52 protein-coding genes (2 of these 52 running past the window's edge) are annotated in these 57279 nt (G+C 71.9%); 17 read left to right on the forward strand and 35 right to left on the reverse strand.

Going from position 1 to position 57279, the window contains the following annotated elements; all coding sequences use genetic code 11:
• The 9 genes from ftsW to mraZ form a co-directional block, all read right to left on the reverse strand.
• On the reverse strand, positions 1-1487 hold the 5' portion of the coding sequence (ftsW, locus tag AB5J73_RS44795; protein ID WP_370965682.1) for a putative lipid II flippase FtsW. 28 nt of this gene lie to the left of the window's left edge; only the first 1487 of its 1515 coding nucleotides appear in the window; its start codon is at positions 1485-1487; its stop codon lies beyond the left edge, outside the window.
• Positions 1474-2880, reverse strand: a complete 1407-nt coding sequence (murD, locus tag AB5J73_RS44800; RefSeq protein WP_370965684.1) for a UDP-N-acetylmuramoyl-L-alanine--D-glutamate ligase — start codon at positions 2878-2880, stop codon at positions 1474-1476. Before murD ends, ftsW begins: the two co-directional genes overlap by 14 nt.
• A gap of 2 nt (positions 2881-2882) precedes the next feature.
• Entirely contained in the window at positions 2883-3965 is a 1083-nt protein-coding gene (gene mraY, locus AB5J73_RS44805; protein ID WP_370965686.1) for a phospho-N-acetylmuramoyl-pentapeptide-transferase, read from the reverse strand.
• Positions 3962-5464 carry a UDP-N-acetylmuramoyl-tripeptide--D-alanyl-D-alanine ligase gene (murF, locus tag AB5J73_RS44810; protein ID WP_370965688.1) on the reverse strand — a complete coding sequence of 501 codons (1503 nt, stop codon included), beginning with the start codon at positions 5462-5464 and terminating at the stop codon, positions 3962-3964. The genes mraY and murF overlap by 4 nt, the downstream gene beginning before the upstream one ends.
• On the reverse strand, positions 5461-7005 hold the full coding sequence (locus AB5J73_RS44815) for a UDP-N-acetylmuramoyl-L-alanyl-D-glutamate--2,6-diaminopimelate ligase (RefSeq protein ID WP_370973520.1): 1545 nt from the start codon (positions 7003-7005) through the stop codon (positions 5461-5463). Before AB5J73_RS44815 ends, murF begins: the two co-directional genes overlap by 4 nt.
• Before the next feature lie 236 nt (positions 7006-7241).
• The gene (locus AB5J73_RS44820) at positions 7242-9167 is read right to left on the reverse strand and encodes a peptidoglycan D,D-transpeptidase FtsI family protein (RefSeq protein WP_370965690.1); all 1926 of its coding nucleotides are present in this window, start codon (positions 9165-9167) and stop codon (positions 7242-7244) included.
• Positions 9164-9898, reverse strand: coding sequence for a hypothetical protein (locus tag AB5J73_RS44825; RefSeq protein ID WP_370965692.1), 735 nt, complete (start codon positions 9896-9898; stop codon positions 9164-9166). Before AB5J73_RS44825 ends, AB5J73_RS44820 begins: the two co-directional genes overlap by 4 nt.
• The gene (gene rsmH / locus AB5J73_RS44830; protein WP_370965694.1) at positions 9895-10848 is read right to left on the reverse strand and encodes a 16S rRNA (cytosine(1402)-N(4))-methyltransferase RsmH; all 954 of its coding nucleotides are present in this window, start codon (positions 10846-10848) and stop codon (positions 9895-9897) included. Before rsmH ends, AB5J73_RS44825 begins: the two co-directional genes overlap by 4 nt.
• Positions 10849-11064: 216 nt before the next feature.
• Positions 11065-11496: a division/cell wall cluster transcriptional repressor MraZ gene (mraZ, locus tag AB5J73_RS44835; RefSeq protein ID WP_125314530.1), complete on the reverse strand. Its 432-nt coding sequence runs from the start codon at positions 11494-11496 to the stop codon at positions 11065-11067.
• Positions 11497-12038: 542 nt separating this feature from the next.
• On the opposite strand from mraZ, the gene AB5J73_RS44840 reads away from it, so the two are divergent.
• Positions 12039-12995: a hypothetical protein gene (locus AB5J73_RS44840; protein ID WP_370965696.1), complete on the forward strand. Its 957-nt coding sequence runs from the start codon at positions 12039-12041 to the stop codon at positions 12993-12995.
• Between the two features lie 83 nt (positions 12996-13078).
• Here the strand turns inward: AB5J73_RS44840 and AB5J73_RS44845 are convergent, their stop codons facing one another.
• From AB5J73_RS44845 to AB5J73_RS44860, 4 genes are all read right to left on the reverse strand, one after another.
• The gene (locus AB5J73_RS44845; protein WP_370965698.1) at positions 13079-13834 is read right to left on the reverse strand and encodes an ESX secretion-associated protein EspG; all 756 of its coding nucleotides are present in this window, start codon (positions 13832-13834) and stop codon (positions 13079-13081) included.
• Positions 13831-14334, reverse strand: coding sequence for a PPE domain-containing protein (locus tag AB5J73_RS44850; RefSeq protein ID WP_370973522.1), 504 nt, complete (start codon positions 14332-14334; stop codon positions 13831-13833). Before AB5J73_RS44850 ends, AB5J73_RS44845 begins: the two co-directional genes overlap by 4 nt.
• Before the next feature lie 76 nt (positions 14335-14410).
• Entirely contained in the window at positions 14411-14950 is a 540-nt protein-coding gene (locus AB5J73_RS44855; protein ID WP_370965700.1) for a DUF3558 domain-containing protein, read from the reverse strand.
• Positions 14943-15293, reverse strand: a complete 351-nt coding sequence (locus AB5J73_RS44860) for a hypothetical protein (RefSeq protein WP_370965702.1) — start codon at positions 15291-15293, stop codon at positions 14943-14945. The genes AB5J73_RS44855 and AB5J73_RS44860 overlap by 8 nt, the downstream gene beginning before the upstream one ends.
• A 418-nt stretch (positions 15294-15711) precedes the next feature.
• On the opposite strand from AB5J73_RS44860, the gene AB5J73_RS44865 reads away from it, so the two are divergent.
• Genes AB5J73_RS44865 through AB5J73_RS44875 form a run of 3 tightly spaced genes read left to right on the forward strand, consistent with a single transcriptional unit; the run spans position 15712 to position 20457 of the window.
• Positions 15712-16665 (forward strand): AAA family ATPase, encoded by a 954-nt coding sequence (locus tag AB5J73_RS44865; RefSeq protein ID WP_370973524.1) that lies wholly within the window; start codon positions 15712-15714, stop codon positions 16663-16665.
• Positions 16666-16693: 28 nt separating this feature from the next.
• On the forward strand, positions 16694-17968 hold the full coding sequence (locus AB5J73_RS44870; protein ID WP_370965704.1) for a DUF58 domain-containing protein: 1275 nt from the start codon (positions 16694-16696) through the stop codon (positions 17966-17968).
• Positions 17965-20457, forward strand: a complete 2493-nt coding sequence (locus AB5J73_RS44875; RefSeq protein WP_370965706.1) for a transglutaminaseTgpA domain-containing protein — start codon at positions 17965-17967, stop codon at positions 20455-20457. The genes AB5J73_RS44870 and AB5J73_RS44875 overlap by 4 nt, the downstream gene beginning before the upstream one ends.
• 130 nt (positions 20458-20587) lie before the next feature.
• On the opposite strand, the gene AB5J73_RS44880 is transcribed toward AB5J73_RS44875, so the two are convergent.
• From AB5J73_RS44880 to AB5J73_RS44890, 3 genes are all read right to left on the reverse strand, one after another.
• On the reverse strand, positions 20588-20992 hold the full coding sequence (locus AB5J73_RS44880) for a DUF3040 domain-containing protein (RefSeq protein ID WP_370965708.1): 405 nt from the start codon (positions 20990-20992) through the stop codon (positions 20588-20590).
• 722 nt (positions 20993-21714) lie between these two features.
• Entirely contained in the window at positions 21715-22929 is a 1215-nt protein-coding gene (locus AB5J73_RS44885) for a DNA polymerase IV (RefSeq protein WP_370973526.1), read from the reverse strand.
• 99 nt (positions 22930-23028) lie between these two features.
• Positions 23029-23757: a methyltransferase domain-containing protein gene (locus AB5J73_RS44890; protein WP_370965710.1), complete on the reverse strand. Its 729-nt coding sequence runs from the start codon at positions 23755-23757 to the stop codon at positions 23029-23031.
• Positions 23758-23863: 106 nt separating this feature from the next.
• Between AB5J73_RS44890 and AB5J73_RS44895 the strand changes: the two genes are divergently transcribed.
• From AB5J73_RS44895 to AB5J73_RS44915, 5 genes are all read left to right on the forward strand, one after another.
• Positions 23864-24757: a ParA family protein gene (locus tag AB5J73_RS44895; RefSeq protein WP_370965712.1), complete on the forward strand. Its 894-nt coding sequence runs from the start codon at positions 23864-23866 to the stop codon at positions 24755-24757.
• Between the two features lie 3 nt (positions 24758-24760).
• On the forward strand, positions 24761-25570 hold the full coding sequence (locus AB5J73_RS44900; protein ID WP_370965714.1) for a DNA-formamidopyrimidine glycosylase family protein: 810 nt from the start codon (positions 24761-24763) through the stop codon (positions 25568-25570).
• 126 nt (positions 25571-25696) lie between these two features.
• On the forward strand, positions 25697-26743 hold the full coding sequence (gene add, locus AB5J73_RS44905) for an adenosine deaminase (RefSeq protein WP_370965716.1): 1047 nt from the start codon (positions 25697-25699) through the stop codon (positions 26741-26743).
• Between the two features lie 358 nt (positions 26744-27101).
• The gene (locus AB5J73_RS44910; RefSeq protein ID WP_370965718.1) at positions 27102-27674 is read left to right on the forward strand and encodes a GNAT family N-acetyltransferase; all 573 of its coding nucleotides are present in this window, start codon (positions 27102-27104) and stop codon (positions 27672-27674) included.
• 65 nt (positions 27675-27739) lie between these two features.
• Positions 27740-28777, forward strand: a complete 1038-nt coding sequence (locus AB5J73_RS44915) for a quinone-dependent dihydroorotate dehydrogenase (protein WP_370965720.1) — start codon at positions 27740-27742, stop codon at positions 28775-28777.
• Here AB5J73_RS44915 and AB5J73_RS44920 read toward each other — a convergent pair.
• From AB5J73_RS44920 to rimO, 7 genes are all read right to left on the reverse strand, one after another.
• Positions 28749-30155 carry an amidase family protein gene (locus AB5J73_RS44920; protein ID WP_370965722.1) on the reverse strand — a complete coding sequence of 469 codons (1407 nt, stop codon included), beginning with the start codon at positions 30153-30155 and terminating at the stop codon, positions 28749-28751. The two genes, AB5J73_RS44915 and AB5J73_RS44920, sit on opposite strands and share 29 nt — an antisense overlap.
• Positions 30156-30551: 396 nt before the next feature.
• Positions 30552-31532, reverse strand: coding sequence for a hypothetical protein (locus AB5J73_RS44925; protein ID WP_370965724.1), 981 nt, complete (start codon positions 31530-31532; stop codon positions 30552-30554).
• Between the two features lie 31 nt (positions 31533-31563).
• On the reverse strand, positions 31564-32406 hold the full coding sequence (locus AB5J73_RS44930; RefSeq protein WP_370965726.1) for a PspA/IM30 family protein: 843 nt from the start codon (positions 32404-32406) through the stop codon (positions 31564-31566).
• Positions 32407-32636: 230 nt separating this feature from the next.
• Positions 32637-33095, reverse strand: coding sequence for a helix-turn-helix domain-containing protein (locus AB5J73_RS44935; RefSeq protein ID WP_191984400.1), 459 nt, complete (start codon positions 33093-33095; stop codon positions 32637-32639).
• A gap of 99 nt (positions 33096-33194) precedes the next feature.
• Positions 33195-33656 carry a CinA family protein gene (locus AB5J73_RS44940; RefSeq protein WP_370965728.1) on the reverse strand — a complete coding sequence of 154 codons (462 nt, stop codon included), beginning with the start codon at positions 33654-33656 and terminating at the stop codon, positions 33195-33197.
• A 4-nt stretch (positions 33657-33660) separates the two neighbouring features.
• Complete coding sequence (pgsA, locus tag AB5J73_RS44945) at positions 33661-34302, reverse strand: CDP-diacylglycerol--glycerol-3-phosphate 3-phosphatidyltransferase (RefSeq protein WP_370965730.1); 642 nt, start codon at positions 34300-34302, stop codon at positions 33661-33663.
• Positions 34299-35735, reverse strand: coding sequence for a 30S ribosomal protein S12 methylthiotransferase RimO (gene rimO, locus AB5J73_RS44950; RefSeq protein ID WP_370965732.1), 1437 nt, complete (start codon positions 35733-35735; stop codon positions 34299-34301). The genes pgsA and rimO overlap by 4 nt, the downstream gene beginning before the upstream one ends.
• 87 nt (positions 35736-35822) lie before the next feature.
• On the opposite strand from rimO, the gene AB5J73_RS44955 reads away from it, so the two are divergent.
• From AB5J73_RS44955 to AB5J73_RS44965, 3 genes are all read left to right on the forward strand, one after another.
• A complete protein-coding gene (locus AB5J73_RS44955) occupies positions 35823-36341 on the forward strand; it encodes an amino-acid N-acetyltransferase (RefSeq protein ID WP_370965734.1) in 519 nt (172 codons plus the stop codon).
• A 422-nt stretch (positions 36342-36763) separates the two neighbouring features.
• Complete coding sequence (locus tag AB5J73_RS44960) at positions 36764-37198, forward strand: phospholipase (protein ID WP_370965736.1); 435 nt, start codon at positions 36764-36766, stop codon at positions 37196-37198.
• A gap of 53 nt (positions 37199-37251) precedes the next feature.
• Positions 37252-37857, forward strand: coding sequence for a nitroreductase family protein (locus tag AB5J73_RS44965; protein WP_370965738.1), 606 nt, complete (start codon positions 37252-37254; stop codon positions 37855-37857).
• On the opposite strand, the gene AB5J73_RS44970 is transcribed toward AB5J73_RS44965, so the two are convergent.
• The 4 genes from AB5J73_RS44970 to AB5J73_RS44985 form a co-directional block, all read right to left on the reverse strand.
• Entirely contained in the window at positions 37850-38284 is a 435-nt protein-coding gene (locus AB5J73_RS44970; RefSeq protein ID WP_370965740.1) for a hypothetical protein, read from the reverse strand. The genes AB5J73_RS44965 and AB5J73_RS44970 overlap by 8 nt on opposite strands.
• Positions 38285-38324: 40 nt before the next feature.
• Positions 38325-38885 (reverse strand): RloB family protein, encoded by a 561-nt coding sequence (locus AB5J73_RS44975; protein WP_370965742.1) that lies wholly within the window; start codon positions 38883-38885, stop codon positions 38325-38327.
• Positions 38882-40090: an ATP/GTP-binding protein gene (locus AB5J73_RS44980; protein WP_370965744.1), complete on the reverse strand. Its 1209-nt coding sequence runs from the start codon at positions 40088-40090 to the stop codon at positions 38882-38884. Before AB5J73_RS44980 ends, AB5J73_RS44975 begins: the two co-directional genes overlap by 4 nt.
• Positions 40091-40171: 81 nt before the next feature.
• Positions 40172-42664, reverse strand: coding sequence for a DNA translocase FtsK (locus tag AB5J73_RS44985; protein ID WP_370965746.1), 2493 nt, complete (start codon positions 42662-42664; stop codon positions 40172-40174).
• 154 nt (positions 42665-42818) lie between these two features.
• Between AB5J73_RS44985 and AB5J73_RS44990 the strand changes: the two genes are divergently transcribed.
• From AB5J73_RS44990 to AB5J73_RS45010, 5 genes are all read left to right on the forward strand, one after another.
• The gene (locus tag AB5J73_RS44990; protein WP_370965748.1) at positions 42819-43634 is read left to right on the forward strand and encodes a lysophospholipid acyltransferase family protein; all 816 of its coding nucleotides are present in this window, start codon (positions 42819-42821) and stop codon (positions 43632-43634) included.
• 34 nt (positions 43635-43668) lie between these two features.
• A complete protein-coding gene (gene wrbA, locus AB5J73_RS44995) occupies positions 43669-44283 on the forward strand; it encodes an NAD(P)H:quinone oxidoreductase (RefSeq protein WP_370965750.1) in 615 nt (204 codons plus the stop codon).
• Between the two features lie 49 nt (positions 44284-44332).
• Positions 44333-45280, forward strand: a complete 948-nt coding sequence (locus tag AB5J73_RS45000; RefSeq protein ID WP_370965752.1) for a DMT family transporter — start codon at positions 44333-44335, stop codon at positions 45278-45280.
• 41 nt (positions 45281-45321) lie between these two features.
• Entirely contained in the window at positions 45322-46725 is a 1404-nt protein-coding gene (locus AB5J73_RS45005) for an amino acid permease (protein WP_370965754.1), read from the forward strand.
• Positions 46726-46861: 136 nt separating this feature from the next.
• Positions 46862-48220, forward strand: coding sequence for a deoxyguanosinetriphosphate triphosphohydrolase family protein (locus AB5J73_RS45010; protein ID WP_370965756.1), 1359 nt, complete (start codon positions 46862-46864; stop codon positions 48218-48220).
• On the opposite strand, the gene AB5J73_RS45015 is transcribed toward AB5J73_RS45010, so the two are convergent.
• The 8 genes from AB5J73_RS45015 to thyX form a co-directional block, all read right to left on the reverse strand.
• Positions 48217-49863, reverse strand: a complete 1647-nt coding sequence (locus tag AB5J73_RS45015) for a substrate-binding domain-containing protein (protein ID WP_370965758.1) — start codon at positions 49861-49863, stop codon at positions 48217-48219. The genes AB5J73_RS45010 and AB5J73_RS45015 overlap by 4 nt on opposite strands.
• A 326-nt stretch (positions 49864-50189) precedes the next feature.
• Positions 50190-51887, reverse strand: a complete 1698-nt coding sequence (locus AB5J73_RS45020) for a ribonuclease J (protein WP_370965760.1) — start codon at positions 51885-51887, stop codon at positions 50190-50192.
• Entirely contained in the window at positions 51884-52897 is a 1014-nt protein-coding gene (gene dapA, locus AB5J73_RS45025; RefSeq protein WP_370965762.1) for a 4-hydroxy-tetrahydrodipicolinate synthase, read from the reverse strand. Before dapA ends, AB5J73_RS45020 begins: the two co-directional genes overlap by 4 nt.
• Before the next feature lie 102 nt (positions 52898-52999).
• Positions 53000-54487, reverse strand: a complete 1488-nt coding sequence (locus tag AB5J73_RS45030) for a serine/threonine-protein kinase (protein ID WP_370965764.1) — start codon at positions 54485-54487, stop codon at positions 53000-53002.
• Positions 54488-54565: 78 nt separating this feature from the next.
• Entirely contained in the window at positions 54566-55003 is a 438-nt protein-coding gene (locus AB5J73_RS45035; protein ID WP_370965766.1) for a hypothetical protein, read from the reverse strand.
• 24 nt (positions 55004-55027) lie between these two features.
• Positions 55028-56269 (reverse strand): Nramp family divalent metal transporter, encoded by a 1242-nt coding sequence (locus tag AB5J73_RS45040; protein WP_370965768.1) that lies wholly within the window; start codon positions 56267-56269, stop codon positions 55028-55030.
• 130 nt (positions 56270-56399) lie between these two features.
• Positions 56400-56795 (reverse strand): ACT domain-containing protein, encoded by a 396-nt coding sequence (locus tag AB5J73_RS45045; RefSeq protein ID WP_370965770.1) that lies wholly within the window; start codon positions 56793-56795, stop codon positions 56400-56402.
• Positions 56795-57279 carry the 3' portion of an FAD-dependent thymidylate synthase gene (thyX, locus tag AB5J73_RS45050; RefSeq protein ID WP_370965772.1) on the reverse strand. The gene runs 268 nt beyond the window's last position, so 485 of the gene's 753 nt are visible here — the last part of the coding sequence; its start codon lies off the right edge, out of view — the gene reads right to left on this strand; the stop codon is at positions 56795-56797. Before thyX ends, AB5J73_RS45045 begins: the two co-directional genes overlap by 1 nt.

The raw sequence follows: 57279 nt of genomic DNA on the forward strand, positions 1-57279 counted from the left end.
CTCCGGGTACCACGGCTCGCTGTTGTCCGCGCGGCCCCGCCGCGAGCGGTGCTCGTGCGGGTCGTGCTCGTCCGTGCCGCGCTGCGGCGCACCGGCTCGCGGACCGACCTGCGCCGTTCCTGCGCCGGGGCGGCCCGCGCCGCACGGGGCGCGGGCCTGGCCGCCTTCGCCCCGGAGCGCGCCGCACCCTTGCGGGTGGCGGGCGGGCGGTACGGATCGGGCGCGGGCAGCCGCAGCAGGCGTCCGAATTTACCCGGCCCCTGTGTGCGCAGCGCGGCCACCGCCTCCGGTTCGTGCCGGGCGGCGTTCGCGAGCACCCCCATGATGAGCATGGTGATCACCAGCGACGTCCCGCCGTAGGAGATCAGCGGCAGCGTGACGCCGGTGACCGGCAGCAGGCCGACTACGTAACCGATGTTGATGCCGGCCTGCGCGACCAGGAACACCGTCAGCGTGCCGGCGACGATCCGGATCCACGGGTCGATGTTGCGGGTGGCGATCCGCAGGCCCACGATCGCGACCCCGGCGAACAGGCTCAGCACCACGGTGCAGCCGATGAAGCCGAGCTCCTCGCCGATCAGCGCGAAGATGAAGTCGTTCTGGACGTTCGGCAGGTAGCTCCAGCTGGCCGCGCCCTGGCCGAGGCCCTTGCCGAACAGCCCGCCGTCGGCCAGCGCCAGCTTGGCCTGGTTGGCCTGGAAGCCCTCGGCGCTGGTGTCGGCGTCCGGCGAAAGGAACGACATGACGCGGGCGAGCCGGTAGGGCGCGATCAGGGCGAGCACGAGCACGCCGGCCAGGCCGCCCGCGAGGATCACGCCGAACAGCCGTTTCGGCGCGCCGGCGAACCACAGCAGCGCCAGCAGGACGACGGCGAGGGTGACCGTGCCGCCGAGGTCGGGCTGCAGCATGACCAGGGCGAACATCAGCAGCGCGATGGGCACGACCGGCACCAGCAGGTGCCGCCACTGGTGGATCACGTTGTACTTGATCACCAGGATGTGCGCGCCCCAGAACGCCAGCGCGACCTTCGCGGCCTCGACCGGCTGGAAGGTGAAGTCGCCGATCCGGAACCAGCCCTGCGAGCCGTTCACCGTCGACCCCAGCGGGGTCAGGACCAGCACCAGCAGCCCCAGGCAGACGACCGTCGCGGTGGCCGACATCGCCCGGATCCGCTCCAGCTTGACCCGCAGGCCCAGCCAGAACACGACCGAGCCGATGGCCACGAACACCAGGTGCTTGATGAACAGCGAGTACACCCCGCTGCCGGTCTTCGGGTTGTAGGACTCGACCGACGACGCCGAGAGCACCATGACGGCGCCGATCACGGTGAGCACGCCGGTGAGGGCGAGCACGAGGTGGAACGACGCCAGCGGGCGCGAGAGCCACGCGGTCAGCGCGGACCGGAAGGCGACGAAGCCGCTCTCCTTGCGCTCGCGGCGCGGCCGCTGCGTCTTGGGCTTGGGTGTCTTGGGCTCAGTGACCGTCACTCGGCTCCCCCGCTGCGTCGTCGCGGAGGACGTGCACCGCCGCGGCGAACGCGTCGCCGCGCGCGCCGTAGTTCGGGAACATGTCCAACGACGCCGCGGCGGGTGCCAGCAGCACCACGTCACCTGGCCGGGCCATCGCGCTGGCCGCACTCACCGCCGCAGTCATGGGTTCATGGTCACCCGGACGGAGGCTGTTCACCGGGACATCCGGCGCGTGTCGCGCGACCGCGGCGGCGATCACGGGTGAATCGACACCGAGTAGCACAACTCCGCGGAGGCGGCCGGCGATACTGCTCACGAGTTCGTCGACCGAGGCGCCCTTGAGCTGGCCCCCGGCGATCCACACGATGCTCTGGTGCGCGCGCAGCGACCCGGCGGCCGCGTGCGGGTTGGTCGCCTTCGAGTCGTTGACGTACCGGACGCCGGCGACCTCGGCCACCTCGACGGCCCGGTGCGGCGCGGGCTGGTACTCGCGCAGGCCCTTCAGCACGGCCTCCGGGGAGACGCCGTGGGCGCGGGCCAGCGCGGCCGCGGCGAGGGCGTTCGAGACGTTGTGCGGGCCCGCCGGGCGGACGTCGGCGAGGGTGGCCAGCTCCTCCGCGCTGGTCGCCGGGTCGGCGACGAACGCGCGGTCGACCAGCAGGTCTTCGACGATCCCCAGCTCACCGGCCCGAGGGGTGTCGAGCCGGAAGCCGACGGGGCGGGCGCTCTCCGGGGCGTGCGCCCCGGCGATCCGGGTGGACCACTCGTCGTCGGCGTTGTGCACGGCGATCTTGGCGCGGGTGTAGACGCGCCCCTTGGCCGCGGCGTACTCGTCCATCGAGCCGTGCCAGTCGATGTGGTCCTCGGCCAGGTTCAGCACGACGGCCGCGTCCGGGGCCAGCGTCGAGGACCAGTGCAGCTGGAAGCTCGACAGCTCGACGGCCAGCACGTCGTAGCCCGCGCGGACCGCGTCGAGGGCCGCGTAGCCGATGTTCCCGCAGGCCACGGCGTTGGCGCCGGCCGCTTTGAGGATCGACTCGAGCATGCCGGCGGTGGTCGTCTTGCCGTTGGTGCCGGTCACCACGAGCCAGGACGGCGGGTGCTCGCGCAGCTGCCCGACCCGCCAGGCCAGCTCGACGTCGCCGATCACCTCGACCCCCGCCTCGGCGGCGGCGACCAGCAGCGGCGACGTCGGCCGCCAGCCGGGGCTGGTGACGACGAGGACGACGTCGGCGGGCGGCTCGGTCAGCCCGGGCACCAGCTCGGCGCCCAGGCCGTCCAGCTCGGCCAGGCGCTCGGCGTTGCCGTCGGTGACGGTGACGCGCGCGCCCAGGTCGGTGAGCACGGGCACGATCGACTTCCCGGTGACCCCCGCACCGGCGACCAGGACGTGACGACCGGCGATGTCCACGGTCAGCCCCCGAAGCCCAGCTGTTCGCTGTAGAACAACCCGAGCCCGAACATGCAGCAGATCGCCGAGAGCAGCCAGAACCGGATGATGACCGTGGTTTCCGCCCACCCGGCGAGCTCGAAGTGGTGGTGGAACGGGGCCATCCGGAACAGCCTTCGCCGGGTCGTCCGGAACACCGCGATCTGCGCGACCACCGAGATCATCTCGACCATGAACAGGCCGCCGATGACGATGGCGAGCAGCTCGGTGCGGGTGGTCATGGACAGGCCGGCGACCAGGCCGCCGAGGGCCAGCGAGCCGGTGTCGCCCATGAAGATCTTCGCCGGGGCCGCGTTCCACCAGAGGAACCCGACGCAGGCACCGGTCGCCGCGGCGGCGACCACCGCCAGGTCCAGCGGGTCGCGGACGTCGTAGCAGGCGGGCGCCGGGCCGTTCGCGCAGTTGAGGCGCTCCTGCCAGAACGCGATGACGACGTAGGTCGCCAGCACCATCGCCGCCGAGCCACCGGCCAGGCCGTCGAGGCCGTCGGTGAAGTTCACCGCGTTCGACCAGCCGGAGATCACGACGTAGCAGAAGAGCACGAAGATCACCGCGGGGAAGGTGATCAGCGCGAGGTCGCGGACGTAGGAGAGGCTCTCCGACGCCGGCGTGATGCCGCGCTCGTCGGCGAAGTTCAGCGCCAGGACCGCGAACGCGACCGTGACCACCAGCTGGCCGACCAGCTTCGCGGTCTTGTTCAGCCCCAGGTTGCGCTGCTTGCGGATCTTGATGAAGTCGTCGAGGAACCCGACGATGCCCAGGCCCACCGCCAGCAGCAGCACGAGCAGCCCGGAAGCCGTCGGCGCGCCGCTGCGGGAGTTGAACATCCAGTTGATCAGGTGCGCGGCGAAGTACCCGACGACCATCGCGATGATGATCGCGACACCGCCCATGGTCGGGGTACCGCGCTTGGACTTGTGTCCCTGGGGGCCTTCCTCGCGGATCTCCTGGCCGAAGCCCTGCCGGGAGAAGACCCGGATCAGGTAGGGCGTCAGCATGATGGAGACCAGCAGGCCCGCCGCGGCCGCGATCAGGATGCTGATCACGAGTCACCACCGTTCGAGCGATTCTCGGAGTTGTCGGTTTCCCGGGGTTCGAGCAGGGCTTCGGCGACCCGCCAGAGGCCGGCGGCCTTGGAGGCCTTCACCAGCACCACGTCCCCGGGGCGGAGCTGATCATGCAGCAGGGCGATCGCGGCCCCGACGTCGGGTACCAGGGTCGATTCCTCGCCCCAGGAACCCTCCTGGAACGCGCCCTGGTGCATGGCCGCCGCCTCGGGGCCGATCACGACGAGCTTGGCGATGTTGAGCCGGACGACCAGGCGGCCGATCTCGTCGTGCGCGGTGACCGCGTCCGCGCCGAGCTCGCCCATCACGCCGAGCACGGCCCAGGACCGCCGGCCGCTCTCCCGCGTCATCGCCGCGAGGGCCTTCAGGCCGGCCCGCATCGACTCGGGGTTGGCGTTGAACGAGTCGTTGAGGATCGTGACGCCGTCTTCGCGCGTCACGACCTCCATGCGGCGCGCGGACCGCCGTTCGAGGCCCGAGAGCCGCGCGGCGATCTCGTCCGGGGTCGCGCCCAGTTCCAGGGCGACGGCGGCGGCGGAGAGCGCGTTGCCGACGTGGTGCTCGCCGTGCAGGGGCAGCGTGACGTCGGCCTCGCCGGCCGGGGTGACCAGCCGGAACGACGCGCGGGCCTGCTCGTCGAGCGTGATGCCGGTGGCCCTGATCTGGGCGGACGGGCTCTCGCCGACGTACACCACCCGGGCCTTCGTGCGGCTCGCCATGGCGCTGACCAGCGGGTCGTCGGCGTTCAGGACCGCGACGCCGTCCGCGGGCAGGGCCTCGACGAGCTCGCCCTTGGTCTTCGCGATGCCTTCGCGCGAGCCGAACTCGCCGACGTGCGCGCTGCCGACGTTGAGCACCACGCCGATCTTCGGCGGCGCGATCTCGGCGAGGTGGGCGATGTGCCCCGGGCCGCGTGCGGACAGCTCCAGCACCAGGTGCCGGGTCCGCGCGTCGGCCCGCAGGGCGGTCCAGGGGTGCCCGAGCTCGTTGTTGAACGACCCGGGCGGCGCGACCGTCGGGCCGAGCGGCTCCAGCAGCTGCGCGATGACGTCCTTGGTCGACGTCTTGCCGGAGGAGCCGGTGACGCCGACGACGGTCAGTTCGCCCTCGGCCAGGCGCTGGACGACGTACCGGGCGAGCTTGGCGAGCGCGCCCAGCACCGCGGCGCCGGAGCCGTCCTTGTCGCCGGTCAGCGCGACCGACCGCTCGTGGGCCTCGCCCGCGGCCAGCGGCGGGACGACGATCGCGGGCGCGTCGACCTCGCGGGCGGCCAGCACGGCCACGGCGCCGGCCTCGACGGCCTGCGCGGCGAAGTCGTGGCCGTCGACCTTCTCCCCCGGCAGGGCGACGAACAGGCCGCCTGGGGTGAGCTGCCGCGTGTCGAACTCCACGCTGCCGGTGACCTGCGCGCCCGGTTCGGCGCGGTGCAGCCGGCCGCCGACGACGTCGGCGATCTCGGCCAGGCTGAGCACGATCACACATTCACCTCGAGTTTGTTTCTGATGGCCGCGGCCAGCTCGTCGCGGTCGGAGAACGGGTGCACGACGCCACCGGCCTCCTGGCCGGACTCGTGCCCCTTGCCGGCGAGGAAGACGATGTCGCCCGGCCCGGCGAGCGCGACGGCGTGGGCGATGGCTTCGCGCCGGTCGCCGATCTCGACGACCTCGCCGCCCTCGGCGGGCCCGACCGCGCGGGCGCCGGCCAGCATCGCCGCGCGGATCGCCGCGGGGTCCTCGGAACGCGGGTTGTCGTCGGTGACGATCAGGACTTCGCTGCGGCGGGCCGCCGCCTCGCCCATCATCGGGCGCTTGGCGGTGTCCCGGTCGCCGCCGCAGCCGAGCACGGTGATGATCCGGCCCTCGGTGCGGGCCCGCAGGGCGTCGAGGCCCTGGGCGACCGCGGCCGGCTTGTGGGCGTAGTCGACGACGGCGGTGAACTCCTGGCCGACGTAGACCCGCTCCATCCGGCCCGGCACCTGCACCTCGGCGAGGCCGGTGACGATGTGCTCCAGGCTCACGCCCGCGGTGCTCAGGATCGCGGCCGCGAGCACGGCGTTGGCGACGTTGAACTCGCCGGGCAGCGGGATCTTCGCCGCGGCGCTCTGGCCGTCCGGGCCGTGCAGGGTGAACGTCTGCTCGCCGTGCGGGGTGGCCTCCAGGTCCGTGGCCTTCCAGGCGGCCTCGGTGCCCGGGTCCGTCGTCACGGTGATCGTCTGCGGCGTGAGCAGGGCCTGGCCCCACGCGCTGTCGACCACGACGACCTCGCTGGTCGAGCGGCCGTCGAACAGCAGCGACTTCGCGGCGAAGTACTCCTGCATGTCCTTGTGGAAGTCCAGGTGGTCCTGGGAGAGGTTGGTGAACGCGCCGACCGCGAACCGGGTGCCGTTGGCGCGGCCCAGCGCGAGCGCGTGGCTGGAGACCTCCATCGGCACGTGCGTGACCCCGCGCTCCAGCATCACCGCGAGCAGCGCCTGCAGGTCCGGCGCCTCGGGCGTGGTGAAGCCGCTGACCAGGCGTTCGCCGGCGATCCGCGTCTCGACCGTGCCGATCAGGCCGGTGGTGAGGCCGGCGGCCTGCAGCCCGGCGTCGACCAGGTAGGACGTCGTGGTCTTGCCGGACGTACCGGTGACGCCGAGGACGGCCAGCCGCAGCGACGGCTCGCCGTAGATCCAGGCGGCGATCTCGCCGAGGGCGGCGCGCGGGTCGGCGTGGACCAGGATCGGGACACCGGCGTCGCGCAGGGCGGGCCGCTCGGCGCCCGCGGCGTCGGTGAGCACCGCGACGGCGCCGGCGGCGACCGCCTGGTCGCTGAAGTCGGCACCGTGGGCGCGGGCCCCCGGGAGCGCGGCGAAGAGGTCGCCGGGCAGCACGTGCTGGGCCCGCAGCGTGGTGCCGGTGACGGTGAGGTCGGCGGCGTCGGGGCTGTCGGCGATGAGGCGGGCGTCCGCCCTGGCGAGGAGGGTCGCCAGCGGGACCGGGTCGATGCGCGCCGGGCGGGGCGGCGCGGGGACCGCTTTCACCGGGCTTTCCGGCACCTGGGAACTGGACGAGGACACGGACACGGCCAAGAGGCTACCGGCGGCCGTTCCGGGCCCCCGCACGCGGTACGGCGATTGCGCGCTGCTGAGGCACATGTGCTAGGCGACGCCACGGACCTTGTTGCCCCGCAAGGACTTCCCCCGCGCTCCGGACCGATGTGGACGATGGGCGCGAAAAAGCCCCCTCACCCGCGTGAGGGGGCTTTGACGCACAGTGCTTACTGGACGATGAGCGGGACCTCGGGCGACGGGCCGTCCGACAGCGGGATCTGGTACCGCTGCGTCAGGTACGACGCGATGCTGTGGAACAGCGGCGCGGCGGAGTGCCCGACCGGCAGCGTCGTGTCCGGCGCGTCCAGCCGGATGCCCACCACGAACCGCGGGTGGTCGGCGGGCAGGATGCCGGCGAAGGTGATGTTGTACAGGTGGTCGCTGTAGGCCTTCGTCCGCGGGTCGACCTGCTGGCCGGTGCCCGTCTTGCCGGAGATCTGGTAGCCCTCGACCGCCGCCGTCGGCGCGGTGCCCTTCTGCAGGCCCTTGCCGTTCTGGGCGACCGCGCGCATCATGTCGCGCACCGTCTTCGCCGTCTGCGGGCTGACCACTTGGACGCTCTTCGGCGCCGGCTCGGGCACCGTCGTCCCGTCCGGGTTGACCTTCGCCTTGACGATCCGGGGTTCGACGCGCAGGCCGTCGTTCGCGATCGCCTGGTACATCCCCGCCATCTGCAGGACGGTCATCGACAGGCCCTGCCCGATCGGCAGGTTGCCGAACGTCGTCGCCGACCACTGGCTGCGCGCGGGCACCACGCCGGCGCTCTCGCCGGGGAGGCCGACGCCGGTGCGCTGGCCGAGGCCGAACCGCTTGAGCAGCTCCGAGTAGTGCTCCTCGCCGATCTTCTGGGCGAGCAGCAGCGTGCCGATGTTGGACGACTTGGCGAAGATGCCGGCGGTGGTGAACGTCTGCGTGCCGTGGGTCCAGGCGTCGTGCACCGTCTTGTCGGCCACCTGCAGCGCGCCGGGCACCTGGATCGTCGACTCCGGCGTCGCGATGCCTTCGTCGATCGCGCCGGTGGCGGTGACGACCTTGTTGACCGAACCCGGTTCGAACGGCGTGGTCACCGCGGGGTTGGCCAGGTCTTCGTTGGTCCAGGTCGTCTGGTCGTTGGGGTCGAACGTCTTGTCGTTGGCCAGCGCGTAGACCTCGCCGGTCTTGGCGTCCAGCACGACCGCCTGCCCGCCCTTGGCGTGCGACTGCTGGACGTAGTCCGACAGCTGGCGCTGTACCTCGTACTGCAGGTCGGAGTCGACGGTCAGCTCGAGGTCCGAGCCGGGGACCGCGGCCTGCAGGTCGTGCTCGGTGCCCGGGATGACGACGTTGTCGCTGCCGTTCTTGGTGTTGACCATCATCCGGCCCGGCGTACCCGCCAGGTCGTTGTCGCGCAGCAGCTCCAGCCCGACCAGGCCGTGCAGGTTGTGCTTGGAGACGTCGGGGTCGTCGGAGCGCCAGTTCGCGGCGCCGACGATGTTCGAGGCCAGGCTGCCGCCCGGGTACTCGCGCAGCGCCCGCTTTTCGACGCCGATCCAGGCGAAGTGCTTGACGATGTCGGCGGCGATCGACGGCTCGACGTTGTTCACCAGGTAGGTGAAGGACGCCTGCTTGTGGAACAGGTCCAGCAGCTGCTGCTCGCCGATGACGTTGGGCAGCTTGCCGGCGATGTACTTCGCGGCGGCGGCGGTTTCGTTGTCGAAGGTCTTCTGGGTGCCGGGGTTCTTCGTCGCGAAGTCGTCCATGCTCTTGCGCAGCGCCTTGAGGTTCACCGAAAGCGTGCGCACCTCGACGCTGAACGCCAGCTTGGCGCCACTGCGGTCCACAATGGACCCGCGCTGGGCGGGGATGTCGATGGTCTGGGTGCGCTGCCGTTCGGCCGCGGCGGACAGCGCCCCGGCCTCGAACCACTGCACCTGCACCAGTTTCCCGCCCGCGACGAGGAGCACGGCGACCAGCAGCAGGCGCACGGCGGAGAACCGGGTGCGGTTGCCGCCGTTGCCCCGGCGTGCGGCCGCGCTGCGCGTCCCGGCGGCGTAGGTCCGCCGCGCGCTCCCCGCGGAGCGCGCGCGGACCTGTCCCCCGCTCGAAGCCCTCACTGACCGGCCCCCGGCTGCTGCTGCGGCGGCTGCTGCTCCTCGGCGGGCACGGCGGGCTGGTCGCCCTCGATCGGCGCGCCCTGCTGGGACTGCGTGCCCGCGGCGGGCGCGGCCGGCGGCGCGACCGGCACCGCCGGGGTGTCCGCCTTCGCCTTCTTGGGCTCGCCGACGAGCGAGGTCTTGCCGTCCGGGCCGACGACGATCCGCGCCGGGTCGCCACCGGGCACCATGCCCTGCTGCTGGGCCGCGGGGGCCAGCGAAGCGGGCGACTCGGCCTTGGCGACGTCGCGCTGGAGCTGCTCCTTCGTCTCGGCCAGGCTCGCGTTGGCGGTGCGCAGCTGCTCGAGCCGGTAGGAGTCGGCGATCGCCTGCGTGGACAGCCACAGCGTGGTGGCCACGCCGACGGCCAGCAGCGCCATCATCATCAGCACGAACGAGGCCCGTGACTTGGGCAGCCGCAGCTTCAGCTTGAGCTTCGGCGCGGGCGTCCCCGGTGCGGCCTTCGGTTCCGGGCGCGGCTCGCGCTCCTTGAGCAGGTCGGCCCGCTGGGCGCGGCGCGCGTAGGCGCGCTCGGCCGCGGACGTGCGGCCGCGCGAACCGCGCCGGGGCGCGGCCTTGCCCGGCTGGGTGGTCTGCGGGTCCGGCTCGACGGTGGTCGAGGTGCGGGCGGCGTCGCTGCGTCCCCGCGTCGCCGGCGCGGCCCGGCGGCGGGACTTCGTGGGAGCGGTCATCGCGGCTCTCCGATCCTCTCTGCGGCCCGCAGCCGCACCGAGGCGGCGCGCGGGTTCCGTTCGATCTCCTCTTCGCCGGCCTTCTCGGCCCCGCGGGTCAGGAGCTTCAGCTCAGGTCCGTGTCCGGGCAGCTCGACCGGCAGTCCTTCCGGGGTGCGCGACTTCGCGAGCTCGGCCAGTGCTTGCTTGACGAGCCGGTCCTCCAGGGACTGGTAGGACTCGACGACGATCCGTCCGCCCGTCTTCAGGGCACCCAGCGCGGCCGGCATGGCCCGGCGGAGCACTTCGAGCTCGCCGTTGACCTCGATCCGCAGCGCCTGGAAGGTGCGCTTGGCCGGGTGCCCGCCGGTGCGGCGGGTGGCGGCCGGGACGGCGTCGTAGAGCAGCTCGACGAGGCGCCCGCTGGTGGTGAACGGCTCCTGTTCCCGGGCTTTAACGACGGCCTTGACGATCCGCTGCGCGAAGCGTTCCTCGCCGTAGTCCCGCAGGATCCGGATCAGCTCGCCGGGCGCGTAGGTGTTCAGCACGTCGGCGGCGGTGAACCCGGTGGTCGGGTCCATCCGCATGTCCAGCGGGGAGTCCTTGGCGTAGGCGAACCCGCGCTCGGCCCGGTCCAGCTGCATGGAGGAGACGCCGAGGTCGAACAGGATGCCGTCGGCCTTCGCGAGGTTCAGCCCGTCGAGGGCCTCGGGGAGTCCGTCGTAGACGGTGTGGACGAAGTCGACGCGGTCACCGTGCCGCGCGAGGCGCTCCGCGGACTTCTCGAGCGCGGCCGGATCGCGGTCCAGGGCGACCAGGCGGAGGCGCGGGAACGCTTCGAGGAGGGCGTCGGAATGCCCGCCGAGGCCGACGGTCGCGTCCACCAGGACGGCGTCGCGGTCGGCGAAGACGGGGGTGAAGAGCTCGACGATGCGCGCCAGCAGTACCGGGACGTGCTCGGGTGCCGTCATGTGTTCCCTCCCCCTCTCTCGCCTGGGCGGCCCGGGGGAAATATGGCGGATGCCGTCAGGTCCCTGTCCGCCCGCTGCGGACCTGGTACCGGGGAAGGTGCACCAGGGCTGTTGAGCGGACAGAGGCCTCACGGCATCCGGGTGGGCTTCCCCCTCGTCGCGCGGGCGGTGAACCTCTTCGTCCCCCGACGACGAAGGTGCACCGCGACCGCACGCCTAGAAGACGCCCGGCAGTACTTCCTCTCGAGCCTTCGCGTAGCTGTCTTCGTGTTCTTCCAGGTAGCCCTGCCACGCTTGGGCGTCCCAGATCTCCAGCCTGGTGATCGCCCCGATCACCACGCACTCCTTGCTGAGCCCCGCGTAGCGGCGAAGCTCGGACGCGATGGTGATGCGCCCCTGGCCGTCCGGCCGTTGCTCGTCCGTCCCGGCGAACAGGTAGCGCTGGTAGGCCCGAACCGCCTCGTTCGTGAACGGGGCCTCGGCGACCTTGCGCGCCATCTGCTCGAACTCGGCGCGGGGGAAGACGAAGAGGCAGTGGTCCTGCCCCTTGGTGAGCATCAGCCCGCCGGCCAAGGCGTCGCGGAACTTCGCGGGCAGCGCGAGCCGCCCCTTGTCGTCCAGCTTCGGGGTGTGGGTGCCGAGGAACACGGCCTCCACCTCCCTACCGCACCCGGTGGCGAACCACCGTCTACGGCTCCAGGGCTTCCCTTCCGCCCCACTGGCCACCACCGTACCCCACTTTTCACCACAGTCAACGCGAGAAACCGGCGGCTCACTCCGTCGTGTGTTCCGTTTTTGCAGGTCAACGAGGTGGGGGCAGGTGGAGGGCCCAGTGGGGCCCGGTGGCCAAGATCCCCCTCGGCGGGGTCCGGAGCAACCTCAGCTGTTCCCCATGCGTCCGCATAACGGCCGCGAAGGAACCCAGAGGCCCCTAGTGGGGCCCCGTGGGGGAACCCGGTGGGGCCAAGTGGGGCTCCCAGGTGGGTCCCGGTGGGGGCCCCGCAGCCCCGAACCCACCGCCGCCCAAAGGTCTTGAATGAGTCATTCAGGACCTCCGAAGACCTGAATGACTCATTCAAGACCTTTGGCGAGGCAGACGAGTTGTCCACAGGCCCAACCGGTGACGGCGAGTAGTCCACAGATTGCGGAATGCACTGTCGGCCGACCGAGGTCAGCGCGACGATCTTCGGGTGAGCAGACAAACCTGGGCCCGAGACGCGGAGGCGCTCTTCGCGGCGAGCAGACTGGGCGTCATCACCGTGGCGCACCTGGAATCCCTCGGCGTACCACAGCGGACGAGTTATCGGCGGTGCCTTCCCGGCCGGCCGTGGCAGCGGCTCCTCCCCGGGGTGGTCCTGCTCCGCACCGGCGAGCCCACACGCCGACAGCTGGTCGAAGGCGCGCTCCTCTACTGCGGCGACCGGGCACTGGTCACGGGAGTGGAGTCCTGCCGGCGCCAAGGGCTGCGGCGGCCGGCTCGGCCGGGCGAACCGATCCACCTCCTCCTGCCCGCTCATCTGAAGACCACCAGCAGCGGGTACGTCCTCGTCGAACGAACGACGCGGATGCCCGCCGCGATCCCCGTCGACGGTCTGCCTCTGGCCCCCGTGGTCCGGTCGGTGCTCGACGAATGCCGCCGGTCGACCAACCGCGGGGCGGTCCGGGCTTTGCTGGCCGAGGCCGTGCAGCAGCTGAGGATCGACCCGGCCGATCTCTCGACCGAGCTGGAGAGCGGCAGCACCAGGGGCAGCGCCCTGCCGCGCTCGGTGCTGCGGGAGATCACTCATGGCGCACGGTCGGCCGCCGAAGCCGACGCCCTGGCCCTGCCGCGCCGTGCCGGCTTGCCCGAGCCGGTGTGGAACTTCGAACTCCGCGACGAGCGGGGCCGGTACGTCGCCACCCCGGACGCGTGGTGGGACGACGTGGCCCTGGCCTGGGAGATCGACTCGTACGAGTTCCACTTCGAACAGCCCGGGTACGCCGCGACACTCGCTCGCAACAACCGCTACGCCGCGGCAGGCGTTTCCGTGGTGCAAACGGTGCCGAGCAAGCTCCGCGCGGACCCCGACGCGGTCATCGCCGAGTTGGTCGCCGCCTACCGTGCCGCGGCGATCCGGCCCCGTCCCCCGGTGCGGCTGGCGTCTTGAATGGACTCATTCAGGTCTTCGGGGGTCCTGAATGAGTCATTCAAGACGGGGAGCGCAAGACGGGGATGACAAGCGGGAGGGGGTCAGTCTTCGGGGGTGAGGAGGGCGGCGACCCGGGCCGCCAGGCGGGTGCTGTCCACCGGGGTCACGTTGACCCAGTCCTGCCCGCCCCGGCCCGCGGTCTGCGTGGCGCAGTACGCGCCCACGTCCGTGTCGAACCACGACAACCCGCCGATCCGCGCGACCCGCCCCGAAGGCGAACGGCGGCTGACGCTGAACGACCCCGCCGAGTACACCGGGCGCGCCTGGATCGCCAGCACCTCCCGCAGTTGCGCCGACGAAGCCGCCGAAGCGGCGCCGCGGGTGGAAAACACCGGGTCCTCCACCGTGCCCGCCAGCGCCGAGGCAGGCAGGCTCACCCCGTAGCCCGGGCCGGCCGTCAGTTCCGGGAGGACGTCGACGATCGCCGTGCAGAGCTCGGCGTCGCGGATCGCCGCCAGTGCGATCGTCTGCTCCGGCTGGGTCGCCAGGACGCCGCGGCGGCCGCGGACCGCCGTCACCGCGCGGAACGGGGCCGGGGCCGTCATGTCGGCCATCGCTTCGCACGCGACGAAGACCTCCGCCTCGGCGAGCAGCGAAAGCCGCTCCGCGAGGGCGGGCTCCAGCGATGAACCGTCGTACAGCCCGCGCTCGGCCAGGTTGTCGTACACCGCCTTGCGGACCTCGGCGCGTTCCTCCTCGGTGCCGCCGACGCTGCGCACGCTCAGCGGCTCCGGCGGGCGGTCGTGGCCGAGGTCGGTCCAGAGGATGTCGAACGCCGAGGCCGAGACGCGGATCAAGCCTGCCCCAGCGACGGCGCGGCGGGGAACGTCTCGGCCGGCACGTGGCCGTGCAGGGCCGCGTCCCGGGTGCGGAGGACGTCGATCGCCTTCTGGCGGGCGGCTTCCGCCTCGGCGCGGCGGGCCGCCAGCTCGTCGGACAGCCCCGCCAGCACGAGCAGGTTCCCGGACGACGCGGCGTCCCGGATCATCGACGCCGGGTCGTAGACCACCGGCGGCGGCATGTCGGCCCGGGCCCGCGCGGCCGCCTCCGCCTGCGCGCCGACCGCCCGGCCGACCGACGCCGAGACCGCGGCGGAGTGCGAAAGCCAGCCAGCGGCGCGGCCGAGCGCGGCCCGCGCCGCGTCACCCGCGCCGCCCTGCCAGTTCTCCTGCGACGACGTGATCAGCCCGGCCAGCTCGGCGGTCGATTCCTGCAGCCGTTTCGCCAGCTCGTCCCAGCGCGCGCCCGCCTCGCCCGCGGCGACCGGGTCGTTGCCCGCCTCGACCTCCGCGGCCATGGCCTCGTGGCTGTAGGACTCGTACCGCGCGGTGGGGACGGGCGGTTGGGCGTCGGGCACGGCGCACCTCTCGTGGTCAGGGCAGTTTCGGTTCGACCAGCCCGGCCACCGTGCCCGCGCGGCGGCAGGCGAGGGGGGTGTCCGAGAAGCCGCTGTTGCTGACGTCGATCTGGACGCTGGCCGCGTCGCCGACCCCGAGCAGCACGGCGCAGGTGCCGTCGGCGGCCTTCTTGTCCATCACCTTCAGCGCGGGGTGGCTGCCGACCGTCGTCTTGGTCGCGGTCTTCTTCGCGACTTCGAGGTCGGCCAGGCCGTCGGTCTCGCTGAGGGTCACCGTGACGCCGAACGCGCCGGGCACGGTCCAGTCGCACGCGCGGGCGCCGGCGATCTCCTTGGGCTTGCCGAGCACGCTCACCCCGGCGGTCGAGCGATCCTGGGGACCGAGCAGCGTGCACGGGTCCATCGCGGCCAGGCCGGTCCACGCGACGGGCGGCGTCGACGACGACGGCGGGGCCGACGTGACGGGCCCGGGCCCGGTTCCGGGCGAGGCCTGCCCGCAGCCGGCGAGCGCCACGAGCACGACCGGGACCCACAAGAGACGCAAGCGATCAGCCACCCGAGCAGTCCACCCCGTCCGCTGCCTGCTCGTCGGCGTGCTGGTACTTCGCCAGCGCCTCCGAGATCCGGAGCTTGAGCGTCTCCAGCTCCTTGCCGAACGCCGTCAGCTGCTGCACGGCCGACCCCTGGCCGCCGATGCCGTACTCGGCCATGAACCGGCCGAGCTCCCCCGCGTACCCCCCGCCGAGCGGGACCGTCCGGCCGAGCACCTTGGCTTCGCGGACCATCTCGCCGACGGTGTCCTGCAGCTGGCCGAGCTTCGCGAAGGCGTCCGCGGCCAGCTCGGGCGCGACCGCGAAGCCGCGCAAGTCGAACGGCGGTTGCGCTCGCGCCTCGCTCATAAGCGGTTACGCCTCTCCGTAGCCGGGCGACCTCGAAACGCAGCATACGACAGTGCGGGCCGTCAGCGGGAGCACCCAGAATCGGGTGACAACACACCCGTTCGGGGTATCGTCCCTGCTTGCGCAGTGTCATCAACCGCCGTGCCGGGCGTGATTCCCCCGGGTTCGCGGGGTTCCGGCCCCTGGTTCGCCCGGGTTTGACACACTGGATGGAAGGCTGGTCGCTGCGCGCGGACAGCAGCGATGGGGGCTTCGGCCCGGCGGTGCGCACAACGCGCGCGGCCACGCGCCACCAGGAGGTCGAGTGACGTCGAGAATCCAGTCTGCGGCGCCCGGATCGGGCGAGCAGGCATCCGGGCGGCCGCCTTACCCGGCGGAGTCCACGGGCAACGGCCGGGTCGCCGGCCGCCCCGGCAGAGTGTCGCTGGACGAGCTGCACGAGACCGCCCGGCGGATCGCCGCCAACGTGGAACGCGTGCTGGTCGGCAAGCCCGACGTCATCCGGATCGCGCTGGTCACCCTGCTCGCCGAAGGCCACCTCCTGGTCGAAGACGTGCCCGGCGTCGGGAAGACGTCGCTGGCCAAGGCGCTCGCCCGGTCGATCGACTGCACGGTCAGCCGCATCCAGTTCACCCCGGACCTGCTGCCGAGCGACGTCACCGGCGTCTCCATCTACAACCGCCAGTCCGGCGAGTTCGACTTCCGCCCCGGCCCGGTGTTCGCGAACATCGTGGTGGGCGACGAGATCAACCGCGCCTCGCCGAAGACGCAGTCGGCGCTGCTGGAGTGCATGGAAGAGCACCAGGTCACCGTCGACACCTCGACCTACCGCCTCGAGCAGCCGTTCATGGTGATCGCCACCCAGAACCCGATCGAGATGGAAGGGACCTACGCCCTCCCCGAGGCCCAGCGCGACCGGTTCACCGCGCGCGTCTCCATCGGCTACCCCGACCAGCAGGCCGAGCTGGCGATGGTCGACGAGCACGCCGGCCACAACCCCCTCGAAGAGCTGCAGCCGGTGTCCGACGGCGAAACCGTGCACCGCCTGATCGAGACGGTCCGCGCCGTGCACATCGCGCCGGAGGTCCGCCGGTACGCCGTCGACGTCGTCGCGGCCACCCGGCAGGTCCCGGAGATCCGGCTCGGCGCGTCCCCGCGGGCGACGCTGCACCTCGTCCGCGCGGCGCGGGCGCAGGCGGCGCTGTCGGGCCGCGACTACGTCGTACCGGACGACCTGCACACGGTCGCGGTCCCGGTCCTGGCGCACCGCCTGGTGCTGACCACCGAAGCCCACGCGGCGCGGCGGTCGGCGACCGACGTCGTGCGCGCGGTGCTGCACCGGGTGCCGGTGCCGCAGGGCTCCCGGCCCTGATCCGGCGCTCGAAGGGGAAGAGAACGGCATGCTGCGTGCCCTGTCCGGCCTGACCACCCGCGGCCGCTGCCTCCTGGCCGCGGGGATCGCGGCCGCGGTGTGCTCGTTCGTGCTCAACGAGCGCGACCTGCTGCGCGTGGCGGTGTTCGTGGTGGCGCTGCCGCTGCTGGTCGCCGCGTTCATCTCGGCGACCCGGCTGCGCATCGGCGCCACCCGCGTGCTGCACCCGCAGCGCGTCGCGGTCGGCGGCAACGGCGAAGTGCAGCTGGAGCTGTGGCGCAGCGGCCGGCTGCCGGCCGGCGAGATCCTCCTCGAGGATGGCGTGCCGTACGCGCTGGGTTCGCGGCCGCGGTTCGTCGTCGAGCGGCTCCCGCACGACCGCCGGGTCGCGCTGCGCTACCCGCTGCAGCCGGTGCTGCGCGGGGTCCAGCAGGTCGGGCCGCTGCGCGCGACCATCACCGACCCGTTCGGGCTGTGCGAGTTCGAGCGCGAGCTGATCGGGCACTCGCGGCTGGTCGTCGTGCCCCGGGTGGTCCCGCTGTGGGGCCTGCCGAGCGGCGCGGGGATCGGTGTCGGCGACGACGGCACCGTCCGGCTGCACGCCGGGCAGGGCGAGGCCGACGTGATCGTCCGCCAGTACCGGCAGGGCGACGACCTGCGGAAGGTGCACTGGCGCTCGACCGCGCGCCGCGACGAGATCATGGTGCGCGTCGAAGAACGGCCGTGGCGCGGCGGCACCACCGTGCTGCTCGACCACCGCGCGGCCGCGCACCACGGCAGCGGCCCGGCCGCCAGCCTGGAGTGGGCGGTGTCGTTCACCGCGTCGGCCGCGCTGCACCTGCGCCGGTCCGGGCACCGCGTCCGGCTGGTCAGCGAGCACGGGATCACCCTCGCCGACACCCCCGGCGAAGGCGGCGACCACTACGACAACGTCCTGCTCGACGCGCTGGCCGCGCTGCAACCGGCGCACCAGCGGGACATCACGCTGGCCGGCGACCCCGGCGAGGGCCAGGAGCTGATCGCCGTGCTCGGCACCGTCAGCACCGAAGCCGTCCACGAACTGACCCAGTACCGCCCGCGCGGCATCCGCAGCCTCGCCGTCCTGCTCGACACGCCCACCTGGTCGGCGGGCGTGAGCGCGCCCGAACAGCGGGCCGCCGCCACCGAAGACTCGGCCGCGCTGCTGCGCGCGTCGGGCTGGGGCGTGGTGGTCGCCGGGCCGGGCTCGCCGATGCCGCAGGTCTGGGCCGAGCTCAGCCGCAGCGGCGCCCGCGGCCACACGCTGATCGGCGGTCAGCGATGAGCACTTCCGCACCCCCGCGCCCGGCGCGCCCGTCTTCTCAGCACCCGCTGTCGGCCTGGCGGAGCAGCCTGCTCGCCCCGGCCGCCGCCGGTATCGCGACGCTCTGCGCGGCGACGTCGGTGACGAGCGTCGTAGCCGGCCTGGCCTGGTTCGGCTACCTGTTCGTCGCGGTCCTGCTGATCGCCGCGACCGGGCTGGCGCTGCGCTCCCTGCAGGTGCCGACCGTCCTGGTCGGCCTCGGCCAGCTGCTGGTGCTGCTGTTCCTCATCACCGGCGCGTTCACCACGAACGGGATCCTGCAGGTGATCCCCGGCCCGGACGCGTTCGAAGAGATCGGCACGACGCTGTCCGCCGCCGCCGAGCAGATCCGGGTCGGGCTGCCGCCGGTCGAGGGCAGCCAGCCGATCCTGTGCCTGGTGACGATCCTGATCGGCCTGGTCGCCGTCCTGGTGGACACGCTCACGGTGGCCGCCGCGGCGCCGGCCGCGACCGGGCTCGTGCTGCTCTGCGTCTACGCCGTGCCGGCCGCGCTGAGCGAGGAAATGCTGCCCTGGTGGACGTTCCTGCTCGGCGGGGCGGCGTTCGCCGGTCTGCTGGCGGTCGACGGCAACCACCGGCACCGGCGCTGGCGGACCCGGGAAGCGCCGGGCCGCAGCGGCAAGCAGGGCGTGCTGTCCGCGCCGGTCGCGGTCGTCAGCGCGGCGATCGTGCTCGGCCTGTTCGGCGGCGCGATCACGTGGGTCGGCACGGTCGGGCGGATCCCCTTCGGCGCCAGCGGGAACGGCGCCGGCGCGGGCTCCGGCGGGTTCGGCATCCAGCCGTTCACCGAGCTGCGCGGGATGCTCGACCAGGGGTCCAACCGCGAGCTGTTCAAGGTCCGCGGCCTCGGCACCGACCGGCGGCTGATGCGCGCGATGACGCTGGACACCTACTACCCCAACAAGGGCTGGGGCCTGCACGACGAAGGCCGTTCGCAACAGGGCGTCCCGGTCGGGCCGCAGCTGCCGGCGGCGCCGGGCGACGACGGCAACGGCGCCGCGCGGAAGATCGACGTCGAGCCGGCGAGCTGGCGGGACAACTGGCTGCCGGTGTACGGCGCGCCGCGGGTGATCGACGGCGCGGGCAACGGCTACCTCTACGACCAGGTCAGCGGCACGGTGTTCACCACGCGCAGCGAAACCCCGCCGTCGTACACCGAATACGCGTCGCTGAAGGAACCGACGGCCGCCGAACTGCGCGTGACCCCGCGCGTCGACGACCTGCCGCCGCGCTACACGGAACTCGACCGGGTCGACGAGCGCGTCCGCGCGAAGACCCAGCAGCTGACCGCGGGGGCGGCGAACGACTTCGACCGCGCGTCGGCGATCTGGCGGTACTTCACGGCGCAGAACGGCTTCGTCTACGACACGAAGACCGCGCCGGCCAACGACGCGGACGCGCTCGCCGACTTCATCCTCAACGGCAAGCGCGGCTTCTGCGAGCAGTTCGCGTCGGCGATGGCCGTGATGCTGCGCGTGGCGGGCATCCCGTCGCGGGTGGCGATCGGCTTCACCCCCGGCGTCCAGGTCAACGACTACCTGTCGATCAGCACCCAGGACGCGCACGCGTGGGTCGAGGCGTACTTCGGCGACAAGGGCTGGGTGACGTTCGACCCGACCCCGCTGTCCGACGGCCGCGGCATCACCCCGCCGTACCTGCAGGCCGGCCCGCAGGACGGCAACCAGCCCGACGACACCCAGGTGGCGCCGAGCACGGTCCAGTCGAGCGCGGCGCCCACCGGCGTCCCGCGCGACACCGGGCAGAACCTCCCGGAGCAGGGTCCGGCGCAGACCGACACGGGCGTGCCGGGCTGGGCCTGGGTGCTGGTGGCGGTGCTGCTCACGCTGGCGGTGCTGACGACGATGCAGGTGATCCTCGCGGGCCTGCTCTACCGGAGACGACCGGAAGCCGAGCCGGAGAGCGTGCCGGCGCTGACCGGGTTCCGCGCGGTGCTGAAGAACTGGATGCCGCTGATCTCCACCGCGCTGTGGGTGGCGGTGCTCGGCGTGCTGACCTGGCTGGTGGCCTGGTGGTTCAGCCTGCTGGTCGTGCTGCTGCTGGCCGGCCTGCTGGGCCCGTCGGCGGCGCGCGACGTCGGCAGGCGACGGCGGCTGCAGGAGATCGTCGGCCACCGCCCGGGCGCGGCGGACGCGGCGTGGTCCGAGCTGCGCGCCGAGTGCGCGGACCGCGGCCTGCCGATCCCCCCGAGCGACACGGTCCGCGTGGCCGGCCAGAAGCTGGCGGCGAAGCACCACTTGGACGACGAGGGCCGCGAGGGTCTTCGCACGGTCATCGGCGTGGTGGAGCGGTCCTGGTACGGCGGCGAGGGCGAAGGCGACCCGAGGCTGCCCTCGGCGTTCGACCACCTCCGGCGGAGCCTGCACCGCAACGCGCCGCTGTCCTGGAAGGGCCGGCTGTTCCCCAAGTCTCTGTTCCGCAACCGCGACTGAAGTCCTTCACCCGGCCGGGGGTCACCCGCTGTCACCGCTGTGGGTGACCCGCCGGGGCCGGGCGTAAGAGCACACAAGAAGATCCGCGTCCGGCCTGGTGGCCGGACGCGGATCTCGTGGTCTTGCGGCGCTACTGCTCCTCGAAGCGCTGGCGGAAGCGCTCTTCCATCCGCTGGGTGAAAGAACTGCGGCGCCCGGGTTGCTTGCCCCCGCGGGTGCCCGATCCACCGCCCTTGCCGTCCCCGTCGGCGGCGTGCCGAATCGATGTGACGGCCATCATGACCCCGAAGAACATCACGAGGAACCCGAGCACGCTGATCAGCGGGATGTCGGCCACCCGGAACTGCGGCACCACCACGCCCAGCACCAGCAGGGCCACGCCCACTACGAACAGGGCGATGCCCTGAATACGCCGTCGGCGAGCGGGGCGACGCAACCGGGTGCCACGCACCGTGGATGCGAACTTGGGGTCCTCGGCATAGAGCTCGCGCTCGATTTGATCGAGCAGCCGCTGCTCATGCTCGGAGAGTGGCATCTTTCCTCCTCCGGCACAGCTGTCGCGGGCGCCGGGCCGCGCAACGTCCTGGACCCAACAGCCAACCCCAGGCGGGGTGGCACTGTCCAGGATACGAGGCCCGCGCCCGCACGACTACCCGATCCCGCATCCAGAAGGGATCGAATTGGGCTAAATCCCGCCGGAGGGGCGTTGCGGACGGTCACCATGGCCCATCGTGACCGGTTGACGGCTTGTGCGGCGATGTGGGGGAAGGGGCACGAGCGGAAGATCACCTTCCGTGAACGGCCGGCAGAGGGCGGGCTCGGAGGCCCGGCTCGCGGCCGGCCGAGGGCTGGCGGCCGGGCGGCGGCAGACGAGCGGGTGGCGGGTGGCGACCGACCGACGGGTGGCGGCAGGCGGCAGGCGACCAGGTGTGGCGGCAGGCGACCGGGTGGCAGGCCAGCGGCCAGCGACCGGGTGGCAGACCGGCGGCCGGCGAGTGGGTGGCGGCAGGCGGATAGCTGGCGGCGGGAAAGTTGCCGAGCGCGCCCCAGGGCTCCAGCTTCCGCCAGGTGACCGAGCCGCCGCACCACCCGCCGCGCGTGCGGTTCAGCGGCCTGGCGGCTGCACGCCGGCCGGTGCCGCGGCCTCCGGCGGGCCGGCCGGAAGGGTGCGGGCCCGGCCGTAGAGGGCAGCGCTCCACCCACCGCCATGGCGCTCACCGCACCAACCCGCCCGATCAGATCATCCGCGCGCCGCCCTCACCGATCCCGCGGTGCCAGGAGCGACGCCGGTCGCACCGCTGCCGAACCGAACTTGGACCTCGCCACGTCTGCCGCCACCTCGGCGTCGCGCCAGTGCGGGGCCGGGGAGTCGAACAGCAGCTGCTCCCCCACCTCGCCGGTGTCCAGGCCCTCCACCCGGACGCCGATCAGCCTGACCGCCCCCGTCGGGGCGTGCTCCGCCAGCAGCGACACCGCCACCGCGTGGATCTCCCGCGCCACGTCGGTCGCCGACACCAGCGTGCGGGCGCGGGTGATCGTCCGGAAGTCCGCGAAGCGCACCTTGATCGACACCGTCCGGCCCCGGACGCCCCGCTCCCGCAGCGTCGCGCCCACCCGGGACGCCAGGCGCAGCAGCTCCAGGCCCACCTCGGCCCGGTCGTGGCGGTCGACGTCGAACGTGTGCTCCGCGCCGATCGACTTCTCCGGGGAGTCGACCACCACCCGGCGCTCGTCGACGCCGTGCGCGAGGCGGTAAAGGTGCTCGCCGACCGCCGTTCCCAATGACTTCTTCAGGCGCTCCGGCGGGAACGCCGCCACGTCCGCGATCGTGTCCAGGCCGAGGCGCCTCAGGTGCTCCTCGGTCCGGGCGCCGACGCCCCACAGCGCCGAAACCGGCAGCGGGTGCAGGAAGGCCAGGGTCTCCGCCGCGGGGACGACGACCATGCCGTCCGGCTTCGCCATGCCCGAAGCCAGCTTCGCCACGAACTTGACCTTCGCCACGCCGACCGAGCAGGTGATCCCGTGCTCCGCCTCGACCCGCGCCCGGATCTGCGCGCCCAGCGAAGCCGGCGTCGCGCCCAGGCGGCGCAGCGCTCCGCTGACGTCCAAGAACGCCTCGTCCAGGCTCAGCGGCTCGACCAGCGGGGTCAGCTCGCGGAAGATCCCCATCACCCCGCGCGAGACCTCGCCGTACAGGCCCGAGGTCGGCGGGATGTTGATCAGGTGCGGGCAGAGCCGCTTGGCGGTCGAGAAGGGCATCGCCGAGCGCACGCCGAACTTGCGCGCCGGGTAGTTCGCCGCCGCCACGACCGCGCGCGGGCCGCCGCCGGACACGACGACCGGTTTGCCCGCCAGCTCGGGGCGGGTCCGCAGCTCGACCGACACGAAGAACGCGTCCATGTCGACGTGCAGCATCCCGCAGCCGGCGTCGTCCGGCGCCGGCTCACCCGGCCGGACGCGGAACCGGGCCATCCCGCCCGGCAGTTCAGCATTTCGCCCCACGCCACGGACGCTACCGGGCACCACCGACAATTCCCGGCCGCCCGAACCGCGACGGCCGGAATCCGCCGGTCAGGCCGGGGGCCGCGCCACGGCGTGCAGGCGGCCCGCGATCTCGCGCAACGCCGGGGTGGCCGCCGCCGCGCGCTCGAAGTCCGCCAGGTCGTCCTCGCGGACGTCGCCGGTCACCAGGTCCGAGATCACCCGGTCGCCCTGCAGCAGCGTCACGTCCAGGCCGGCGGCCTCCAGCCCGGCGCGCAGGCCCGCCGCGTCGAATCGGCGCAGCACCGTGTCGCCCGCGACGACGCCGTGCGCGCTCTCGAGCAGCTGCCGGGCCTCGCCGACGCGGCCGGAGAGCGCCCGGTGGAGGACCGCCGCGTGGCGGTTGGCGACCAGGACCGAGACCGCGCCGCCCGGGGCGACCGCCGTGGCCAGCGCCGTCAGCACCGCCGCCGGGTCGTCGACGATCTCCAGCAGGCCGTGCGCCAGCACCAGGTCGGCCGAGCCGGCCTCGACGTGCCTGCCGAGTGCGTCCGAGTCGTCCGCGATCACCGTGATCAGCTCGGAGACGCCCTCTTCCTCCGCCCGGCGCTGCAGCGTGGCCAGCGCGTTCGGGCTCGGCTCGACGACCGTCACCCGGCAGCCCGCCGCCGCGAACGGCACCGCCCAGCCGCCGCTGCCGCCGCCCACGTCGACGACGCGGGGGTGTTCGACGCCCCGGGCGCGGGCGGCCTTCAGCTCGGCCTCGAGCACCCGGCGAACGGCGCCCGAACCCCGGGCGGCCACGGTCTCCGTCTTCATGCCGCACAGGGTAGTGCCCGCCCCCGCCCGCCTCCCCGGCTCCTCCCTTCGAGTGAACGCCCCTTGCCCGACGGCGCGCCTCGCCCACACCCGTAGGCTGGTCGTCGTGCACACGGTCGCCGTACTCAGCCTCAAGGGAGGCGTCGGCAAGACGACGGTCGCTCTCGGTATCGCCTCCGCCGCCTTGCGTAGGGGCACGCGGACGCTGGTGGTCGACCTCGACCCGCAGGGCAACGCCACCACCTCGCTCGACCCGCCGTTCACCGACGCCACCCTCGCGGACGTGCTCGAATCCCCCACCCGGGAGATGCTCGCGCGCGCGATCGCGTCCAGCGTCTGGAGCGAGGACGTCGACGTCCTCGTCGGCACCGAAGAGCTGGAGCTGCTCAACGACCCCGACGCCGACAGCGAGCGGCTGGCGAACTTCTCGCGCGCGCTCGACGAGCTGCACCACGAGCCGCTGGGCGAGCTGCCCTACGAGCTGGTGATCCTGGACTGCCCGCCGTCGCTGGGCCGGCTGACGAAGTCGGCGCTGGTCGCCGCGGACAGCGCGCTCATCGTCACCGAGCCGACGATGTACGCCGTCGCGGGCGCGCACCGGGCCCTGGAGGCGATCGAGAAGGTCCGCAAGGACCTCAACCCCCGGCTGCGCCCGATCGGCGTGCTGGTCAACAAGCTGCGCGTGCGCTCCTACGAACACCAGTTCCGGATCGCCGAGCTGCGCGAGAACTTCGGCTCGCTGGTGATGCCGACGGCGATCACCGACCGCCTCGCGGTGCAGCAGGCGCAGGGCGCGTGCAGCCCGATCCACGAGTGGCACTCCCCCGGTGCCCAGGAGATCGCGCTGACGTTCAACATGGTGCTGGCGAAGATCCTGCGCTCGAACCGGGCCGGGCGGCACCGCGTCGCCGGCGAAGAACCCGAGGGCCCGGACTGGCCCGAAGGCCCGGCGCCGGAGACGCCCGAGGCACCGGCCGAGGTGTCCGAATCGGCGGGGTGAACCGTGCCCGAAGGTGACACCGTCTACCTCGTCGGGAAGCGCTTCGACCGGGCACTGGCCGGGAAGACGTTGCTGCGCGGGGAGTTCCGCGTCCCCCAGCTGGCCACTGTGGACCTCGCCGGGCGCGAGGTGCTCGGCGTCGGCACGGTCGGCAAGCACCTCTTCACGCGCTTCTCCGGCGACCTGACGCTCCACTCGCACCTGCTGATGGACGGCATGTGGGACGTCTACGCGGCGGGCGCGAAGTGGCGGCGGCCCGGGCACCACGCCCGCGTGCTCCTCACCGCGGCCGACGTGCAGGTGATCGGCTTCCGCGTGCACGACCTCAAACTCGTTCCCACGCCGAAGGAACACGACCTCGTCGCCCACCTCGGCCCGGACCTGCTGGATCCACAGTGGACGGAAGAGCACGCGGAGCGCGCGGTCGCGAACCTGACCGCCGATCCGGACCGCGAACTCGGGCTCGCGCTGCTCGACCAGCGGATCATGGCCGGTGTCGGGAACCTCTACAAGTGCGAGATCGCCTTCCTGCTCGGGGTCACGCCGTGGGTTCCGGTGTCCGAAGTGGACGCTGTGACCACGGTCGCGCTGGCCCGCAAGCTGTTGCTGGCCAACGCCCGCTCCGGCCGCTTCGACCAGAGCACCACCGGCCACCTCGACCGCAACCGGAAGAACTGGGTCTACGAGCGGACCCGCCAGGGCTGCTTCCGCTGCGGCGGCCGGCTGCTGGTCCGCACCCAGGGCCACGACGTCCAGCGGCGCCCGACCTGGTTCTGCCCGAAAGACCAGGCCGGGCCCTACCCGCCGCAGTAGACTCGCTCCCGTGACGACGTTCAAGCTCCCGCTCTACGGGGCCGACACCGAACGCGGCGACCTCGCTCCCTGAGCCGCGCGCGCCCGAAGCCCGTCACCCCCCAAGCCCTCCCAGGGAGCTTCGTCATGCCCGAAATCCTGACCGGGCCGGCGTTGCGCGCCTTCGCGCACGCGCTGCCCAAGGTCGAACTGCACGTCCACCTGGTCGGCTCGGCGAGCCTGCCGACCGTGCTCGAACTGGCCCGGCGGCGGCCGGCCGCCGGCGTCCCCACCGACGAGCGCGAGCTCGCGGAGTTCTTCACCTTCCGCGACTTCAGCCACTTCCTCACCGTCTACCTCGCGGTCACCTCCCTGGTCCGCGACCGCCACGACGTCCACACGCTGGTGACCGGCCTGGCCGCCGACCTCGCCGCGCAGACCTGCCGCTACGCCGAGGTCACCGTGACGCCGTACAACCACCTGCTCGACGGCGTGCCCGGCGACGAACTCCTGTCCGGGCTGGAAACCGGCCGGGCCCGCGCCGCCGAACTGGGCGTGGAACTGGCCTGGTGCTTCGACATCCCGGGCGAAAAGGGGGTGCGCGCCGGCCGGGAGACGCTCGTGTTCGCGCTGCGCGAACGCCCTGAGGGCCTGGTGTCCTTCGGGCTGGGCGGCCCGGAGCCGGGGGTCGGCCGCGCGCAGTTCGAGCCGTTCTTCACGCGGGCGCGGGAGGCCGGGCTGCACAGCGTCCCGCACGCGGGTGAAACCACCGGCCCGGCCACGATCTGGTCCGCGCTGCACGACCTCGGCGCCGAGCGGATCGGCCACGGCACCAGCTGCGCCGCCGACCCGGCCCTGCTCGAACATTTTGCGGCGCACCGGATCCCGCTCGAAGTGTGCCCGACGTCGAACGTCCGGACCGGACAGGTCGGCAGCGTCGCCGCGCACCCGGTGCGGCGCATGCTCGACCACGGAGTCGTCGTCACGCTCAACACCGACGACCCGCCGATGTTCGGCGCCACGCTGACCGGCGAGTACGTCGCCGTCGCCGAAGCGCTCGGGCTCACCGCGGCCGAGCTGGCCCGGCTCGCGGGGAACGCCGTCGACGCGTCCTTCCTCGGTGAGCGGCGCAAAGCCGGTCTGCGGAGTGAGATCGCGAAAATGACATTGCCGGACCCCGGGAGCTTCGCCTAGCGTGGAAGTACACGAGAGAGGAGGTGGTCCAAAGTTGTATTCCAACAGGACTCGTGAGGTGGCTGTCCGCTAGCGGATGGCACGTGGAGGACTTTGAGCAGCGCTACAGCTGAGCCACCTTCTGGCTCATCGCCTGCTCCACGTGATGCCTGATAGCGAATACCAGGCAGTCACCGTGCCCCCGGGGTTCCCGAGCACCAGTCCGGCTCGGGCTCAAGCGTTTGACGGCGCTTGAGAGGCACCCCGGGGGTTCCTCATCTGCGCAGGTCATGCCACCCGGCGTCGCGGGACGACCGTCCGGCGATCAGCGTTTCCCCGTTCTGTCCCCCGGACGGCTGAAGGTCGCTAGCCTGGACGCATGCTCAGGCCCGACTACCCGATCACCACGGATCGGCTGCTCCTGCGCCCGTTCACGCCCGGCGACCTCGACGCGCTGAACTCCTTCCAGTCCCGCGCGGACGTCGCCCGCTACCTCTACTGGGGCCCGCGCAGCCGTGCCGAATCGGCCGCCGCGCTGGCGAAGCGCGTCCACAGCTCGACGCTGACGAAGGAAGGGCAGTTCCTGGCCGTGGCGGTCGAACTGGCCGCGACCGGGCAGCTGATCGGCGACCTGAACCTCGAGTGGCTCAGCAGCGAGCACCGCCAGGGCGAGATCGGGTTCGTCTTCCACCCGGACCACCACGGCAAGGGCCTGGCCGCGGAGGCGGCGACCGAACTGCTGCGGCTGGCCTTCGAAGACCTGGGGCTGCACCGCGTGGTCGGCCGGTGCGACGGCCGCAACACCGCGTCCGCCACCCTGATGGAACGCCTCGGGATGCGCCGGGAAGCGCACCTGAAGGAGAACGAGATCGTCAAGGGCGAGTGGACCGACGAGCTGATCTACGCGATGCTCGAAGACGAGTGGAAGGACCTCCGGGCCGCCGGCGCGTAGTGGCCGCTTTCACGTGAAAGTGGCGCTCCGGTCGCGGGCCGCGGGCGGTTTGGCAGCATGGGGGCGTGTTCTTCGACAAGATCGTCCGCCCGGCGCTGTACCGGCTGTCCTACCACGACCCCGAGCTGGTGCACGAGCGCACGATCGGCGTCCTTTCCCGGCTCGGCAAGGTCGCGCCCGCGCTCGGCGGCGCCCTCCGCGTCGACGACCCGGTGACGGTGCTGGGCCTGCGCTTCCCCAACCGCGTCGGCCTGGCCGCCGGGATGGACAAGAACGGCCGCGCGCTGGCCGCGTGGGCCGCGCTGGGCTTCGGCTTCGTCGAGGTCGGCACGGTGACGCGGCTGGCGCAGCCGGGCAACCCGAAGCCGCGGCTGTTCAGCCTCCCCGCGAGCGACGCGGTCATCAACCGCATGGGCTTCAACAACGACGGCGCCGAAGCGCTCGCGGCCAAGCTGGCCCGCGCCGGCAAACCCGGCGTCCCGCTGGGGGTCAGCATCGGCAAGTCGAAGGTGACGCCGCTCGAAGACGCCGTCGAGGACTACCGGTTCTCGCTGCGGGCGCTGTACCCGTACGCGGACTACTTCGCGATCAACGTCAGCTCCCCGAACACGCCGGGGCTGCGGCAGCTGCAGGACCGCGCCGCGCTGGCCGAGCTGCTCGGCGAGCTGCGTTCGACGTCGGCGGAGCTGGCCGGCGCGGGCACGCCGACGCCGCTGCTGGTGAAGGTCGCGCCCGACCTGACCGACGACGCGCTGGGCGAGCTGCTGGAAGTCGCGGTCGAGCACGGCGTCGCCGGGATCATCGCGACGAACACGACGCTCTCCCGCGACGGCATCGCGGCCGCGGAGAGCGGCCTGGCCGGACAGGCGGGAGGGCTGTCCGGCCGGCCGCTGACGACCCGCGCGGCCGAGGTCGTGCGGTTCGTGCACGACCACACCGGCGGGAACCTGCCGATCATCGGCGTCGGCGGCGTCCTGGGCCCGGACGACGCGCTCCGGCTCGTGGACGCCGGTGCGTCGCTCGTGCAGCTCTACACGGGTTTCGCGCTGCACGGGCCGGGCCTGGTGCGCCGGGTCAGCCGGGGTCTCGCGGCCCGGCGGTAGAAGCGAACCGGACGTACCCGCGCCAGGACTCGTAGCGGTCCAGGCCGGGCCCGTCCGCGGCGAGGCACCGGACGGCGAGCGGGGCGGTGCCGTCGTCCAGCTCGACGCGGTCGAGCACGAAGGGTTCCTTGAGCGCGGCGGCGAACCGTTCGAAGGCGGCCGGGGAGAGCCGCCAGCGTTCGCCGTCGAGCACGGCGCCGCCCGCCAGCACGCCGGGCTGCGGCGGCTCGGTGCCCAGGAGCACCATCCGGTAGCCCTCGATGGTCCGGACCGGTCCGCCGAACCGGGCGCCAAGGCCGGTGAGCTCCCCGTTGAGCGGCTGGCCGCGCAGGTGCGCGCCGAACACGACCACGTCTTCGCCCGGCTCGGGGTAGGGCGTCATCGGCTCGTCCGTGCACACGGTCGCGAGGTCGAGGGCGATCTGGTCCTCGAACGCCCGCGTCAGGAAGGTGACACCGAAGGGGCGGCGGTCGCCCGGCAGCACCGGGACGGACACCGCGGCCACGTCGAGCAGGTTCGCGAACGCCGTGCACGAGGCCAGGCGGTGGCCCACCCCGGCCGGGTCGGCCAGCGCCTCGGCGATCCCGGGGTGCTCCGGCACGGTGGGCACGACGAGGGCGTCGAACCCGTCGAACCCGGGCTCCCGCGCGGAAACCGGGATGAGCACGGCCCCCGACGCCCGCAGCCGGGCGACGACGGTTTCGAGCGCCAGGCGCGCCCCCTCGCCCAGGGGCAGGTCGGCGGGGTAGGCAATCCGCGGGTGCTCGCCGGCCCCGAGGCGGACGTCGGCGGGCCAGGACCGCTCGCCGCCGGTCATCAGGGTGAGCGCGCGGTGCGCCGGGACCAGGCCGTTCGAGTACACGGAGACGCCGTCGGGGGCGGGCAGCAGTCCGCGCGTCGGCTGCACGGCGGCCACGGCGTTCAGCGCCGCGGGGACGGGTCCCCCGGTGCTCAGCGCCAGGTCGACGATGCCCAGCGCGACGGCGACCCCCGCCCCGCTGCCACCGGCCCTGGTGCGGTCCCACGCGCCGGAAACCATGGCGGCACCGGTCTTGCCGAGCACGATGGCCCCCGCGGCGGTGAGCCGGGCGACGACCGTCGCGCTGGTTTCCGGGACGCCGCTCGCGGACCGCTGCCCGGCGACGTCGATCAGGTCCGGCACGGCGACGACGGTGCCGGCCAGCGGGAGGTCTTCCCCGGCCTTGACGCGTTCGTCGACGGTCTTGGCGTCGACGAGGACGTCTTCGACGGCCCGGAGGGTGGTCCAGATTTCGGGGCGGCCGGCTTCGGTGATGCGCTCGAAGGCGGCGATGACGCGGTGCGAGGCGGTGGGCGGGGTGACCGGCACGGGGTCCGGGTCCGGCGGGAGCGTGTTCACGGGGCGTCCTTTCCTCGGCGGGTCGAGAAAGTCCACTGTGTACGGTCGGCGCCGGCGAACCTCAGTGCACGGCGGGCCTCCCGGCGAGTGACACCTCTGCATGCATGACAGAAACGTTAGTTCGCGGACGTTTCCGTCGCGATCAGTTTCCGATTACGCGCGTGTTTCGGCACCAAGAGGTGAACAGGGCGCGACGCCGGGGTGAAACGCACGATCACGCACGCCGGGTGACGAACGGGCGGAACGCCCGGGCGGGCGCCCCCGAACGGCGGAGCGGGACCCCCGGATGGCGCAGCGGGAGGCGGATTCGCGTGATCGTCGGGAAAATCGTGGGATCCGCGTGGGATCAGCCGGATTCCGCCTCGGCGCACGGGCCAGCCGAGCGGAATCGCATGGTCAGGAGAGCTCGCGCAGCGCCATCGCGAGCCCCGCCAGGCGGTCCGTCGCGTCGGTGAGGTCCTGCTTCGACGTCACCAGGCCGTCGCTGGAGGCGGCGACGGTGTGGCCCGCCGCGGCGACCAGGCCGCGGTAGCCCTCGATGCCGTCGTCGAGCTGTTCGCGGAGCTTGCCGACCGCCGCGTCCAAAGCGGCCTTCTCCCGAGCCGGCGCGGAGTCGCGGCCGCGCTCGATCGCCTGGATGCGGGCCGCGAGGCCGCGCAGCGCCACCGCCGCTTCGCTCGCCGTCTGCCGGGCGTCCGCGACGGACACCTCGGACACCGGGACCGTGCCCACCGGAGAGGGCACCGAAAGCTGGCGCAGCAGCTCGCCCAGCGACGCTTCGCACTCGGCGAGCCGTTCCATGGGTTCACGAGCCGCCGACCGGGCGGGTGGCAGCGGCGGCGGTCCGGCCGGCGCCGCCGGGATGGGGGTGCGCTTCAGGTCGCGCAGCTTGAGGCCGGACCGGACGCTGAACGTGCCGAAGATGACGACCCCGGCGAACGCCGTGATCGCCTGCGGCATCATCGCGGCGCCGGTCGGGCTGATCCAGCCCACGGCGGCCGCCACGGTGACGACGCCGCACAGGATCGTGAGGAGGATCCACAGTGTCAGGGCCTTCGCCGTCCGGCGCTTGCGGCGTTCGAGCTTCGCGGCCGGGTGGTTCCAGCGGTCCCACTTGGCCCGGGCCTCGGCGAACGCCGGGACCTGGTTGGCCATCGACGACAGCGAAGCCGTCATGTCGGGCCGCCGCACCGGCGGCCGCTGCAGCGGGTTGGGGCGGGCGGGCTTCCCGCCGGCCTGGTCGGCCGGCGGGAAGTACTTCTGCACCTTCTGGAGCTTTTCCTGGGCGCGCACGGCGTAGTCGGGCAGCTTCTCGATGTGCTTCTCCAGCTTGGCGCTCAGTTCGCCGAAGTCACGCCGCTTGCCCTGCTGCCCCATGCTCGCCCCCTCTTCGATCCGGTCGCCCGCGTCAGGCCGGGTTCTTGCCCTGCTCGGCCTGCACGCGCGCCTGGATCTCGCGCTGGATGTCCGCCGAGCTGCTCGCCGGCTTCTGGGCCGCCGCGCCACCGTCGGTCACCTGCGCGACCGAGTCACCGCGCATCGACGCGCGGATCTGCTCGAGGCGCGAGTGGCCCGCCAGCTGCGTGGTCGAGGCCTGGACCTCCATCATGCGCCCCTGGACCGAGTTCTGGGCGAGCTCCGCCTGCCCGAGCGCCGTGGTGTAGCGCTTCTCGATCTTGTCGCGGACCTCTTCCAGCGACGGCGTGTTGCCCGGCGCGGCCAGCTGGCTCATCTGGTTCAGCGAAGCGGAGACCTGCTCCTGCATCTTCGCCTGCTCCAGCTGCGAGAGCAGCTTGGTGCGCTCGGCCAGCTTCTGCTGCAGCATCTGCGAGTTGCGCTCCACGGCCTTCTTGGCCTGGGCCGCCGCCTGCAGCGACTGGTCGTGCAGCGTCTTCAGGTCCTCGATGTTCTGCTCGGCCGTGACGAGCTGCGTCGCGAAGCTCTCCGCGGCGTTCTCGAACTCGACGGCCTTCTGCTCGTCACCCTTGGTGCGGGCCTCGTCCGCGAGGACGAGCGCCTGCCGGGTGGACGCCTGCAGCTTTTCGACGTCGCCGAGCTGCCGGTTGAGCTTCATCTCCAGCTGCCGCTGGTTGCCGATCACGGAGGCGGCCTGCTGCGTCAGCGCCTGGTGGTTGCGCTGCGCCTCCTCGATGGCCTGCTGGATCTGTACCTTCGGGTCGGCGTGTTCGTCGATCTTCGACGAGAACGCCGCCATCATGTACTTCCAGAACTTCACGAACGGGTTGGCCATCTCCTCCGCCTGCCTTCTTGCGTCCCACGGGCCTTGAGTACTCGGGGTGGGGCGTCGCTCCCCTGCTTCTGCAACGCACCGACCCCGGCGTTGGGTTCCATCGTGTCAGGTCGGCCACGTCCGTTCCAGGCGACCCGGCGGAATTCAGGGATCGCCCTGATCACCCCGAGTAGGCAACGCGAACGGCCCCGGGCGGGTTGCCCGGGGCCGTCGTCGTGTCCGACCTGTGACTATGCGGCGATGGTCGAGGCCAGCTTGGGCTGGCCGATCGTCGTCCGCAGGGTGGTGTTCATCCTCGGTGCCGGGGAAACCCGCAGGTCGGCGAGGTCGTTCCCGATCAGCTCGGACATCAGGCGACCGCCCTCGATGCCGGCCGCCGAAGCCTCGGCACCCCGCTTTTCCCGGGGCGCGCCTTCCACGATCCGCTCGTCGACCGGTGCGACCTCGACGGTGTCGAGGGCCGAAACGTCCGCCGCCACGTTGTGCAGCAACTCGCCGAGCGGAAGGTCCAGGGCCTGGCAGATGGACGCGAGCAGCTCGCTCGACGCCTCCTTCTGGCCCCGTTCCACCTCCGAGAGGTAGCCGAGGCTGACCCTGGCGGCGCGGGAGATGTCGCGCAGCGTACGACGCTGGTTGGTGCGGGCATGACGGAGCCGATCACCGATCGCCTCACGCAACAGCACGGTCATCACGCGCCTCCCTTCCGTACAAGTACCCCCTACGTTACCCAGAGCGGTGCCCTGGGCGCAGGAGTTGGTGTGCCCGTACGCCAAGGGCGAACGCCCGATTCACGTCAGATGTTCCCCGAGCAGGGCAAACGCGGCCTGGACCGATCGGGTCCTGATCAAGTCGCGATCCCCGCTCAAGGCCAGGGTACGGACTGTACGTGTTCCCCGCCCGGCCAGCCCGACGTGCACTGTTCCGGGCTCGACGCCGTCCTGCGGCGACGGGCCCGCCACCCCGGTGAGCCCGAGGCCCCAGGTGGCCCCGCACCGCTCGCGGGCACCCTCGGCGAGCTGCGCGGCGACCTCGGGGTGGACGGCGCCGTGCTCGGCCAGGAGACCGGCGTCGACGCCGGCGAGGACGGTCTTGAGTTCGGTGGCGTAGACCACGAGCCCGCCACGCAGGACCGCGCTGGCGCCCGGCACCGTCGCCAGGGTGGCGCAGACCAGCCCGGCGGTCAGCGACTCGGCCGCGGCGACGGTCTCGCCCCGCGCGGTCAGGGTCGCGACCAGCTGCCGCGCCTCCACCCGCTCAGCTCCCGGTGACCCGGCGCCCGGCCGCGCGCAGCCGGATCGCGCGGACCAGGTAGTCCACGCCGGTCACCACGGTCAGGACCAGGGCCAGGCCCATCAGCGACCAGCGGACCGGGTCCGCGCCCGCCGGCAGGGGCAGCAGGTACGCCACGATGGCCGCGATCTGCGCCATCGTCTTCGCCTTCCCCCCGCGGCTCGCCGGGATCACGCCGTGGCGGATCACCCAGAAGCGCAGGAGCGTCACGCCGATCTCGCGGACCGCGATGACGATCGTGACCCACCAGCCGAGTTCGCCCAGGACGCTCAGCCCGACCAGCGCGGCGCCGGTCAGCGCCTTGTCGGCGATCGGGTCGGCGATCTTGCCGAAGTCGGTGATCAGGCCGTACTTGCGGGCCACCCAGCCGTCCAGCTGGTCGGTCGCCGACGCGATGGCGAACAGGCCGGTCGCGATCGCGCGCCAGGTCGTGTCGTGGCCGTCGCCGACGAACAGCGCGACGACGAACAGCGGCACCAGCACCAGCCGCGACAGCGTCAGCAGGTTCGCCACGTTGAGCGTCGGGACCGGGGTCGGCTCGGGGACCTGGGCGGGAGCGTCGCGGGTCAGGCCTTCGTCGGCGGCGTCGCTGGGGAGCGCACTCACCGGTCGGCGTCCGGTACCGCGCGGACGATCAGGTCGACACCCGCCGAGTCCACGACCTCGCACCGCAGGAAGTCGCCCACCTGCACCTTCTCCGGCGCGTCGAGGATCACGCACTCGCCGTCGACCTCGGGGGCCTGGTGCGCGGCGCGGCCGGTGAGCTCGCCGTCGTCGTCCAGCTCGACCAGCACGTCGACGAAGGTGCCGATCCGGTCCTCGGCGCGCTGCGCGGTCAGCTCCTCGACCAGCGCCGAGATCCGCGTGACCCGCTTCGCCACCTCTTCGGCGTCCAGCTTGCCGTCGAAGCCCTCGGCCTCGGTGCCGTCCTCGTCGGAGTAGCCGAAGACGCCGACCGCGTCGAGGCGCGCGCCGGTCAGGAAGCGCTCGAGCTCGGCCAGGTCGTGCTCGGTCTCGCCGGGGAAGCCGACGATCACGTTGGTCCGGATGCCCGCTTCGGGCGCGTACTCGCGGATCTGCTCGGTCAGCGCCAGGAACGAGTCGGTCGAGCCGAACCGGCGCATCCGGCGCAGCACCTGCTCGCTGGAGTGCTGGAACGACAGGTCGAAGTACTCCGCGACGCCCGGCGTGGTGGCGATGGCCTTGACCAGCTGGGGGCGCGTCTCGGCCGGCTGCAGGTAGGAGACGCGGACGCGCTCGATGCCCTCGATCTCCGCCAGGCGCGGCAGCAGGCGCTCCAGCGCGGTGGCGCCGTCGCGGCCGAAGTCCTTGCCGTAGGACGTCGAGTTCTCGCTGACCAGGAACAGCTCCTTGACGCCGTTTTCGGCCAGCCACATCGCTTCGGCGACGATCTCGTCGGGCTGCCGCGAGACGAAGGAGCCGCGGAACGACGGGATCGCGCAGAACGAGCAGCGCCGGTCGCAGCCGGAGGCGATCTTCAGCGCGGCCACCGGCGAGTCGTCGAGGCGCGTGCGCAGCACCCGGGGCCCCCAGCCGTGCTGCGCGTGCCCCGGGACCTCCACGGTCTCCGCGGCGGCGGGCCGCTGGACCGGGCTGATCGGCAGCAGCTTGCGGCGGTCGCCGGGGGTGTGCGAGGCGATCTTGCGGCCGGCGACGACGTCGTCGAGCCGGGCCGAGAGGTCGGCGTAGTGGTCGAAGCCCAGGACAGCGTCGGCCTCGGGGAGGCTGTCGGCGAGCTCGTGGCCGTAGCGCTCGGCCATGCAGCCGACGGCGACGACCTTCTTGCCGGTGTCCGACGCCGCCAGCAGCGTGTCGACCGAGTCCTTTTTGGCCGATTCGACGAAGCCGCAGGTGTTGACCACCACGACGTCGGACTCTTCGGGATCGGCCGCCAGCTCCCAGCCGCCGGCCGCGAGCCGGCCCGCCAGCTCCTCCGAGTCGACCTCGTTGCGGGCGCAGCCCAGGGTCAGCAGGGAGACGCGTCGGGTGGCGGCTGGGTCAGTGGCAGGGGAAGGCACGACGTTCAGGGTAGCCGCCGGGTGCACGCGGCTTGACGACGGCGTAGCCCGGTCGTGTCGCCGCGCACCACAGGCGATGTGGCAGGCTTGACGATCGTGCCGTCCGACTCCCCCAGCCCGACCGTCCGCCGCGCGCGGATCGCCGACGTCCGCAAGATCAAGACCCTCGTCGACTCGGACGCCGGGCGCGTCCTGCTGGAGAAGGACCTGGTCACGCTGTACGAGGACGTCCAGGAGTTCTGGGTCGCCGAGGTGGGTGACGAGGTGGTCGGCGCGGCCGCCCTGCACGTGCTCTGGGAGGACATCGCCGAGCTGCGCACGGTGGTGGTCGACAAGGCGGTCCGCGGCCAGGGCGTCGGGCGGGTGCTGGTGGCCCGGCTGGTCGAGGAGGCCCGTGAGCTCGGTCTCCGCCGGCTGTTCGTGCTGACCTTCGAGACGAGCTTCTTCGCCGGGCACGGGTTCGTGGAGATCGACGGGACGCCGGTCTCGCACGAGGTGTACGAGGAGATGCGGCGCTCGCACGACACGGGTGTGGCCGAGTTCCTCGACCTGCCGTACGTGAAGCCGAACACACTGGGCAATTCGCGGATGCTGCTGCAGCTCTGAGCCACCCCTAGCCGGCGCTCGCCCGTCCGAGCACGCGTCGCCGTGGTCCCGGAAGAACGTCATGAACGAGTCGTTCATGACGTCTGGCGCCGGGGTCCCCGCAAAGTCGTGGCCGCGCGGTCCGCCCGGCGTCGCGGGAACGTCATGAAAGGGTCGTTCATGTCGTCTGGCGAGGTGAACGACCCTTTCATGACGTGGTGGGCCGCTGTGGTGTCGCGAATGGGTCCGGCGTGGTGAACGAGTCGTTCATGACATCGGGACCGTCCGGGCGCGCAACCCCTAAGTCATCTGGCCAATTCCCACCTAGGGGGCGAAGTCAGGGGGAAATTTTCCCGACAACATCCTTTCGGGCGGTGACCTGCACCACTGCGCTGGCCGAAGCTGATCGGGCACCAAGTCACTCGATCGGCAAGGAAGCAACGATGCGCACGACACTGCGGAACCTGGGGGCCACCGTGGCGGTGGCCGTGACTGTCGGCGGAGGCGTCCTCGCGGGCGCCGGCACCGCGGCGGCCGTCGACATCCCGACGGTCACCGACCAGTACCTCTTCTCCACGTCCCTGTCCGGGTTCGAGTCGATCCGGAACCAGGCGCCCTACTCCGGCCAGCTCGACTGGTCGTCGGACGGCTGCTCGTGGTCGCCGGACACGCCGTTCGGCTGGCAGTTCCTGCCCGGCTGCCACCGGCACGACTTCGGCTACCGCAACTACAAGAAGCAGGGCCGCTTCACCGAGGCGAACCGGCTGAAGATCGACGACAACCTCTACAGCGACCTGAAGAGCGTCTGCGGGTCCAACGTGGCCTGCAAGGGCGCCGCCTGGACGTACTACCAGGCGGTCCGCAAGTTCGGCGGCTGAGCCGTCCCCCTGGCCCCGGGTGCGCTCGCGCGCGCCTGGGCCAGGATGGGGGCATGGAGATCGATCACCTGCTCAGCACGACCCGCGCGGTGCGCCGCAAGCTCGACCTCGACCGGCCGGTCGAACCCGGGGTCGTCGAGGAGTGCCTGAACCTGGCGCTGCAGGCGCCGACGCCCGGCAACGTCCAGGCCTGGCGCTGGCTCGTGGTGCGCGACCAGGAGGTCAAGAACCGGCTCGGCGTGCTGTTCCGCGAGGTCGGTGAGGCCTACCTCGCGACGAAGACCGGCGACCCGCGGGCGCTGGCGTCCGGGCAGCACCTGATCGACGTGATCGAGCGCGTCCCGGTGTTCGTGATCCCGGTCCTGCAGGGCCGCCCGACCGGCGACAACGCGGCCGACGCGGCCTTCTACGGCGGCATCTTCCCAGCGGTGTGGAACCTCCAGCTGGCCCTGCGCTCGCGCGGCCTGGGCTCGACGCTCACGACGTACCACCTCTCCCGCGAGGCCGAGGCGGCCGAGATCCTCGGCATCCCGGACGGCCACACGCAGGCCGGGCTGCTGCCGGTGGCGTACACGACGGTGCCGGACTTCAAGCCCGCGCCGCGGACCCCGCTGTCCGAGGTGGCCTACCAGGACCACTGGGGCACGCCGCTCAGCTGATCCGGACCGTGGCCTGCCCGCCGTCGTCGCTGACCGACACCAGTTCGATCCGGCTGGCCGCGAACGACGTCGCCTGCGGGCCGGTGCGCGGGCCGCTGTGCAGCTCGGCCGTGGTGCTCTCGCCGCGGCCGGGCTCCTTCAGCAGGAACGCCAGCGTGGCTTCCCCCTGCCAGATGCACGTCATGTTCGGGCGGCACCGCGAGTCCGCGACGACCCGGGTGTAGCGCACGGTCAGGTCCTTGCCCTGCACGGCGGCTTCCTGCCCGAGCCGCAGGGTGACGTCGTGGCCCGCCGGGGCGCTCACCGTCGGCGACGGTGGCGCGGCGGAGCCGGGGGCGACGGGCTGCCCGGTGGCGACCGAGCTCCCGGCGCCCACCGTGACGACGGCGAAGGCGAACAGTCCGGCTACGAATCGCTGTAGGTCCACGTGTTCAGGACGGAACGGACCCGGCGGCGGGTTGCACCGGCTAGTTGATCTTCTCGATCAGCCTGCCGACCTGGGTGGACGGGTTGCGGCCATGCCCAGCGTCGGGATGGCGTGCTCGTTCGACGGCCACGTCGACCCCGTCCGCGTAGTCGTTGAACCGCAACGCCGACTTGCGATAGCCGGGAACATGTCGAAGGAGCCGTTTCTCCACGTCCCCGCAGCAGGTCAACGGTGCTACGCACGCCTCGAAGTGCAGCAACAACCAGTATTCGAAACACGGGTTCGAAACCGCCAGATTCACCTGAAGCCGGCCCGCCGTCTCCACGGCCTTGTCCAGGTCGAACTCATCGACGTCGACGACACACCAGACTTCGTCGTACCCCGCTTCGCGACTTGCGAGCCCGGCCGCGTACCTGACGACGGTCTCGGGATCCGCCGGTTTCGCCTTGATTTTCACCGTGACGGCCGGATTTCGCCGGAGTCGCTTCAACCCGTCGAAATAGGCCGGTTCGGTCGCCGCCGCTCCGCAGACGACGAGGATCGACAAACGCGGGTCCCGGAACGGCGCCCTGCGCCGCCTGCTGTTTTCGCGACGGTTCATCGGTTGCGCAGCGCCTCCGCGAAGTCACCCAGCACCGGCACGGCACCATAACTGCCCGCGAGATAACGCCGCTCGGTGTTCTGGTCCTTGCGCGGTTTGAAGTCGGTGAGCGGATAAAGACTGCTCGCGCCCTGCGCGTCCCGGTCGACGAACCAGATCTGGTCCCGGTCGAGCACGTGCTCACCGAGCATGCTCCCGAGCAGACTGGTGTCGTGCGTGGTGAAGATCAGCTGCGCGCCCTTGGGGTTCACGTCGGCATCCTGGAACAAGCCCACGAGTTTCGCCGTCAGCAGCGGGTGCAGGCTGGCGTCGATCTCGTCGACCAGCAGGACCAACCCCCTGTCCAGCGCCGAAAGCACCTGCGGCAGAAGCCCGATCCAGTTGCGCGTCCCCGAAGACTCGTCATCAAAGTCGAACGGCTCCCGAGCGGCACCGTGGAGCAGCTTCAGTTCCAGGTCGAACTCACCAGAACGGCGCCGATGCGAGCCCTCCCGCTCCTTCACGACCACATCGACGATGCCGATGTCGGCGACACTGAGCAGGGAAACCATGCGTTGCCGGTGTTCCGGGTTCCGGAGCAGGTGGTCGCCGACGACCCACTGCAAGTATTCCGAGTCGAACCACCCGCCGCCCAAGCCGTTGACCAGCAACCCGGAAGTGAACCACCGGTAGACCGGCATCAGCGGACCGAGTTCGAGCCGGTCGCACACGCTGAGGAACAGCGCCGTCGGCCGGATCAGCTCTTCCAGGACATCCAGCTTCGGCTTGGAATCGGCCACCGTGGTGCCGAACTTGATGCCTTCCCGGCCACGCTCGAAGACGACTCGCTTCCTCTTCTCCGGATAGGAGTACAGCCACTCCTCGACTACTTCGTACCCGTCCAGGAGGAAGCCGTAGGTGTACGCGACACCTTCGGCGATCAGTTCGAACACGAACGTGGACGGCCGTGGTTCCGCCTCGGGATCCAACCGGAAGGGGTCCTGAACGGCCACGATGTCGTGGCGACCGGGGAGGTGCCGGTTCATGACGGCCCGCATCACCATGGCCATGGCTTTGAAGAGGTTCGACTTGCCGGACGCGTTGGCGCCGTAGACAGCGATCACCGGCACCGCGGGCCGATCGTCGCCCGGCAGCGCCGGCATCAGGAGGAGCTCCTGCTCGTCCCGGAACGAACGGTGGTTGCCCAGCCGGAAGCTCAGCAGCACCCTGATCACCTCCCTGGCGAAGCTTCGAGCCATTCCGTACCAGTAAACCGCACAGAACAGCCTCAAGCATCAACCAGGGACCTATTCGTCCTCGCCGCCGGCGTCCGCGTCCACCGGGCCGCCGCCGCGGATCATGAACAGGACGCCTTCCAGCTCCTCCGGCTTGATCAGCACGTCGCGGGCCTTCGAGCCCTCCGACGGGCCGACCACGCCGCGGCTTTCCAGCAGGTCCATCAGCCGGCCGGCCTTGGCGAAGCCGACCCGGAGCTTGCGCTGCAGCATCGACGTCGAGCCGAACTGGGACGTCACGATCAGCTCCGCCGCCTGCAGCAGGACGTCCAGGTCGTCCCCGATGTCCGGGTCGATCTCCTTCTTCTCGCCGGCCTTCTGCGCCGTGACGCCGTCCTGGTAGTCCGGCTGCGCCTGCTCCTTGGCGTAGTTGACGACCGCGGCGATCTCCTCGTCACCGACGAACGCGCCCTGGATGCGGACCGGCTTGCCGGCGCCCATCGGCAGGTAGAGCGCGTCGCCCATGCCGATCAGCTTCTCCGCGCCCGGCTGGTCGAGGATGACCCGCGAGTCGGTCAGCGACGACGTCGCGAACGCCAGCCGCGAAGGCACGTTGGTCTTGATCAGGCCGGTGACGACGTCGACCGACGGCCGCTGCGTGGCCAGGACCAGGTGGATGCCGGCGGCGCGGGCCTTCTGGGTGATCCGGACGATCGCGTCCTCGACGTCGCGCGGGGCGGTCATCATCAGGTCGGCGAGCTCGTCGACGATCGCCATGATGTACGGGTACGGCCGGTACTCGCGCTCGGACCCCGGCGGCGCGGTGATCTCGCCGGACTTCACCTTCTTGTTGTAGTCGTCGATGTGCCGGACCTTGTTGACCTGCATGTCCTGGTAGCGCTGCTCCATCTCCTCCACCAGCCAGGCCAGCGCGGCGGCCGCCTTCTTCGGCTGGGTGATGATGGGCGTGATCAGGTGCGGGATGCCCTCGTAGGGCGTCAGCTCGACCATCTTCGGGTCGATCAGGATCATCCGGCACTCGTCCGGCGTCGACCGCGCGAGCAGCGACACCAGCATCGAGTTGACGAAGCTCGACTTACCGGAACCGGTGGAGCCCGCGACCAGCAGGTGCGGCATCTTCGTCAGGTTCGCCGTGACGAAGTGGCCCTCGATGTCCTTGCCGAGGCCGATCACCATCGGGTGGTTGTCCTTGACCGTGGACGGCGCGCGCAGGACGTCGCCCAGGCGGACCATCTCGCGGTCGGAGTTGGGCACCTCGATGCCGACCGCGGACTTGCCGGGGATCGGCGCCAGCAGCCGGACGTTGTCGGTCGCCACCGCGTAGGCGATGTTCTTGGTCAGCGCCGTGATCTTCTCGACCTTCACGCCCGGGCCGAGCTCGACCTCGTAGCGCGTGACCGTCGGGCCGCGGGTGAAGCCGGTGACCTGCGCGTCGACGTTGAACTGCTCCAGCACGCCGGTGATCGCCTCGATCATGGCGTCGTTGGCCTTGCTGCGGGACTTCGGCGCGTCGCCGAGCTTCAGCAGGTCGGGCGGCGGGAGCTGGTAGTCACCTTCCACGGTCCGGGTGACCGCCAGCGGGGGCTCCGCGGGCTTCTTCGGCTTCTTCTCGGGCACCTCGACCGGCTTGGGCACGGCCTTCGGCGGCTTGATCGGCGTCGGCACCTCGGCGAGCGCGGCGTCGATGTCGAGCTGCTCGGGGTTCGCGTCGGCGGCCTGGCGGCGGCGCGACGGCTTGCGCAGCCGCGCGGACTTCGGGTCGGCGTCGGTGACGGCATCCTCGTCGGTGGCGAACCCGGAGCGCAGTGCCTCGGCTTCGGCGATCTCCTCTTCGTCGAGACCCCAGTTGCGGAGCCGCTGCGGGATCTCGCGGACCGGCGTGCCGGTGAAGACGAGGATGCCGAAGACGAGCGCGAGGATCAGCAGCGGCACCGCGACCCAGGTGGTGACACCCATGGTCAGCAGGCCGCCGGAGAAGGCGCCGATGATGCCGCCGGCGTACATCCGGCCGTCGTTGGTGGCCGGCAGCGCGGTGAAGATGTGCAGCATCCCGAGCACCGACAGGACGACCATGATGGTGCCGATGACCATCCGCGGGCGCGTCTCGGGGTGCGGCTCGGACCGCATCAGCGCGACGGCGACCACGACCAGCACCAGCGGCAGCGTCACCGCCCCGGCGCCGAGCACGGTCCGGGTGGCGATCTCGACCCCGGCGCCGATCGGCCCGGCGGCCCGCCACCAGACGCCGACGGCCGCGACGATGGCCAGCGCGATCAGGCCGAGCGCGAGGCCGTCACGGCGATGCTCGGCCTCGAGCTCGCGGGTGCGGCCGACCGTGCGCGCCAGCGTTCCGGTGCCCTTGGCCAGCAGGTTCCAGGTGCCGCGGACGCCCTTGCCGAAGATCCCGGGCGTCTTGCGGCGCGGGGCGGGCTTGCGAGCGGGCGAAGACCGTGGACGTGGCTTCGCGGGTGTACGCGGCTTACGCGCCGCTGCCCCCTTCGCGCCGCTTCCCGTGCTTCGCTTCCTCGTCGCCGACCCAGCCATGCGTCAACGGTAACCGCCCGTGGCCGTTCGTCCCGTGCGCCACTCTCGGCTCAGGGTGAACTTCTGCCTCACACCGGGCGCCGGACGGCCATCCGGGTGAACCGATCCGGCCAGTGCGCATTCGGGTGAAAACGGCGTCTGCCATGCTCTGCCCATGCTCGCGCTGCGCACCGCCGAACCGCCCCGCCGTGCCCCCGCCATCTGGCGGACGATGCTGAACATCGACCGCGGCCTGGTGAACCTGGTCGGGCGGCTCACCGTCACCGGCCGGATCCCGGCGCAGCTGCGGGGCAAGCCGCTGCTCATGACCGCGAACCACATCGGCGTGTTCGACGCGTTCGTGCTGATGGCGGCGTGCAAGCGGATCGGCATCAACCCGCGGTTCATGCTGGCGGGCGGCATCCTGGACGCGCCCGTGATCGGGCCGGCGCTGCGGGTCAGCGGGCACCTGCGGGTCGACCGCAAGAACGCCGGGACCGCCGTCGGGCAGTTCGCCGAGGCCGTGGAGGCGATGAAGACCACGCGCGAGCCGATCATCGTCTACCCCGAGGGCCGGATCAGCCACGACCCGGGCCTGTGGCCGGAGCGCGGCAAGACCGGGGCGGCCCGGCTGGCGCTCGCCTCGGGCGTGCCGGTGATCCCGATCAGCCAGTGGGGCGCGCACGAGGCCGTCTACTGGGGCACCGAGACGGTCAACGGCCCGGCCGACCTGGTCCCGCTGGCCCGCTCCGGGCTCAGCGCGCCGCTGCGCCGGCCTCGGTTCCAGGTGCACTTCGGCGACCCCGTCGACCTCTCGGACGTCGAGCCGGCGCGGCCGGGCGCCGGGGTGCGCGCGCACGCGAAGATCATGCAGGCCATCACCGACGGCTTGGTCCCGCTGCGCCGCGGCGAGCTGGACCGTCCGCGCTTCCACGACCCGACGCGGCCGACCGACACCGTCAGCCCGTGGAAGCCGGCGTCCGGATCCTGAGACACCGGGCTCGGCACCCCTAGAGTCGGCGGGCGTGAGCACACGGATACTCGTCGTCTACTACAGCTCGACCGGCAACACCGCGGCCCTGGCCGAGTCCCTCGCCGCCGGGGCCCGCGAAACCGGCGCCGAGGTGCGGGTGCGGACCGTGCCGGAGACCGCGCCCGAGCGGGCCGTCGCGCAGAACCCGCGCTGGCAGGCCTGGATCGACTCCGGCCCGCACCACGCGCTGGCCGAGCTCGCGGACCTCGAATGGGCCGACGGCCTCGCGGTGGGCAGCCCGACCCGGTTCGGCGGCCCCGCCGCCCAGCTCAAGTCCTTCCTGGACAGCACGGGCGGCTTGTGGGCGAAGGGGAAGCTCGCGGACAAGGTCGCGACGTCGTTCACGACCGCCTCCACGGCGCACGGCGGCCTGGAGTCGACGCTGCTGGCGATCAACAACGTCTTCTACCACTGGGGCGCGATCGTCGTGCCGCTCGGCTACACCGACCCGCACCTGATGGAGTCGGGCAACCCGTACGGCGGCTCGTTCGTGTCGCGCAAGTCGGCGGCGCCGGACGAACTCGCGCTCGGCGCGCTGCGCGTCCAGGGACGGCGGCTGGCCACCATCACGACGCACGTGGCGACCGGCCTGAAGCAGGCCGAGTAACCGGAAAAACCCCTTTGGCAGTGACGCGGTCGCCCTTAGAGTCGCGACGGTGACCACCGAGCTGCCCGTCCTCGCCCCGCCCCGGGTCGCCCACCGCGGCCGCGGGACCACCCTGGTCCTGCTCGCCGCGCTGTTCTTCAGCACGTCGGGCACCCTGGGCAAGTCCGCGATGTCCGCCGGGATCACCCCGGAGCAGGTGGCCGCGATGCGCATCGCGCTGGCCGGGCTGGTGCTGCTCGCCGGGGTCGCGCTGGTGGCGCCGCGGAAGCTGCGGGTGCGCCGGGCCGAGCTCCCGGTGCTGGCCGGGTACGGCCTGCTCGGCGTCGCCGGCGTACAGCTGCTCTACTTCGTCGCCGCGGGCCGGATCCCGGTCGGCATCGCGATCCTGCTGGAGTTCGTCTCCCCCGTGCTCATCGCGCTGTGGGTGCGGTTCGTGCGGCGGCACCGGCTGCCCCGGTCGGTGTGGGGCGGCATCGCACTGGCGATGGTCGGGCTGTCGCTGGTCGCGCAGGTCTGGCAGGGCGTGACGCTGAACGGCGCCGGCCTGCTCGCCGGCTTCGGCGCGGCGCTGTGCTCGGCCGGGTACTTCCTGCTCGGCGAGCGCGCGGTGGCCGACATCGACCCGCTGGGCCTGGTCACCTGGGGGATGGTGATCGGGGCGGTCGCGGTCAGCTTCGCCGCGCCGCCGTGGACGTGGCCGGTCGGGCTGCTCGGCACCGGCGTCGGGTTCGGCGCCTGGCACCCGCCGGTGTGGCTGCTGATCGGCCTGCTGGTGCTGGTGGCGACCGTGCTGGCCTACGTCTGCGGGATCTCGTCGCTGCGGCACCTGCCGGCGTCGGTGGCGAGCGTGCTGGGACTGGTCGAGCCGGTGATCGTCACGATCACGGCCTGGGCGCTGCTCGGCGAGGAGCTCACCTGGCTCCAGCTGCTCGGCTCGGCGATCCTGCTCGGCGGCGCGTACCTGGTGCAGCGGAAGTCCGAGATCCTGACGAGCTGAGTTCTTCACGAGCTGGCGCCGAGGTGCGAGAATCCCCCACCATGACGACGTCGGGGCTGCGGCCCGAACTCCGGCAGCGGCACGTCCGGATGATCGCCCTCGGCGGCATCATCGGCGCGAGCCTGTTCATCGGCAGCGGCGCGGTGATCCACACCGTCGGCCCGGCGGCGGTGCTCTCGTACGCGCTGGGCGGCCTGCTCGTCGTCCTCGTGATGCGGATGCTCGGCGAGATGGCGACGGCGGCTCCGTCGCTCGGCTCGTTCATGGAGTACGCGCGGGACTCGCTCGGCGGCTGGGCGGGCTTCACGATCGGCTGGCTGTACTGGTACTTCTGGGTCGGCGTGGTCGCGTTCGAAGCGGTGGCCGGCGCGAAGATCCTGCAGGGCTGGGTTCCCGGGGTGCCGCAATGGGTGTTCTCGCTGGCGCTGATGCTGCTGCTGACCGCGACGAACCTGGCGTCGGCGCGGTCGTTCGGCGAGACGGAGTTCTGGCTGGCCTCGATCAAGGTCGCGACGATCGTGGTGTTCCTGGTGCTGGGCCTGCTGTTCGTGCTCGGCATCTGGCCGGGCGCGCACTTCTCCGCCGGCAACATCGGCCTGGACGGTTTCGTACCCCACGGCGGCTTTTCGGTCGTCCACGGCGTGGTGATCGTGATCTTCTCGTACTTCGGCGCGGAGATCGTGACGATCGCGGCCGCGGAGTCCGACCAGCCGGAGACGGCGGTCCGCAAGGCGACGTCGACGATCGTCTGGCGCGTGATCGTGTTCTACGTGGGTTCGGTGACCCTGCTGGTGATGATCACGCCGTGGCGCGAAATCCCCAGCGAGACAAGCCCGTTCGCGGCGGCGTTCGGCCGCTTCGGCGTCCCGGCCGCGTCGACGATCGTCAGCGCGGTCGTCCTGACGGCGGCGTTGTCGGTGCTGAATTCGGGCCTGTACACGGCCTCCCGCATGCTGTTCGCGTTGCGCCGCCACGGCTGGGCCCCGGCGTGGATCTCGGACACGAACGCGCGCGGCGTCCCGTGGAAGGCGATCCTGGTGTCCACTTCGGTCGGTTACGTGGCCGTGGTGATGAGCTACGTGTCCCCGGACAAGATCTTCTACTTCATCATCAATTCGGCGGGCGCGGTGGCGCTGTTCGTGTACGCGATCATCTGCGGCTCGCAGCTGCGGATGCGGCGTTCTTTGGAGGCTTCGGCGCCGGAGAAGCTGAAGCTGCGGATGTGGGGCTACCCGTGGCTGAGCTGGGTCACGTTGGCGCTGACGCTGGCGGTGGTGGCGTCGATGCTGTTCGTGGACTCGGACGCGCGTTCGCAGCTGTACCTGAGCCTGATCAGCCTGGCGGTGATCCTGGGCGTGTACGCCCTCATCCGCCGGCGATCCGGCTCAACCGCGACGGTCGACCCACCCGGTCGAGCCGCGACCAGCGATGCCGAACCGCAATAGAGGGCGGCCACGGGTCCCAACATGCTTCCGGATCTGACACAACGCTGCAACTATGACGATCTGCTCCTTCCACGCAGTAACAAGCCGACGGCCACGACGTTGGTATACGGCAACTGCGAACCAGCGAGGGGCGGCCATGGGGAAACCACGAAAGTGGAAGCGTCGACATGAAAAATCCGAGAACGATCCTTTCCGGACTCCTTATCAACGAGACCGCGACCGGGTACTTTATTCGTCGGCGTTCCGGCGACTGTCCGGAGTGGCCCAAGTCGCCGCGGTGAACGAACAGCGGGTACTGCACAACCGCCTCACCCACAGCCTCAAAGTGGCTCAACTCGGGCGTCGGCTGGTTCAGCACCTGAAGCAGGATGACTCAGCGGAAGCACAGGAGTTCCGGAAGAACTCCGGCGTCAAGGCCGATGTCGTCGAAACGGCAGGACTCGTTCACGACATCGGGCACCCGCCGTTCGGGCACGTCTCCGAACCGGTCCTCGACGCCTGCCTCCGCCGAGCCACCGGGCTGGAAGGCTTCGAAGGGAATGCCCAGTCGTTCCGGATCGTCACGAAACTCGCCAGACGCAGAACGGAGTACGCGGGTCTCGACCTCACCCGGGCCGCACTCGACGCGATGCTCAAGTACCCCCGGCCGAGGCCACGGTCCGCAGACGATCCGTTCACCGCTCCGACCTGGACGGATCGCAGATTCGGCAGCAAGTGGGGTGCGTACGCGAGCGAACTCGAGGACTTCCGCTGGGCTCGCAAAGGAGCGACGGGCAGCCTCAGGTCGGCCAACGCCATCCTCATGGACTGGGCGGACGACATCACCTACGCGACCCACGACATCGAGGACTATTTCCGAGCCGGGCTCATTCCCCTGCACGACCTGGTGAGCGACCGGGACCGCATCGCCAGACACGCCCGACGCCGGCTCGGCAAGCTGCCGGACTTCGAGCCGGCTCTGTTCGATGCCGGACTGGACAAAGTCATCAGCAGGTTCAGGCAGATCACGTCCTCGTGCTGGGACACCCGCCAGAACCGCTCCGCGATGAACGTCATCACGACGGTGAATATCACCGACTGCGTCAATGCTGTTTCCTTCGCGGCGGATCCCCCGCACATAGCAGTCGATGCCCGCTGCCAGTACCTGGTCGAAGCTTTGAAGGAGCTCACTTGGTACTACGTCATCGACAAGCCGTCCTTGGCGGTGATGCAGGAGGGGCAGAAACGGATCGTCCAATCCCTCTACGACCGGCTCCGCGACTGCCTGACCGAATCGCCCAAGAGCCCACGGTTGCCGATCCAGCTTCGCTCGATCTATCGCGAACTGGGACGGGACCCTGACTTCGACTCGGCTTACCAGGGGTCCGCGGAAGCGCGGGAAGCACGGGCGGTCGTCGACTACATCTGCGTGCTGACCGAAGCCCAAGCCGTCGATCTGGACGAGCGGCTCAGCGGCCGGTCGCACGGTTCGATGTTCGGTGCCTGGTTCAGTTAGCCTCCGCCGGCAATCCGGCTCAGCGCCCCGAAGAACACGTCCGTGATCTTCGCCGGGTCCGGGGTCACGAACGCCTGACCGCCCGTCGCCGCCGTGATCTGGTCGAGTTCCGGTTTGTCCGCGTCCGGGCCGACGCCCACGCCGATCAGCGGGATGGGGCGTCGCGGGTCCTGGAGTTTCGCCAGCTCGGCCAGCAGGTCCGCGCGGCTGATGCTGTGCGGGTCCTCGTTGCGGCCGTCCGTCATCACGATCACCAGGTTGAGCCGGCCGGGCTCCCACTCGCGGCGGGCGGTGCGGTAGGTGTCCAGGACGCTGTCGTAGAGGCCGGTTCCGCCGTCCGCGGTCGCCTTCAGCTGCGCGAGCTTGTCCAGCGCGCCGTTGGCGAGGTGCTGGGCCACCGGGGCCATCGGCAGGATCTCGCGGTAGTCCTTGTCGCCGTCGAGCTTGGTGGAGAACGCCAGCATGCGCAGCTGGGTCGCCGGTTTGAACAGGTGCAACGCCTTCTGCGTCGCCTCGACCGTCAGCTGCATCCGGTTCAGCGGCGTGCCGGGTACCTGGGCGTTCATCGAGCCCGACACGTCGATCAGCACCTGCACGCGCGCGCTCAGGTTGATGCCCGCCCACTGGCTGAGCAGTTCTTCGACGACGGTGGCCGCCGGCAGGTTCACGGCCTGGATGCCCGTCGGCGACACGCGCGGGTCGTCAGTGTGGTCGCGCAGCGCCTGGCCGCCCGCGGCGCGCAACCCCGTCTTCGCGATCGCGTCGGAGCCGGGGCCGCCGAGCAGGGCCTCGCGCAGCGCGTCGACGATCGGGCGTTGCCGCGGGGTGATGCCGCCCAGCTCGGCGAACGGGTAGTCCAAAGTGGGCACCGCGGTCGAGTAGACGGCGACGAGCGGCGACGACGTGTCCTCGATGTTGTGGCGCAGCAAGGAGTTCTCCGACGCGGGGAACGCCGTGACCGCGGCCGTGCCACCGCCGTCGCTCGAGCCGGGCAGCCGGGCGATCAGGTCCGTCTCGGCGCCGAGCGTGTTGATCGAGAGCCGCCGCAACAGCGCGACGTACGCGGCCGAGGCCTCGGGCGCCGCCTTGACGCTGTCGCGGAGGCCGAGCAGCGCCAGCGCGCCGACCGGATCGCGGGCCGGGTCGGGCATCCCCGGGACGACACCCGGCGCGGCCAGGACCTCCGCCCACGTGGGCGTGCGGTCGGGCCAGCCGAGGCCCTTGGCGACGTCCGCGGCGACGCCGAGCACCACCGGAGAGCTGGCCACCGACGCCCCGCTGTCGGGCACGTCGGCGGCCCCGAGCTGGTGCGCGCGGCGCAGCGCGAGCGTGGAATCGGGCACCCACACCTGCGGGCGCGGGCTCCCGTCGGACAGCGCGAGCCGCTCGGCGGCCTGCGTCGCCTCCCTGGTCTGCACCTCGACGCCCCCGCACGGGACGTCGAGCCCCCGCGCGACGATCGTCAGCGCGGGCGCGATGTCCGCGGACGCCGTCACCAGGACGTTCGTGGTCTGCTCGCACGCGGGCCGCGACCGCACGACGGCCACGGTCACCCAGGTGGCGGCGCCGAGCACGAGCACGAGCCCGATGGCGAGCGCGGGAACCAGCAACCGGCGTCGGCCATCCGGCGAGTGACGTCCCATCGGCGCGGCCTCTCTGCGCGAGGCGAGGTGGGGATCAAGGTTATCCCGCGGCAAAGCGGCATCTCGTGGTCCAGACGGCGTAACAGCCCCTAGGGGCGGCCTCATCCCTGAGGGGGACCCGGCCCGTCCCGCAGCGGGATGTCCCGCCCCGCGTCAGCCGAAACACTGGACCGCATGAAGCCGACACGTGCCGAACAGCGCCGGGCTCGCCGGGCGCTTCTCCGTCAGAGCGCCACCGTCGTTGTCGCCCTGCTGCTCACCAAAGCCCGTTGAACGCCGTGAAGGCCACCTCGAGGATCCGAGGTGGCCTTCACGAAGCGGAAAACTCAGACCGGGATGACCGTGGGGACGATCATCGGGCGGCGGCGGTAGGTGTCCGCCACCCAGCGGCCGACCACGCGGCGGACCGCCTGGGCGATCCGGTGGGTGTCGGTGATGCCTTCGGCCTCGGTGCGCGCCAGCTCCATCTCGACCAGCGGCACGACCGCGTCGAGGGCCTTCGGGTCGTCCGAGAAGCCGCGGCCGGAGACGCCGGGGCTGCTGACCGCGCGGCCCGTGTTCGAGTCGACCACCACGGTGATCGCGATGAAGCCGCCCTCGCCGAGGACCAGGCGGTCGGACAGGGTCGACTCGCCGACGTCGCCGACCGACAGGCCGTCGACGTAGACGTGGCCGACCTCGACGCGGCCGGTGCGGGTGGCCTTGCCGTCGACCAGGTCGACGACCACGCCGTCCTCGGCGATGACCACGTTCTCCGCGGCCACGCCGGTGCGGATCGCCAGCTCGCCGTTCGCGCGCAGGTGCTTCCACTCGCCGTGGACCGGCATCACGTTGCTCGGGCGCACCGCGTTGTACAGGTAGAGCAGCTCGCCCGCCGACGCGTGGCCGGAGACGTGCACCTTCGCGTTGCCCTGGTGGACGACGTTCGCGCCGAGCCGGGTCAGGCCGTTGACCACGCCGAACACCGCGGTCTCGTTGCCCGGGATCATCGAGCTGGCCAGCACGACCGTGTCGCCCGCGCGGATCGAGATCTGGCGGTGCTCGCCGCGCGCCATCCTCGACAGCGCCGAGAGGGGCTCGCCCTGCGAGCCCGTCGAGACGAACAGGACCTTGCTCTCGGGCAGGGTGCTCGCCTGGTCGAGGTCGACCAGCAGGCCGTCCGGCACGTTCAGCAGGCCCAGCTCGGCCGCGATCCCCATGTTGCGGACCATGGACCGGCCGACGAACGCGATCCGGCGGCCGTGCCGGTGCGCGGCGTCCAGCACCTGCTGGACGCGGTGGACGTGGCTGGCGAAGCAGGCCACGATCACGCGCTGGTCCACGCGGCGGATGACGTCGTCGAGCACCGGGCCGATGTCGCGCTCGGGCATGACGAAACCGGGCACCTCGGCGTTGGTCGAGTCGACGCAGAACAGGTCGACGCCCTCGTCGCCCAGCCGCGAGAAGCCGGCCAGGTCCGTCAGGCGGCCGTCGAGCGGGAGCTGGTCGAGCTTGATGTCGCCGGTGTGCAGCACCACGCCCGCCGGGGTGCGGATGGCGACGGCCAGCGCGTCCGGGATCGAGTGGTTCACCGCGAAGAACTCGAGGTTGAACACGCCGACGTCGCGGCGCTCGCCCTCGCGGACCTCGATCAGCTTCGGCCGCTGCCGGTGCTCCTTGGCCTTCGCCGCGAGCAGCGCGTTGGTGAACCGCGAGCCGTAGATCGGCAGGTCCGGCCGCAGGCGCAGGAGGAACGGGACGGCACCGATGTGGTCCTCGTGCCCGTGGGTGAGCACCAGGCCTTCGATGTCGTCGAGGCGGTCCTCGATCGCGCGGAAGTCGGGCAGGATCAAGTCGACGCCGGGCTGGTCGTCCTCGGGGAAGAGCACCCCGCAGTCGACGATGAGCAGCCGGCCGCCGAATTCGAAGACGGTCATGTTGCGCCCGACCTCGCCGATGCCGCCCAGCGCGACTACGCGCAGGGCTCCCTCGGGGAGTGCGGGCGGGGCGTTGGTGGGGCCTGGACCGGGGGGAAGTGAGCTCACCGAGGCAGGGTCCCAACGCTGGTGTGCGAGGTCGGCGCCACGTAGGCGGCCCTCGAGTCTGCTTGTGCCACCCGCTCACCATGCCAGTCCTGGGCCGCCATGTCGCCCAGCGGCACGCCGCCCTGGGCCAGATCGGCGGCGATCGCGGCCACCTGCTCCTCGGTGGCCGGGGCGATCGGGAGCCTCGGGTGGCCGATGTCGAACCCCCGCAGCCGCAGCGCCGCCTTGCTGAACGCGACCCCGCCGACCCGCGACATCGCGCGCAGCACCGGCAGCATCCCGCGGTGGTTGGTGCGCGCGGTGGAGGTGTCGCCGTTCTCGTAGGCGTCGATCATCGCGCGGATCCGGCCCGCGACGACGTGACCGATCACACTCACCACGCCGGTGCCGCCGACCGAGATCCACGGCAGGTTCAGGCCGTCGTCGCCGGAGTAGTACGCGAGGTGGGTGTTCGCGATGACCTCGGAGCCGGCGATGAGGTCGCCCTTGGCGTCCTTGACCGCGACGATGCGCGGGTGCTCGGCCAGCCGCAGCAGCGTGTCGACCTCGATCGGGACGACCGAGCGCGGCGGGATGTCGTAGAGCATCACCGGCAGCCCGCTGCTGTCCGCGACGGTGGTGAAGTGCGCGTACAGCCCCGCCTGGCTCGGCCGCGAGTAGTACGGGGTGACGACGAGCAGGCCGTGCGCGCCGGCCGCTTCGGCCTGCTTCGCCTGCTCGATGCTGTGCGCCGTGTTGTTGGTGCCCGCGCCGGCCACGACGGTCGCGCGGTCGCCGACGGCCTCGACCACGGCGCGGATCAGCTGCTGCTTCTCGTCGTCGGTCGTGGTCGGGCTTTCGCCGGTGGTGCCGTTGATGACGAGGCCGTCGTTACCCAGCTCCACGAGGTGCTCGGCGAGCTCCTGCGCCCGCTTCAGGTCCAGCGCCCCGTCGGCGTCGAAGGGGGTGGCCATCGCGGTGAGCACGCGCCCGAACGGCCGTCCGGGCGCTGCGGTAGGTGGGTTGGACATGCCCAGACGGTACCCCGTCGCACCGACGAAAACCGCGCCGACCTGGTCTCGCCCGGCGAAGTGCGGAGGATTTCCGCGCGCACGCCGTTCGTCGCGGAACTTCTACTTGACCTTGGTCACGATCGGCGCGGTGATCGGCCCGCCGTCGGACTTGGCGAGCAGGCAGTAGAACTCGCGGGTGGGTTCCTCACCGCTCTTCGCGGGCGAGCTCTCCCACTGCGCCTGGGTCGGCACGAGCGCGCGGAACGTCAGGTCCTGCCGCTTGGCCGCGGGCACGATCGACGACCGGAACGCGGTCGCGCAGGCCGCCTCGGCGCTCGCCGTCACCGCGGCCTGCCCCGGGTAGGCGGCCACCTCGGCGTCGTCGGAGTTCCAGTTCTCGACCGACAGCAGGCCGCCGATCTCGTAGACCTCCAGCGTGTGGCTCTTGTCGCAGTCGGTCTTGTTGTCGTCGTCGCTGATGATCGAGCCGTCCTGCACCGGGGTGTTGAAGCACCGGTAGTAGCCGCCGATGGCCGTGCGGAGCTGCCCGCCGAGGCCGAAGGTCATGGTCGGCTGCTTCTGCTGGTCGGCCGCCGGTGTCTGGTAGGCCTTGCCCGCGAAGAAGCCGCCGATCAGGGCGCCGACGACGAGCAGCGCGGCGAGCGAGAGCCACAGCGCGCGGAGGTTCTTCTTCGGCGGCTGTGGCGAGAGCCGGGTCATCGGGTGCACCACCGCGGTGCCGTTCGGCGGGGTCGGGCGCACGCCCTGCGCGGTGGTCAGCAGGTTCTGCGCCTGTGCGGCGGACAGCCGCGCGTCGGGGTTGGCGACGAGCAGGCCGAGGATGGCCGCGGCGATCGGGCCCTGGCCGCGGGTCAGGTACGGGATCTCGGTCATGATCGCGTGCAGCGTCGCGGCGGTGGTCGCGCGCTCGAACGGGATCGAGCCTTCGACGGCGAAGAACAGCGTCGCGCCGAGGGACCACAGGTCGGACGCGGGCAGCGCTTCGCGGCCTTCGACGCGCTCGGGCGCCATGAACGCGGGCGAGCCGACGATCATGCCGCTGGTGGTCAGGCGCGGGTCGTCGACGGCGTGGGCGATGCCGAAGTCGGTGAGCTTCACGCGGCCGTCCGGCGCGACCAGGATGTTCGCCGGCTTGACGTCGCGGTGCACGATCCCGGCCGCGTGGGCCGCCTGCAGTGCGGCGAGCACCCGCTCCCCCAGCTGCGCGGCCTGCGCGGCGGGCAGCGGGCCGCGCTGCCGCACGAGGTCGGCGAGGCTGGGCGCCTCGACGAGCTCCATCACGATGAAGGTGGTGCCGCCGTCGGTGACGACGTCGTAGACGGTGACGACGGCGGGGTCGTTGAGCCGCCCGCCGGTGCGCACCTCGCGCAGCGCGCGCTCCGAGAAGACGGCGGCGGACTCGGCGTCGGGCAGCCGCAGCTCCTTGACGGCGACCTGCCGCCCGATGACCTGGTCCTGCGCCCGCCACACGACGCCCATGCCGCCGCGGCCGAGTTCGCCGAGCAGGAGGTAGCGGCCGGCAACGACCCGCTGACCAGGCGTGACGGGCGCCTGGGGTGGGTACGGCCGGGTCTGTTCGTCGGTCACGGTGCTCCTTTTGGCGGCGGTCGCGCAGATGCTAGTCGGACCGCCGCCGGCCGCTGGGGGTTCCGCGCAATTCGTGACTCAGCGGGATGATTCGCCGCGGTACGGGAGCCACCGGTAGCCGGGGGCGAAGTCGCTGAACGCGGCACGCCCGCCCGTCGCCGCCCAGATGTCTTCGCTGACCACCAGGCCGGGGAAGACCGTCAGGTCGTCCTCGGCCAGCAGCTCGTCGTAGGTGCGGAACCCGTCGGTCCCCACGCCCGCCAGCGCGTAGCGGTAGACCGGTGGCGCGGTCCGCAGCAGCCAGTAGAGGCGTCGCCCGGCGGCGGTCATGGCCGCCGCCTCTTCGGGTGAGTGCGCGCCGTTGCGGCTGAGCCCCTCGGGCGCGACACCGCACCACCAGCCGCCGCCGGAGTCGCGGACGACTCCCGTGGGCCAGCTGTCGAAGTGGCGCGCGAGATCCCGGGCGTGGGTCTCCCGCCCACCGCATTCGGCGTTGAGGGCGAAGGTCCAGGCCATGGCCGCGGCTCCCTGCTCGTGGGCTCAGCCGGTGAAGGTGAGGTAGATCAGCACCAGGTTGAGCGCGATGATCACCACCGCGATCAGCGCTGCCGCGATGGTCGTCAACCTGCGGTTGGCGTCCGCGCCCATCAGATCACGGTCCGCGGTCAGGCGGATCAGCGGCACCAGTGCGAACGGGATCCCGAACGACAGCACCACCTGGGACACGACCAGCGCGGCGCTCGGGTCGGCGCCCAGCGCCAGCACCACGATCGCCGGGGTGAGCGTCACCAGGCGGCGCAGGACCAGCGGAACCCGCTTGTGCAGCAGGCCCTGCATGATCATCGCGCCCGCGTACGCGCCGACCGACGTCGAGGCCAGTCCGGAGGCCAGCAGGCCGATCGCGAACAGCAGCGCGACGCCCGGGCCGAGCGCCCCGGCGACCGCGGTGTGCGCGCCCTCGATGCTGTCCACGCCCTCCTGGCCCTGCAGGTTCGTCGCGGCCAGCAGGAGCATGCCGAGGTTCACCGCGCCGGCCAGGAGCATCGCCAGGCCGACGTCGGCGCGGGTCGCGCGCAGCAGCCGGCGGCGCCGGGCGCCGTCGGGCCGGCCGTGGCGGTCGCGGACCAGGCCGGAGTGCAGGTAGACCGCGTGCGGCATGACCGTGGCGCCGAGCATCGCCGCCGCGATCAGGACGCTGCCCGAGCCGTCGAACTTCGGGACCAGGCCGCCGAGGGTTTCCGCCGCCGACGGCGGTTCGACGAACAGGCTCGCCAGGAAGCCGACGGCGATGACCAGCAGCAGGCCGGTGACGACCCGCTCGAACGTCCGCTGGCCGCCGCGGTCCTGGACCGCCAGCAGCGTCAGCGAAACCGCGCCGGTGATCAGGCCGCCGGCGATGAGCGGCAGGTCGAACAGCAGGTTGAGGGCGATCGCGCCGCCGACCACCTCGGCCAGGTCGGTGGCGATGGCGACCACCTCGGCCTGCGCCCAGTAGGCCAGCCGCGCGGGCCGCGACAGCCGGGCGCGCAGGGCCTCCGGCAGCGACATCCCGCTGACCAGCCCCAGCTTCGCCGACAGGTACTGCACCAGCACCGCCATCAGGTTCGCCGCGACGATCACCCAGACCAGCAGGTAGCCGTAGCGGGCGCCGGCACTGATGTTGGAGGCGACGTTCCCGGGGTCGACGTAGGCGATCGCGGCGACGAACGCCGGCCCGAGCAGGGCCGAGCCCGTGCGCAGGCGGGACGTCAGTCTCGGCCGCGCGGCCTCGGTCACTGCCATGGCGCCTGCCTCTCAACCGGATGTCGGGGACCCCAAATCGAAGTTTAGGCGTGCCGAACTTTCGATTTCAAGGGTGACGGTTCCCACCGTCCCGCCCCGAGTACCCGGTGACCGCCCCACCGGAACGGCGTCAGGGGTTGGCGACCTCGTGGCCGGACTCGCGCAGCGCCTTCACCGCGTGCCCGAGGTCGGCGGCCCGGACCAGGATGTGGTCGGTGTCGAACGTCGACATCGAGAACAGCGCGACACCGGCCGCGGCCAGCTCCGACGCCAGGGCGGCGATGATGCCGGTCAGCGTGAACTCCAGCGGGCCGCGGACCGACAGCAGCCGCCAGCCGTCCTCCGCCGCCGTGCTCCCGCCCGGCTCGCGGCCGGCCGGGCAGATCACCGACAGCTCTTCGGGGGTGCGGGTCACCGAGACGAAGGCTTCCCCGGGCTCGAAGAGCTCGGCGGGCACCGGGGCGTCCGCGGGCAGCCGGACGACGGCGTACTCGCCGGGCCGGACGTCGATCGCGAGTCGTTTCATCAGCCTTCGAACACCTTCGGGCTAGTGGCGATCTCGGTGCCGTCCGGCAGCGTCGAGATCGTGAAGTCCGCGAAGACGTTCGCGGCCGCTTTCTGCAGCTGGCGCAGGCATTCGACGGCGAGTTCCCGGATCTCGACGTCGGCGTGCTCGGTCGCGCGCATCGCGACGAAGTGGCGCCAGGCCCGGTAGTTGCCGGTCACGACGATGCGCGTCTCGGTCGCGTTGGGCAGCACCGACCGCGCGGCCTGGCGGGCCTGCTTGCGGCGCAGCGTCGCGCTCGGGACGTCGGCGAACTTCTCCTCCAGGCCGGCGAGGAGCTCGGTGTAGGCGTCGACGCTCGCCTGGGTCGCGGCGAGGAACTTCTCGTGCAGGACCGGGTCGTTCGCGATCACGTCCGGCTCGACGACGGCGGCGGCGCGCTCCGGGACGTAGCGCTGCGAGAGCTGGGAATAGGAGAAGTGGCGGTGGCGGATCAGCTCGTGCG

Source organism: Amycolatopsis sp. cg9 (assembly GCF_041346945.1).
Lineage (GTDB): Bacteria > Actinomycetota > Actinomycetes > Mycobacteriales > Pseudonocardiaceae > Amycolatopsis.

Bases quoted from the DNA above. Each gene is read 5' to 3' on its own strand.
- AB5J73_RS44825 (WP_370965692.1), bottom strand. From the start codon at position 9,898: ATGACCGCTCCCACGAAGTCCCGCCGCCGGGCCGCGCCGGCGACGCGG.
- rsmH (WP_370965694.1), bottom strand. From the start codon at position 10,848: ATGACGGCACCCGAGCACGTCCCGGTACTGCTGGCGCGCATCGTCGAG.
- AB5J73_RS44850 (WP_370973522.1), bottom strand. From the start codon at position 14,334: ATGGCCGCGGAGGTCGAGGCGGGCAACGACCCGGTCGCCGCGGGCGAG.
- AB5J73_RS44860 (WP_370965702.1), bottom strand. From the start codon at position 15,293: ATGAGCGAGGCGCGAGCGCAACCGCCGTTCGACTTGCGCGGCTTCGCG.
- AB5J73_RS44870 (WP_370965704.1), top strand. From the start codon at position 16,694: ATGCTGCGTGCCCTGTCCGGCCTGACCACCCGCGGCCGCTGCCTCCTG.
- AB5J73_RS44875 (WP_370965706.1), top strand. From the start codon at position 17,965: ATGAGCACTTCCGCACCCCCGCGCCCGGCGCGCCCGTCTTCTCAGCAC.
- AB5J73_RS44880 (WP_370965708.1), bottom strand. From the start codon at position 20,992: ATGCCACTCTCCGAGCATGAGCAGCGGCTGCTCGATCAAATCGAGCGC.
- AB5J73_RS44885 (WP_370973526.1), bottom strand. From the start codon at position 22,929: ATGGCCCGGTTCCGCGTCCGGCCGGGTGAGCCGGCGCCGGACGACGCC.
- AB5J73_RS44890 (WP_370965710.1), bottom strand. From the start codon at position 23,757: ATGAAGACGGAGACCGTGGCCGCCCGGGGTTCGGGCGCCGTTCGCCGG.
- add (WP_370965716.1), top strand. From the start codon at position 25,697: ATGCCCGAAATCCTGACCGGGCCGGCGTTGCGCGCCTTCGCGCACGCG.
- AB5J73_RS44910 (WP_370965718.1), top strand. From the start codon at position 27,102: ATGCTCAGGCCCGACTACCCGATCACCACGGATCGGCTGCTCCTGCGC.
- AB5J73_RS44925 (WP_370965724.1), bottom strand. From the start codon at position 31,532: ATGGGGCAGCAGGGCAAGCGGCGTGACTTCGGCGAACTGAGCGCCAAG.
- AB5J73_RS44930 (WP_370965726.1), bottom strand. From the start codon at position 32,406: ATGGCCAACCCGTTCGTGAAGTTCTGGAAGTACATGATGGCGGCGTTC.
- AB5J73_RS44935 (WP_191984400.1), bottom strand. From the start codon at position 33,095: ATGACCGTGCTGTTGCGTGAGGCGATCGGTGATCGGCTCCGTCATGCC.
- AB5J73_RS44960 (WP_370965736.1), top strand. From the start codon at position 36,764: ATGCGCACGACACTGCGGAACCTGGGGGCCACCGTGGCGGTGGCCGTG.
- AB5J73_RS44965 (WP_370965738.1), top strand. From the start codon at position 37,252: ATGGAGATCGATCACCTGCTCAGCACGACCCGCGCGGTGCGCCGCAAG.
- AB5J73_RS44975 (WP_370965742.1), bottom strand. From the start codon at position 38,885: ATGAACCGTCGCGAAAACAGCAGGCGGCGCAGGGCGCCGTTCCGGGAC.
- AB5J73_RS44985 (WP_370965746.1), bottom strand. From the start codon at position 42,664: ATGGCTGGGTCGGCGACGAGGAAGCGAAGCACGGGAAGCGGCGCGAAG.
- AB5J73_RS44990 (WP_370965748.1), top strand. From the start codon at position 42,819: ATGCTCGCGCTGCGCACCGCCGAACCGCCCCGCCGTGCCCCCGCCATC.
- AB5J73_RS45005 (WP_370965754.1), top strand. From the start codon at position 45,322: ATGACGACGTCGGGGCTGCGGCCCGAACTCCGGCAGCGGCACGTCCGG.
- AB5J73_RS45010 (WP_370965756.1), top strand. From the start codon at position 46,862: ATGGGGAAACCACGAAAGTGGAAGCGTCGACATGAAAAATCCGAGAAC.
- AB5J73_RS45015 (WP_370965758.1), bottom strand. From the start codon at position 49,863: ATGGGACGTCACTCGCCGGATGGCCGACGCCGGTTGCTGGTTCCCGCG.
- dapA (WP_370965762.1), bottom strand. From the start codon at position 52,897: ATGTCCAACCCACCTACCGCAGCGCCCGGACGGCCGTTCGGGCGCGTG.
- AB5J73_RS45035 (WP_370965766.1), bottom strand. From the start codon at position 55,003: ATGGCCTGGACCTTCGCCCTCAACGCCGAATGCGGTGGGCGGGAGACC.
- AB5J73_RS45040 (WP_370965768.1), bottom strand. From the start codon at position 56,269: ATGGCAGTGACCGAGGCCGCGCGGCCGAGACTGACGTCCCGCCTGCGC.
- AB5J73_RS45045 (WP_370965770.1), bottom strand. From the start codon at position 56,795: ATGAAACGACTCGCGATCGACGTCCGGCCCGGCGAGTACGCCGTCGTC.